The sequence below is a fragment of the Microbulbifer variabilis genome (assembly GCF_056232115.1).
Window position 1 is genome coordinate 1,327,501 of the sequence record NZ_CP174325.1, and the last position, 57,671, is coordinate 1,385,171.

The 57,671-nt window shown below is 51.4% G+C and carries 57 protein-coding genes and 1 tRNA gene (2 of these 58 only partly in view); 31 read left to right on the forward strand and 27 right to left on the reverse strand.

The features are described from left to right. The 3 genes from ACJJI7_RS05740 to ACJJI7_RS05750 all read left to right on the forward strand — a co-directional run. Positions 1-294, forward strand: the 3' portion of a protein-coding gene (locus ACJJI7_RS05740; RefSeq protein ID WP_282952151.1) for a MarR family winged helix-turn-helix transcriptional regulator. It extends 147 nt beyond the left edge of the window; only the last 294 of its 441 coding nucleotides appear in the window; its start codon lies off the left edge, out of view; its stop codon occupies positions 292-294. A gap of 185 nt (positions 295-479) precedes the next feature. Continuing rightward, positions 480-902, forward strand: coding sequence for an organic hydroperoxide resistance protein (locus ACJJI7_RS05745; protein ID WP_020414097.1), 423 nt, complete (start codon positions 480-482; stop codon positions 900-902). 37 nt (positions 903-939) lie between these two features. Then, a complete protein-coding gene (locus ACJJI7_RS05750; RefSeq protein WP_282952149.1) occupies positions 940-1,959 on the forward strand; it encodes an alpha/beta hydrolase in 1,020 nt (339 codons plus the stop codon). Between the two features lie 49 nt (positions 1,960-2,008). Here ACJJI7_RS05750 and ACJJI7_RS05755 read toward each other — a convergent pair whose 3' ends face one another. From ACJJI7_RS05755 to hutI, 4 genes are all read right to left on the reverse strand, one after another. Further along, entirely contained in the window at positions 2,009-2,410 is a 402-nt protein-coding gene (locus ACJJI7_RS05755; RefSeq protein ID WP_020414095.1) for a RidA family protein, read from the reverse strand. 107 nt (positions 2,411-2,517) lie between these two features. After that, positions 2,518-3,402 carry a LysR family transcriptional regulator gene (locus tag ACJJI7_RS05760; RefSeq protein ID WP_282952148.1) on the reverse strand — a complete coding sequence of 295 codons (885 nt, stop codon included), beginning with the start codon at positions 3,400-3,402 and terminating at the stop codon, positions 2,518-2,520. 148 nt (positions 3,403-3,550) lie between these two features. Further along, complete coding sequence (gene hutG / locus ACJJI7_RS05765) at positions 3,551-4,513, reverse strand: formimidoylglutamase (RefSeq protein WP_020414093.1); 963 nt, start codon at positions 4,511-4,513, stop codon at positions 3,551-3,553. Next, positions 4,497-5,726 carry an imidazolonepropionase gene (gene hutI, locus ACJJI7_RS05770; protein WP_020414092.1) on the reverse strand — a complete coding sequence of 410 codons (1,230 nt, stop codon included), beginning with the start codon at positions 5,724-5,726 and terminating at the stop codon, positions 4,497-4,499. Before hutI ends, hutG begins: the two co-directional genes overlap by 17 nt. A gap of 191 nt (positions 5,727-5,917) precedes the next feature. Between hutI and hutC the strand changes: the two genes are divergently transcribed. From hutC to ACJJI7_RS05800, 6 genes are all read left to right on the forward strand, one after another. Further along, complete coding sequence (gene hutC / locus ACJJI7_RS05775; protein ID WP_282952144.1) at positions 5,918-6,628, forward strand: histidine utilization transcriptional repressor HutC; 711 nt, start codon at positions 5,918-5,920, stop codon at positions 6,626-6,628. An 89-nt stretch (positions 6,629-6,717) separates the two neighbouring features. Next, on the forward strand, positions 6,718-8,394 hold the full coding sequence (hutU, locus tag ACJJI7_RS05780) for a urocanate hydratase (RefSeq protein WP_282952143.1): 1,677 nt from the start codon (positions 6,718-6,720) through the stop codon (positions 8,392-8,394). A gap of 111 nt (positions 8,395-8,505) precedes the next feature. Continuing rightward, a complete protein-coding gene (gene hutH / locus ACJJI7_RS05785) occupies positions 8,506-10,056 on the forward strand; it encodes a histidine ammonia-lyase (protein ID WP_020414088.1) in 1,551 nt (516 codons plus the stop codon). A 296-nt stretch (positions 10,057-10,352) separates the two neighbouring features. After that, positions 10,353-10,691, forward strand: coding sequence for a hypothetical protein (locus ACJJI7_RS05790; RefSeq protein ID WP_020414087.1), 339 nt, complete (start codon positions 10,353-10,355; stop codon positions 10,689-10,691). A 100-nt stretch (positions 10,692-10,791) separates the two neighbouring features. Further along, the gene (locus ACJJI7_RS05795; RefSeq protein ID WP_353375918.1) at positions 10,792-11,292 is read left to right on the forward strand and encodes a hypothetical protein; all 501 of its coding nucleotides are present in this window, start codon (positions 10,792-10,794) and stop codon (positions 11,290-11,292) included. Positions 11,293-11,595: 303 nt separating this feature from the next. Continuing rightward, positions 11,596-11,772, forward strand: a complete 177-nt coding sequence (locus ACJJI7_RS05800) for a hypothetical protein (RefSeq protein ID WP_444902473.1) — start codon at positions 11,596-11,598, stop codon at positions 11,770-11,772. A 63-nt stretch (positions 11,773-11,835) separates the two neighbouring features. Here ACJJI7_RS05800 and pyk read toward each other — a convergent pair whose 3' ends face one another. Then, positions 11,836-13,272: a pyruvate kinase gene (gene pyk / locus ACJJI7_RS05805; RefSeq protein WP_353375917.1), complete on the reverse strand. Its 1,437-nt coding sequence runs from the start codon at positions 13,270-13,272 to the stop codon at positions 11,836-11,838. 170 nt (positions 13,273-13,442) lie between these two features. On the opposite strand from pyk, the gene ACJJI7_RS05810 reads away from it, so the two are divergent. Next, complete coding sequence (locus tag ACJJI7_RS05810) at positions 13,443-13,916, forward strand: META domain-containing protein (protein WP_020414083.1); 474 nt, start codon at positions 13,443-13,445, stop codon at positions 13,914-13,916. Further along, positions 13,897-14,481 (forward strand): META domain-containing protein, encoded by a 585-nt coding sequence (locus tag ACJJI7_RS05815; protein ID WP_282953648.1) that lies wholly within the window; start codon positions 13,897-13,899, stop codon positions 14,479-14,481. The genes ACJJI7_RS05810 and ACJJI7_RS05815 overlap by 20 nt, the downstream gene beginning before the upstream one ends. Positions 14,482-14,648: 167 nt before the next feature. Here the strand turns inward: ACJJI7_RS05815 and smrA are convergent, their stop codons facing one another. From smrA to ACJJI7_RS05845, 6 genes are all read right to left on the reverse strand, one after another. Beyond that, positions 14,649-15,239 (reverse strand): DNA endonuclease SmrA, encoded by a 591-nt coding sequence (gene smrA, locus ACJJI7_RS05820; RefSeq protein WP_020414081.1) that lies wholly within the window; start codon positions 15,237-15,239, stop codon positions 14,649-14,651. A 19-nt stretch (positions 15,240-15,258) separates the two neighbouring features. Continuing rightward, the gene (locus tag ACJJI7_RS05825) at positions 15,259-16,122 is read right to left on the reverse strand and encodes an SDR family oxidoreductase (RefSeq protein ID WP_282952138.1); all 864 of its coding nucleotides are present in this window, start codon (positions 16,120-16,122) and stop codon (positions 15,259-15,261) included. Continuing rightward, positions 16,115-16,567, reverse strand: a complete 453-nt coding sequence (locus ACJJI7_RS05830) for an acyl-CoA thioesterase (RefSeq protein ID WP_020414079.1) — start codon at positions 16,565-16,567, stop codon at positions 16,115-16,117. Before ACJJI7_RS05830 ends, ACJJI7_RS05825 begins: the two co-directional genes overlap by 8 nt. A gap of 122 nt (positions 16,568-16,689) precedes the next feature. Continuing rightward, positions 16,690-17,178 (reverse strand): protein-export chaperone SecB, encoded by a 489-nt coding sequence (gene secB, locus ACJJI7_RS05835; protein WP_020414078.1) that lies wholly within the window; start codon positions 17,176-17,178, stop codon positions 16,690-16,692. A gap of 157 nt (positions 17,179-17,335) precedes the next feature. After that, positions 17,336-17,596, reverse strand: a complete 261-nt coding sequence (gene grxC / locus ACJJI7_RS05840) for a glutaredoxin 3 (RefSeq protein WP_020414077.1) — start codon at positions 17,594-17,596, stop codon at positions 17,336-17,338. A 40-nt stretch (positions 17,597-17,636) separates the two neighbouring features. Continuing rightward, complete coding sequence (locus ACJJI7_RS05845) at positions 17,637-18,053, reverse strand: rhodanese-like domain-containing protein (RefSeq protein WP_282952137.1); 417 nt, start codon at positions 18,051-18,053, stop codon at positions 17,637-17,639. A 227-nt stretch (positions 18,054-18,280) separates the two neighbouring features. On the opposite strand from ACJJI7_RS05845, the gene gpmI reads away from it, so the two are divergent. The 3 genes from gpmI (at position 18,281) to ACJJI7_RS05860 (ending at position 22,607) form a co-directional block, all read left to right on the forward strand. Then, positions 18,281-19,828: a 2,3-bisphosphoglycerate-independent phosphoglycerate mutase gene (gene gpmI, locus ACJJI7_RS05850; RefSeq protein WP_020414075.1), complete on the forward strand. Its 1,548-nt coding sequence runs from the start codon at positions 18,281-18,283 to the stop codon at positions 19,826-19,828. Next, positions 19,828-20,955, forward strand: coding sequence for a murein hydrolase activator EnvC family protein (locus tag ACJJI7_RS05855; RefSeq protein ID WP_282952135.1), 1,128 nt, complete (start codon positions 19,828-19,830; stop codon positions 20,953-20,955). Before gpmI ends, ACJJI7_RS05855 begins: the two co-directional genes overlap by 1 nt. A gap of 293 nt (positions 20,956-21,248) precedes the next feature. Then, the gene (locus ACJJI7_RS05860; protein ID WP_282952134.1) at positions 21,249-22,607 is read left to right on the forward strand and encodes a S41 family peptidase; all 1,359 of its coding nucleotides are present in this window, start codon (positions 21,249-21,251) and stop codon (positions 22,605-22,607) included. A 78-nt stretch (positions 22,608-22,685) separates the two neighbouring features. Here the strand turns inward: ACJJI7_RS05860 and hisF are convergent, their stop codons facing one another. Genes hisF through hisB form a run of 4 tightly spaced genes read right to left on the reverse strand, consistent with a single transcriptional unit; the run spans position 22,686 to position 25,471 of the window. After that, positions 22,686-23,447: an imidazole glycerol phosphate synthase subunit HisF gene (gene hisF / locus ACJJI7_RS05865; protein ID WP_282952133.1), complete on the reverse strand. Its 762-nt coding sequence runs from the start codon at positions 23,445-23,447 to the stop codon at positions 22,686-22,688. Continuing rightward, positions 23,447-24,178, reverse strand: coding sequence for a 1-(5-phosphoribosyl)-5-[(5-phosphoribosylamino)methylideneamino]imidazole-4-carboxamide isomerase (gene hisA, locus ACJJI7_RS05870; protein ID WP_282952132.1), 732 nt, complete (start codon positions 24,176-24,178; stop codon positions 23,447-23,449). The genes hisF and hisA overlap by 1 nt, the downstream gene beginning before the upstream one ends. Positions 24,179-24,233: 55 nt before the next feature. After that, on the reverse strand, positions 24,234-24,884 hold the full coding sequence (hisH, locus tag ACJJI7_RS05875; RefSeq protein ID WP_444902472.1) for an imidazole glycerol phosphate synthase subunit HisH: 651 nt from the start codon (positions 24,882-24,884) through the stop codon (positions 24,234-24,236). Beyond that, entirely contained in the window at positions 24,884-25,471 is a 588-nt protein-coding gene (hisB, locus tag ACJJI7_RS05880; protein WP_020414069.1) for an imidazoleglycerol-phosphate dehydratase HisB, read from the reverse strand. Before hisB ends, hisH begins: the two co-directional genes overlap by 1 nt. Before the next feature lie 125 nt (positions 25,472-25,596). On the opposite strand from hisB, the gene ACJJI7_RS05885 reads away from it, so the two are divergent. From ACJJI7_RS05885 to ACJJI7_RS05940, 12 genes are all read left to right on the forward strand, one after another. Then, entirely contained in the window at positions 25,597-25,887 is a 291-nt protein-coding gene (locus tag ACJJI7_RS05885; RefSeq protein WP_211214936.1) for a hypothetical protein, read from the forward strand. A gap of 82 nt (positions 25,888-25,969) precedes the next feature. Then, a complete protein-coding gene (locus ACJJI7_RS05890; RefSeq protein WP_282952131.1) occupies positions 25,970-28,090 on the forward strand; it encodes a TonB-dependent receptor in 2,121 nt (706 codons plus the stop codon). Between the two features lie 174 nt (positions 28,091-28,264). After that, positions 28,265-30,418 carry an AsmA family protein gene (locus ACJJI7_RS05895; RefSeq protein ID WP_444902471.1) on the forward strand — a complete coding sequence of 718 codons (2,154 nt, stop codon included), beginning with the start codon at positions 28,265-28,267 and terminating at the stop codon, positions 30,416-30,418. Between the two features lie 240 nt (positions 30,419-30,658). Beyond that, positions 30,659-31,186: a hypothetical protein gene (locus ACJJI7_RS05900; RefSeq protein ID WP_282952129.1), complete on the forward strand. Its 528-nt coding sequence runs from the start codon at positions 30,659-30,661 to the stop codon at positions 31,184-31,186. A 248-nt stretch (positions 31,187-31,434) separates the two neighbouring features. After that, positions 31,435-32,520, forward strand: coding sequence for an A/G-specific adenine glycosylase (mutY, locus tag ACJJI7_RS05905; RefSeq protein ID WP_444902470.1), 1,086 nt, complete (start codon positions 31,435-31,437; stop codon positions 32,518-32,520). 16 nt (positions 32,521-32,536) lie between these two features. After that, a complete protein-coding gene (locus ACJJI7_RS05910) occupies positions 32,537-32,812 on the forward strand; it encodes an oxidative damage protection protein (RefSeq protein ID WP_152455703.1) in 276 nt (91 codons plus the stop codon). A gap of 126 nt (positions 32,813-32,938) precedes the next feature. Then, positions 32,939-33,014, forward strand: a tRNA-Phe gene (locus ACJJI7_RS05915). A gap of 815 nt (positions 33,015-33,829) precedes the next feature. Next, positions 33,830-34,255 (forward strand): acyl-CoA thioesterase, encoded by a 426-nt coding sequence (locus ACJJI7_RS05920; protein ID WP_282952128.1) that lies wholly within the window; start codon positions 33,830-33,832, stop codon positions 34,253-34,255. Positions 34,256-34,419: 164 nt separating this feature from the next. Continuing rightward, positions 34,420-34,851, forward strand: a complete 432-nt coding sequence (locus tag ACJJI7_RS05925) for a DUF1810 domain-containing protein (protein ID WP_282952127.1) — start codon at positions 34,420-34,422, stop codon at positions 34,849-34,851. A gap of 236 nt (positions 34,852-35,087) precedes the next feature. Further along, positions 35,088-35,954, forward strand: coding sequence for a PhnD/SsuA/transferrin family substrate-binding protein (locus ACJJI7_RS05930; RefSeq protein WP_282952126.1), 867 nt, complete (start codon positions 35,088-35,090; stop codon positions 35,952-35,954). 144 nt (positions 35,955-36,098) lie between these two features. Further along, the gene (locus ACJJI7_RS05935; protein WP_444902469.1) at positions 36,099-36,857 is read left to right on the forward strand and encodes an SDR family NAD(P)-dependent oxidoreductase; all 759 of its coding nucleotides are present in this window, start codon (positions 36,099-36,101) and stop codon (positions 36,855-36,857) included. A gap of 308 nt (positions 36,858-37,165) precedes the next feature. Beyond that, positions 37,166-38,146 carry a right-handed parallel beta-helix repeat-containing protein gene (locus ACJJI7_RS05940; RefSeq protein WP_282952125.1) on the forward strand — a complete coding sequence of 327 codons (981 nt, stop codon included), beginning with the start codon at positions 37,166-37,168 and terminating at the stop codon, positions 38,144-38,146. Positions 38,147-38,248: 102 nt separating this feature from the next. Here the strand turns inward: ACJJI7_RS05940 and ACJJI7_RS05945 are convergent, their stop codons facing one another. The 3 genes from ACJJI7_RS05945 to ACJJI7_RS05955 form a co-directional block, all read right to left on the reverse strand. Beyond that, the gene (locus ACJJI7_RS05945) at positions 38,249-39,586 is read right to left on the reverse strand and encodes a dicarboxylate/amino acid:cation symporter (protein WP_051089520.1); all 1,338 of its coding nucleotides are present in this window, start codon (positions 39,584-39,586) and stop codon (positions 38,249-38,251) included. 235 nt (positions 39,587-39,821) lie between these two features. Continuing rightward, entirely contained in the window at positions 39,822-40,820 is a 999-nt protein-coding gene (locus ACJJI7_RS05950; protein WP_444902468.1) for a YHYH protein, read from the reverse strand. A gap of 100 nt (positions 40,821-40,920) precedes the next feature. Next, positions 40,921-41,841: a LysR family transcriptional regulator gene (locus tag ACJJI7_RS05955; RefSeq protein ID WP_282952123.1), complete on the reverse strand. Its 921-nt coding sequence runs from the start codon at positions 41,839-41,841 to the stop codon at positions 40,921-40,923. Between the two features lie 108 nt (positions 41,842-41,949). Here ACJJI7_RS05955 and ACJJI7_RS05960 point away from each other — a divergent pair, with 108 nt between their 5' ends. Genes ACJJI7_RS05960 through ACJJI7_RS05970 form a run of 3 tightly spaced genes read left to right on the forward strand, consistent with a single transcriptional unit; the run spans position 41,950 to position 45,105 of the window. Further along, a complete protein-coding gene (locus ACJJI7_RS05960; RefSeq protein ID WP_282952122.1) occupies positions 41,950-42,864 on the forward strand; it encodes a CmcJ/NvfI family oxidoreductase in 915 nt (304 codons plus the stop codon). Positions 42,865-42,922: 58 nt separating this feature from the next. Beyond that, positions 42,923-44,251, forward strand: a complete 1,329-nt coding sequence (locus tag ACJJI7_RS05965; protein WP_444902467.1) for an aldehyde dehydrogenase family protein — start codon at positions 42,923-42,925, stop codon at positions 44,249-44,251. 26 nt (positions 44,252-44,277) lie between these two features. Then, complete coding sequence (locus ACJJI7_RS05970) at positions 44,278-45,105, forward strand: prolyl hydroxylase family protein (protein ID WP_444902466.1); 828 nt, start codon at positions 44,278-44,280, stop codon at positions 45,103-45,105. Between the two features lie 47 nt (positions 45,106-45,152). Here the strand turns inward: ACJJI7_RS05970 and ACJJI7_RS05975 are convergent, their stop codons facing one another. The 3 genes from ACJJI7_RS05975 to ACJJI7_RS05985 form a co-directional block, all read right to left on the reverse strand. Then, positions 45,153-45,800 carry an SOS response-associated peptidase family protein gene (locus ACJJI7_RS05975; protein WP_444902465.1) on the reverse strand — a complete coding sequence of 216 codons (648 nt, stop codon included), beginning with the start codon at positions 45,798-45,800 and terminating at the stop codon, positions 45,153-45,155. A gap of 907 nt (positions 45,801-46,707) precedes the next feature. Further along, entirely contained in the window at positions 46,708-47,484 is a 777-nt protein-coding gene (gene map / locus ACJJI7_RS05980) for a type I methionyl aminopeptidase (RefSeq protein ID WP_444902464.1), read from the reverse strand. Continuing rightward, positions 47,477-47,683: a ParD-like family protein gene (locus ACJJI7_RS05985; protein ID WP_020414047.1), complete on the reverse strand. Its 207-nt coding sequence runs from the start codon at positions 47,681-47,683 to the stop codon at positions 47,477-47,479. Before ACJJI7_RS05985 ends, map begins: the two co-directional genes overlap by 8 nt. A 151-nt stretch (positions 47,684-47,834) precedes the next feature. Between ACJJI7_RS05985 and ACJJI7_RS05990 the strand changes: the two genes are divergently transcribed. Continuing rightward, positions 47,835-49,538: a phytoene desaturase family protein gene (locus ACJJI7_RS05990; protein WP_444902463.1), complete on the forward strand. Its 1,704-nt coding sequence runs from the start codon at positions 47,835-47,837 to the stop codon at positions 49,536-49,538. A gap of 76 nt (positions 49,539-49,614) precedes the next feature. Here the strand turns inward: ACJJI7_RS05990 and ACJJI7_RS05995 are convergent, their stop codons facing one another. The 6 genes from ACJJI7_RS05995 to ACJJI7_RS06020 all read right to left on the reverse strand — a co-directional run bounded on the left by ACJJI7_RS05995 (position 49,615) and on the right by ACJJI7_RS06020 (position 56,632). Next, on the reverse strand, positions 49,615-50,187 hold the full coding sequence (locus tag ACJJI7_RS05995) for an OmpA family protein (RefSeq protein WP_020414045.1): 573 nt from the start codon (positions 50,185-50,187) through the stop codon (positions 49,615-49,617). Between the two features lie 104 nt (positions 50,188-50,291). Then, a complete protein-coding gene (locus ACJJI7_RS06000; protein ID WP_020414044.1) occupies positions 50,292-50,939 on the reverse strand; it encodes an HAD family hydrolase in 648 nt (215 codons plus the stop codon). A gap of 14 nt (positions 50,940-50,953) precedes the next feature. After that, positions 50,954-51,319 (reverse strand): hypothetical protein, encoded by a 366-nt coding sequence (locus ACJJI7_RS06005; RefSeq protein ID WP_020414043.1) that lies wholly within the window; start codon positions 51,317-51,319, stop codon positions 50,954-50,956. A 52-nt stretch (positions 51,320-51,371) separates the two neighbouring features. Next, the gene (locus ACJJI7_RS06010; protein ID WP_444902462.1) at positions 51,372-52,118 is read right to left on the reverse strand and encodes a 16S rRNA (uracil(1498)-N(3))-methyltransferase; all 747 of its coding nucleotides are present in this window, start codon (positions 52,116-52,118) and stop codon (positions 51,372-51,374) included. A 135-nt stretch (positions 52,119-52,253) separates the two neighbouring features. After that, positions 52,254-55,385 (reverse strand): efflux RND transporter permease subunit, encoded by a 3,132-nt coding sequence (locus ACJJI7_RS06015; RefSeq protein ID WP_282952117.1) that lies wholly within the window; start codon positions 55,383-55,385, stop codon positions 52,254-52,256. Further along, complete coding sequence (locus ACJJI7_RS06020; RefSeq protein WP_020414040.1) at positions 55,385-56,632, reverse strand: efflux RND transporter periplasmic adaptor subunit; 1,248 nt, start codon at positions 56,630-56,632, stop codon at positions 55,385-55,387. The genes ACJJI7_RS06015 and ACJJI7_RS06020 overlap by 1 nt, the downstream gene beginning before the upstream one ends. 292 nt (positions 56,633-56,924) lie before the next feature. Here ACJJI7_RS06020 and ACJJI7_RS06025 point away from each other — a divergent pair, with 292 nt between their 5' ends. Further along, on the forward strand, positions 56,925-57,671 hold the 5' portion of the coding sequence (locus ACJJI7_RS06025; protein ID WP_282952115.1) for a Tex family protein. The gene runs 1,608 nt beyond the window's last position; 747 of the gene's 2,355 nt are visible here — the first part of the coding sequence; it begins with the start codon at positions 56,925-56,927; the stop codon falls past the right edge of the window.

The following is a 57,671-nucleotide window of genomic DNA, read 5'->3' on the forward strand; positions in this document are numbered from 1 at the left end:
CTCTGGGAAGGAGATCAAATCACCGCTACGGAACTGAGTCAGCGCCTTGGGCAGGACAAGGGTGCCCTAACTCCAGTAATCAAGCGCCTGGAGAACCTCAAACTTATCAGCCGTCACCGCGACCCTGGGGATGAACGCAGGGTATTTATTGAGCTGACAACCAGCGGCAAGTCTATGCAAAAAGAGGCCGAGTCGATCCCAGAGAAGGTCTTACTGGCTTGCGGCCTTACCCGCCAATCTGCCAAGGTGCTTAGAGAGCAGATTGAAGTATTGCGCCAAAGCCTAAACCCATAAACCCCTTCGGCCCGTCAGGGGCCCCTTACTTCGTCTACCTTAGCAGTACCTATTGCCCTGATAGGCAAAAGTAATTATCGCAATAATAGTTATCGCAATAACATTTATTTGTGCCTCAGGTATGCCACTCACGGCCCCAAGGGCACTACCCCCGATTTTTATGACAAATTCATGAGGAGACGATTATGCAAACCCTATATAAAGCCGTAGCTACTGCCAACGGAGGCCGTGAAGGCCAAGCCAAATCTTCCGATGGCCACCTGAGCGTAAAACTGTCCATGCCGAAGGAATTAGGCGGCTCTGGCGGCGAAGGGACCAACCCGGAGCAACTGTTTGCAGCCGGCTACTCAGCCTGCTTTATTGGTGCGATCAAATTCGTTGCCGGCAAGCAAAAGGTAAACGTATCCGATGAGACTACTGTGCGTGCGGAAGTTGGTATCGGCCCACAAGGCAATGGATTTGGCCTGGATATTGACCTCTATATCAATATTCCCGGGCTCGATCAGGCTACAGCTGAAAAAATTGCAAACACAGCTCACGAAGAAGTTTGCCCTTACTCCAATGCAACCCGCGGCAACGTCGATGTGCGCCTGCATATATCTGTTTGACAAGTTGCAGTAGCGAACTCTTCAGAAGGTGTTAGTAATGACAAAGCTTAGTATTGCAAAGCTTGCGGTCCCTCTTCTCTTTACTATTGGTGGTATCTCAGCTTTCGCCACCATTTCTCCTGGTGTGGAGCAAAATACGCAGAAATTCCTTAATGCACTGGCCCAAGGTGGTGGCAAGCCCATTGAGCAAATGTCTCCAAGAGATGCCCGCGCTGTTCTTGTAGGTGCACAGCAGGGCGCAACACTCCCACCGGCAGATGTCTCCCATAGAATTATTCATGTGAATGGTGAGAAAATTCGCTTAACCGTGGTTAAACCCAAAAACATCAAGGGCGAGCTACCTGTGTTTATGTATTTCCATGGTGGCGGATGGGTTCTGGGTGATTACCCCACGCATGAACGCCTGATTCGTGATCTGGTAAACCGATCAGGCGCTGCAGCAGTTTATGTTGATTACTCGCCCTCCCCGGAAGCAAAATATCCAACTGCTATTCATCAAGCTTATGCGGCGACTCAGTGGGTAGCAGATCATGGCAAGGAAATCGGAGTTGATGGATCACGTCTTGCGGTAGCTGGCAATAGCGTAGGTGGTAATATGGCAGCCGTCGTTTCCTTAATGGCTAAAAACAAGGGAACTCCGAAGCTCCGATTCCAGCTATTGTTATGGCCAGTTACGGATGCGAACTTTAATAATCAGTCTTACGAGGCGTTCGCTACAGATCACTTCCTGACTAAAAATATGATGGAGTGGTTCTGGGATAGCTACACGACTGACCCGAAGCAACGCGCTGAAATTTATGCATCGCCCCTGCGTGCCAGCATTCAGCAGTTACGCGGGTTACCACCCGCAATGGTTCAAACTGCAGAAATGGATGTACTTCGGGATGAAGGAGAGGCCTATGCCCGAAAGCTGAATGAAGCAGGCGTAACTGTCACTGCTGTCCGCTACAATGGCATGATTCACGACTACGGTCTGTTGAATGTGTTGAGTGATATCCCTGCAGTACAGGATTCTTTGGATCAGGCCGGTGCTCAATTAAGGGACCATCTAAAATAAGGCCGGAACAGATAAAAGTAGCCTCCCAAAGAGGCTACTTTTTATGATCTTAAGATGATATACGCGCTAAAGCTTCTATTTCGACCAAAGTATCCGGTGACGCCAATGATGCAACACCGATCCCAGTGATCGCCGGACGGGCTGTGCCCAAATATTTTGTCAGTATCGGTACAATCTTAGGCATATGCTCACTGAGCTCCCCTCTGATATAAACACGCAGCTGCAGCAGATTATTCACTGACGAATCTCCCTCAGTTAACACCGCTAATAGATTTTCAAATGCACTTTCTGCTTGGGCTTCAATATCTTTATTAACCACTTCATAGTCGGTATTCCAATCCACCTGACCGGAGATAAATATAAGGCCACTGATAACGTCCACTTTACCTTGAGACAGGCCAAAGGGCGCACCATCATATAGTGATTCAGGATTGATATTTAAAATATTCATAAATAAAACTCTGTAACCCGAAAAAAAGTACAGAGCAATACTAGGACTATGGACTTATCAAATCTATTGAGCCAGGCTTGTTACGGATACAAGCAATCTACTATTGGTTAGCTCAAATAATTAACGGCTTTTTCCAGAACCCAACTGATCAGTGGGTCACTTTCAGCAGAGGGGTGAAACGCTGCGACGATTTCATAACCAGGAGGATATTTATCAAGGGGTATTTCATATAGTCCTTCACAAGGTAATAGGCGTGAAGGTATAAAACCCACCATATTGGTCTTCTTCAGATATTCCTTTGTTATAAAAAATGAAGGTGTAGAAATTGCAACATTTCTTTTTAAACCTTGCTTTTCAAGCCATCCATCAGCAGAACCGCGAAAACTGCCCACTCCAGGTGATGTGACGACAAAGTCGTAGTCCATTAGTTTTCTTATAGGTAGATAGTTTTCAAAGCTAATTTCCCTATTTGAAGATATACATAGGTATCTTTCTGTAGCCAGAGGTCGGGCAATCAATCCACTCGGAACGTACCCTTCAGAGGTGAAGGCAAGGTCAATCTCCCCCTGATGCATTTTTTGAGTAAGTGTCGTACTTTCAATATTTTTAATGATTACTTTTATTTTAGGCGCATACTCTCTGAGATCAGCAACTAACTCACCAGTGACAAGAGTTTGTGCATAATCCGTTGCAGATATAACCAGCGTTCTTTCTGATTTGGTGAAGTCGATTGAGTCCGGCGCCGGCATCTCATTAAGCAATATTAGAATTTCACAGATTTTTGGTTCAATCAACTTTGCATAGCTGGTTGGTACCATGCCGTGCCCCGAGCGCACGAACAGAGCATCGCCGAGCATTGTTCGAATTTTCTTTAACTGTAGGCTAACAGCCTGCTGTGAAATATCTAAATTTTCGGCAACCAGGGATAAGTTTCTATACTTAAACAACGTATCCAGTAATTTGAGGTGCGAGATTTCCAGACTCTTAATCATATAAACGGTTCTAGGCACATCCTAGTTGGAATAAATTGTTAGGAGTTTATGAAAAATTCCAGCTCTGTCTTATAAATTCAATTTCTACTTTAAGAGCACCAGTAGGCAAATTGTAACTATCCAGGGAGCTTTCTCATTACGGCAGGCCCTAGCACCTTAGAGCAGCCATGCGGTTAACAATTTGAAATCCTAGCCGGGCGGCAGTGCGAGCAGCATGATCTTCAATATCGAAATAAGGATTAAACTCAGCCATATCAGCAAGGCAAACTTTCTTGGAATCGATCACGGTATCAAGTAACACTTCCAACAAATCAAGTGACACCCCCCGGCCAGAGGGGGCACTTACAGCAGGCATCACTGCAGCAGGCAGAACATCCAGACACACAGTGAGATAGACAAAATCTACTCTATCGGTAAACGCGCGAATTTGCCCCTTTACCTTATCCAGGTTCCAGCTACTGATTTCCCGATCGCGGATTACCTCAGCACCCAGCTCACCTGCCCGGTTATACAGCGCTGGTGTATTGGCGTTATCAGCCGCACCAACACACAGATAATTAAAAGGGCGACCATTGATCTGGCACTGTTCAGCAATCTGGTAAAACGGCGTACCCGATGACCCCTTTGGCGAGGGGATACGCAGGTCCAGATGCGCATCAAAATTAATAACCCCCAGGGTTTTGTCCCGCTGTTGTTCACGCATCCAGCGAGCGATACCTTGATAGCTGCCAAAAGCAATCTCATGACCACCACCCAAAACTAACGGGAAATGACCATTACCTAATAACTCATTTATCCGCGCCCCCAGTAGTGCCTGACCAGACTCCAAGTCCTCACGCTCAACACGAACATTGCCTGCATCATAGAGAGGCAATTCAAAAGTGGCAGGCAGGTTAGCCATTGCCAGGCGCAGGATACGTGGGCCTTTGGCGGCACCGATACGCCCTTTATTACGGCGAACACCCTCATCGGAGGCAAAACCGAGAATGGCGATCCCAGGAGGATTATCCAGCTGTAATGGTGTAACCCGTTGATGCCAACGCTCACCGGCGCGACCATCTTCGCTATCAGTGCGACCACTCCACAGGTGCATATCAGCCAGCTGTAACATCTCTACCTCCGAGAAAAATTTGCGCGGGCTTCAGCGCACCCACTTCATAAGCCAGCAGGTCTGGGGTATCCATCGGCCACAAAACCATATCAGCGCGTAGCCCCGGACGCAGCACGCCGCGAGAGCAACAAAGTCCCAACGCTCGTGCCGCTGATCGGGTCACACCGGCAAGTGCTTCGGCAGGAGTTAGACCAAATAAGTTACAACCCATATTCATCATCAAACGCAAAGAGGCGATTGGACAGCTGCCGGGGTTGAGGTCAGTGGACAGAGCCATGCACACTCCCGCCCCACGCAACTTTTCAACTGGTGGGACCTGGGTCTCATGCAGGGTATAAAAAGCACCTGGTAACAATACCGCCACGGTACCGCTTTCAGCCATAGCCAGTACATCGGCATCGCTGATGTATTCAATATGATCCACGGATAATGCGCCAGCCTTGGCAGCCATAGCCGTTGCGCCGGTACGAGCCAACTGTTCAGCATGTACCTTTACAGGTAAATCGAGTTTCTTTGCAGCATCAATTACCCGCTGGCATTGGTCCACGGAGAAACCGATAGTCTCGCAAAACATATCTACAGCATCTGCCAGCTGCTCTCGCGCCACCGCTGGTAGTATCTGCTCACAAATCAGGTCAATATATTCATCAGGGCGACCATCGTATTCCGGTGGCAGGGCATGAGCTGCCAGGCAGCTGGTCACTATATTTACCGGATTATGTTGGGCCAGGCGGCGGGCGGTTCGCAGTTGCTTTAGCTCGGTATCCAGGTCGAGGCCATAACCGGATTTGATTTCTACCGTAGTAACCCCTTCAGACATCAATGCATGAAGGCGCGGTTCAGATAGTCGATATAACTGCTCGGCACTGGCTGCACGGGTGGCGCGCACTGTAGAAATAATGCCACCACCGGAGCGGGCCACTTCTTCATAGCTCTCTCCCCCCAGGCGGCGGGCAAACTCCCCGGCCCGATGACCGCCATAAACAAGGTGGGTATGGCAGTCGATTAGCCCTGGGGTCAACCACTGGCCCTCACCATCAATAACCTCGTCCGGGGTGCAGTCAGGTAATTCCCGGCGTGGTCCCAACCAGACAATCTTGCCGCCGGTTACCGCTACAGCAGCATCCTCCACAGCACCGTATGCACCCACTATCGAGGGGTCCATGGTGGCGGCATTCACATTCGTAATCAGTAGGTCACAGCGTTCTGTCATAAGCTTCTAGCGGCGCGCTTTTCCTTCTTAAACCATAGATGCCCGGCTGAGCTGCCAGGCAAAAACCGAAGCACTCAGGATACAGACCATAGCCCCGGCTTGACAGTCATCATTTTGGCCACCATAGTAGCCAGAAACACCCATTGTATATACAACCATATACAAGCATTCATTACACTGTACCTGAGTCTATGAATACTGCAAGCGAGCCACGCTACGCGATGATTAAGCGCCATATCCGCCAACAAATTGAAATTGGCGCTTGGCCCGTCCACTTCCAGGTGCCCTCGGAGAACCAGCTGGCGCAAGAGTTTGGTGTCAGTCGTATGACAGCCAGGCGCGCCCTGAGCGAACTGACCGACGAAAGGGTACTGATGCGCTCCCAAGGGCTTGGCACTTTTGTTGCTGAGCCGGTGCCTGCCAGTTCCCTATTAGAAGTGCGCAATATTGCCGATGAGATTTCGGCACGCGGACACAGCTACAGCAACCGCATTTTGCTGGCACAGCAGTGTATGGCCAGCGCTGAAGTGGCGCGCGCCCTGGAAGTGCCCGAACAGGCCAAAGTTTTTCACTCCATTATTGTGCACTGTGATAACGGCCTGCCCATTCAATGGGAGGAGCGCTTCACCAATCCTGCATTAGCCCCGGAATACCTGCAGCAGGATTTCGCCCACACTACGCCCAACGCCTATCTTTCCAGGGTTGCACCTTTAACCGAGGCGGATACCACTGTTGAAGCGATCGCCGCAGAAGCATCCATTGCCTACGCATTGGAAATAGCTACCGGCGATGCATGCCTGCAGGTATGGAGACGCACCAAGAGCAGCGCCGGCACCGTGAGCTTTGCGCGCTTAGTACACCCGGGCAATCGCTACCGTCTGGGTGCACAACTGAGATTCTAGACACTGCTTTATCAAAAAAATCGCCGACTGGCCAAATAGCCAGCAATAAGGGCGCATGAAATTTAACTAATTCATTTTGCGAGGAATCCATGTCCACCGATAAACGTCACGACCCAAGTCGTAAAATCCGCGCTCCTCACGGCACCAAGCTCAATGCTAAAAGCTGGCTTACCGAAGCTCCCCTGCGCATGTTAATGAACAATCTGGATGCAGAAGTTGCAGAGCGCCCGGAAGACCTGGTGGTTTATGGTGGTATCGGCCGCGCAGCACGTGACTGGGAATGCTACGACAAGATTATCGAAGTGCTAACGCGCCTGGAAGAAGATGAGACCCTGCTGGTACAGTCTGGCAAGCCAGTAGGTGTATTTAAAACCCATGCCGATGCGCCGCGAGTATTAATTGCCAACTCCAACCTGGTTCCCCACTGGGCCAACTGGGAACACTTCAACGAGCTGGATAAAAAAGGCCTGGCCATGTATGGCCAGATGACCGCCGGCTCCTGGATCTATATCGGCTCCCAAGGCATCGTACAGGGAACCTATGAAACCTTTGCAGCAGTGGCACGCAAACATTTTAACGGAGAAGCAAAAGGCAAATGGATTCTCACCGGCGGCCTCGGCGGCATGGGTGGCGCCCAGCCCCTGGCAGCCACTATGGCAGGCTTCTGCATGATCGCGGTGGAGTGCGATGAAACCCGTATCGATTTCCGTTTGCGCACTGGCTATGTAGACAGGAAAGCCACCAGTCTCGACGAAGCGCTGCAAATGATTGAAGAGGCCATGGAAAAAGGCGAAGCCATTTCGGTTGGCCTGCTGGGCAACGCAGCCGATATTTTCCCGGAAATTGTGCAGAGCAATATTCTGCCAGATTCAGTTACCGACCAAACTTCCGCACACGACCCTTTAAATGGTTACCTGCCTAAAGGCTGGACCATGGAATACGCTGCAGAAATGCGGAAAAAAGACGAGGCCGCGGTGGTAAAAGCGGCCAAGCAATCCATGGCTATCCAGGTGGAAGCCATGCTGGAGCTGCAAAAGCGCGGCGCCGCCACCCTCGACTACGGCAACAATATTCGCCAGATGGCCCTCGAAGAGGGTGTGGAAAATGCCTTCGACTTCCCCGGATTTGTACCCGCCTATATTCGCCCGCTGTTCTGTGAAGGTGTAGGCCCTTTCCGCTGGGCGGCCCTGTCCGGCAACCCGGAAGATATCTACAAGACCGATGCCAAAGTTAAAGAGTTGATCCCCGACAATCCGCAGCTGCATAACTGGCTTGATATGGCCCGTGAGCGCATTCATTTCCAGGGACTGCCCGCACGTATCTGTTGGGTTGGTCTGAAAGATCGTGCCCGCTTGGCTCTGGCATTTAACGAAATGGTCGCCAATGGCGAATTGGAAGCACCAGTGGTTATCGGCCGCGATCACCTAGACAGCGGCTCAGTGGCCAGCCCTAATCGCGAGACAGAGGCCATGATGGATGGCTCCGATGCTGTCTCCGACTGGCCGTTGCTAAACGCCCTATTGAATACCGCCTCCGGTGCCACCTGGGTATCCCTGCACCACGGTGGTGGTGTCGGCATGGGCTTCTCCCAACATTCAGGTGTGGTGATTGTCTGTGACGGCACCGAAGCTGCGCGCAAGCGTATCGAGCGTGTTCTCTGGAATGACCCTGCCACCGGCGTAATGCGCCACGCTGATGCCGGCTATGAAGTCGCGAAAAAATGTGCAAAAGAACAGGGCCTCGACCTGCCCATGCTGAAAGACTGATTTTTTACCGCAATAAAAATACCGCCGGTAGAAATCTCTTACGGCCCGAATAATTTTTTCGGGCTGGACGACCGGCGCCAGTGCAGTAAATATTTTTTGGTGAATTAATTTATGTATCAATTGGAAATCGATCCCGGCCAGTTAAGCCTTGCGCAACTGCGCCGCGTAGCTCGCGAGTCGGTGCAGCTGTCCCTGGCAAAAAGTGCCTACCCCGCTATCGAAGCTTCTGCCCACACCGTTGCCCAGGTAATTACCGAAGGCCGCACGGTATACGGTATCAATACCGGTTTTGGCCTACTCGCCAACACTCGCATTGAAAAGCACGACCTGGAAAACCTGCAACGCGCTATTGTACTGAGCCATGCCGCCGGCACCGGCAACTTTATGAGCGAAGCTACCGTACGCTTGCTGATGGTACTGAAAATCAACTCCCTGGCCCGCGGTTTTTCCGGCGTGCGCCCTCAGGTTATTGAAGCACTGATACAACTGGTTAATGCAGGCGTTTACCCTGCAATTCCCGAAAAGGGCTCTGTAGGTGCTTCAGGTGACTTGGCACCGCTGGCCCATATGAGTGTGGTACTGCTGGGCGAAGGTGAAGTATTTATTAAAGGCGTACGCAAGCATGCCCATGAGGGCCTGAAAGCCGCAGGCCTGGAGCCTATCACCCTGGCTCCCAAAGAGGGCCTCGCCCTGCTAAACGGCACCCAGGCTTCCACCGCCTTTGCTCTGCTCGGCCTGTTCGCCAGCGAGGATTTATTCGCCGGCGCACTGGTTACCGGTGCCATGACACTGGAAGCCGCCAAGGGCTCACGCCGTCCCTTCGACGACCGTATCCACAACGCCCGTGGCCAACAGGCACAGCGGGATGTCGCCGCCGTTTACCGCGACCTGCTCGGTGAAAATAGCCAGATCGGTGATTCACATCAGTTTTGCGAGAAAGTGCAAGATCCCTACTCCTTGCGCTGCCAACCCCAGGTAATGGGCGCCTGTCTCCAACAAATGCGCTTTGCCGCTGAAGTGCTGCTGGCCGAAGCAAATGGTGTTTCCGACAACCCACTGGTATTTACCGACGAGAAAAACCCGGATAACTCTGACATTATTTCCGGCGGTAATTTTCACGCGGAACCAGTGGCCATGGTCGCCGATAACCTGGCGTTGGCACTGGCAGAAATCGGCTCGCTATCCGAACGCCGTATGGCCCTGCTGATCGACAGCAACTTGTCCGGCCTGCCCCCGTTCCTGGTGGAAAATGGCGGAGTAAACTCTGGCTTTATGATCGCCCAGGTTACTTCTGCCGCATTGGCCAGTGAAAATAAATCCATGGCACATCCTGCCAGCGTGGACTCCCTGCCCACTTCCGCAAACCAGGAAGACCACGTTTCCATGGCGACTTTTGCCGGCCGCCGCCTGCGGGAAATGGCCGACAATACCTGTGGTATTTTGGCTGTGGAATTACTCGCAGCTTGCCAGGGGTTGGATTTTCGCGCTCCATTAAAGTCCACAGAAAAACTGGAATCGGCGAAGACAAAACTGCGCGAGCGAGTGCCTTTCTATGATAAAGACCGTTACTTTGCTCCGGATATTGAAGATGCTAAACAGCTACTAAGCAGCGGCGCTTACCTCGATGCTGTAAGCCCGTTAGTACTGCCGAGCGCCAAATAATTTGATTTAGCTCCCGCAACCAGCAAGGCTGGCAGGAGCCTTTCTCACAAAATATCGGCGATATTCCATCCCGGTATTTTGTGAATATTTAGTGGTTTTACCCCCCTCCCCACCTTACCGTTTTTGCTCCAGACAACCGCCTCTCAGAAGTGGGACTTTCCATTCGTCTCATCTCATTACCAATTTGCCCGCCAATCCCCTACTAGAACATTTTTTTTACTTCATGATGATTTTTGCGACAAAAGTGCTAGGCTGATTATTAGACGTTTTACCCGCCAAAAGGCGTGGAGGTCTTGATGAAATCGCTGTCCAGAAGGCTGCTCTGTGGCTCTGGCTTTGCACTGGCAATCGCAGCGGGAGCTTCCCTCTCTGCTTGCAGTGGTTCCGGCTACCCATGTGGGAGTTACGATTGTTCAGCCAGTTATTACGGATACAGCCCTTATTACAGTAAGACCTATTACAACCTGCGTGGTCGCTATGCCCACTGTCACCCCGATGGCACTTGTCACAACGTGCAGCATTGTAATTTCTACTGGGACGGCAATTTCTACCGCCTGAGACCACCGGCAGTAGTGAACAGAGGCTTTCAGGTGCTTGATCCTCCCGACCCACGCTTCCGCGCCAGGCCCTATTAATCCCGAAATTTAGTGTTCGCCAGATTGGCACACACAAGGGGCTTGCCCCCTGTGGGCACGGCCTCTCCGGGGGGAAATTCCACTTACCGGAGAAAGCACTATGAATAGAGCTGTGAAGTCGGTGATTATCGCCGCCACGGTATGTGTGGGCCTCACCTTAGGGGCCTGTACAACCGGAGGTTATGGTGGCTATTACAGTGGGGGGGGAATCGCCTATACCTCCTCTTACGTATACCCTTACGCCACCCCCAACTACTACCCTTCAAGTAATATTTATGTCTCCTACCGAACGCCCGTTTACCAGTACTACCGGGCAACACCGCGCTACGGCTACTACTATGGCGGAGCCTACTCCTATTACCGCTCCCCCGCGCTCCGCGGAAATCCTCGCTATCGTGCGAGGTACTACTATCGTGGGCTGCCTTACTACAACCGCTTCTACTCTCCCAGACCATCCTACCTGCGTGTTCGCGCCTACCATGGCGGATATCGCGGCCACCGAGTGTATCGCAGCCATCGCGGGTATAGAGGACATCGCGGTTACAGAGGGCATCGCGGGTATCATCGCGTTCGTGGAGGGCATTACCGCGGGAGACGCTAATCATCCGCTGTTATAAAAATTTTTACCCCACCGGGATTTTTCCTAGTCCCGGTGGGGCACTAAAAAAGCGGGACAGACATTGGTCTTTAAAGTGAACACAACCCTGAAATCTGGGCCTCAAAAAACCAATACTCTAGAAATTGAAAGTTTCGACAAGCTATCTTCACCTCATCACTTGCGATAAGTGTCGCCACAATTTACAAAATGTCGCTTATTTCCTCACTTTGACATTTATTCCCTCTAATCTGAGAAAAGACACATCACAAGCTTGTGCAACTCATTGCAAGTCAAGAGGTAACTGCGGTGCAGAAATTACTACTGCTTCTGCTTACCATGGCCCTGGCAACAGGAGTTGCCGGTTGTTCGACAACCGCGCCCAAGGGAAGCCCCAAGTCACTGTCCTTGAACGGGCAAAAATTTCACTGTGTAGAGCAGGAATTGGAAACTAAAACCCTGGTGCGTTGTAGCCGCTCCGGCTAAAAATAGATTTAAATACTCCGATTTTTATTTAAATTTGAAATTTACAGTTGAGTAAGATGAGCTTTACTCAACGCGAACAACCCGCAGGGTATCTGTGTGACCACCAATATCCTGTTGATAGCCTCGCGAAACCAAAACAAAATCTCCTGGCATTAACAGCTTCCTCTGCTTCAGGTGGCCTATTGCCTTTTGGTCCCTGGAGGGTCCATCCATGCCCGCAACTGCCATCAATACCGGATCGACGCCCCGGTAAAGCGCCACACGGTTACAGATACGGCGGTGTCGACAAAAGGCATAAATGGGGATTACCGAACGGACCCGTGACATCAGTAGAGCAGTATTTCCGGTTTCGGTCTGGCAGATAATCGCCTTGATATCCCTGCAATGATTCGCAATGGTAATAGCAGCCACAGCAATACAAGCATCACCAGCCGGATAATTACCACGTAAAATATCTGAGGGCCTCTGGGTAGCACGGTGTTTTTCCGCCCCAATAATCACCTCAGCCATATGCCGCACTGTCTCCACCGGGTAACGACCGCTGGCAGTTTCCGCCGAGAGCATTACCGCATCAGTACCATCCAGGACAGCATTGGCAACATCACACACTTCGGCCCTTGTCGGCACTGGGTTGGAAATCATCGACTCCATCATTTGAGTAGCGGTGATTACTGTGCGATTCAGGTAGCGCGCAAATTTAATCAGGTGTTTTTGTACCCCCATTAACTCCGCATCGCCAATCTCTACCGCCAAGTCACCGCGTGCCACCATTATTGCGTCGCTTGCCAGGATTAATTTTTCCAAATGCGCATCACTGGAAACCGCTTCAGCACGCTCTATTTTGGCGATGATTTGGGAAGTGCCGCCAGCCTGTTGCAGGAGTTCCCGCGCCCGGTGAATATCCTGAGCCTCACGGGGAAAGGAAACAGCCAGGTAATCCAGTTGCAACTCCGCGGCTACCTGAATATCCCGCAGGTCTTTTTCAGTCAAGGCCGGGGCTGTGAGTCCTCCACCTTGTTTATTAATCCCTTTGCGATCCGAAAGCCAGCCCCCTGACTCCACTTCAGTAATAACTTCAGTGCCTTCGATTTTTTTTACTCGCAAACTGAGGCGACCATCGTCCAATAAGAGGCAATCGCCGAGGACACAATCCTGTGCTAACTGGGGATAATCCACCGATACCCCATTGGCATCGCCACCCGCATCCGCTCGGTTGGGGTCGAGGACAAATTCCGAACCGCTCTCCAGTAAAACTCGACCATCGCCAAATTTGCCCACCCGAATTTTAGGTCCCTGCAAATCACCGAGAATCGCAACATGACACCCCTGCCGCGCCGCCTCAGCACGAACCTGTTCGGCCCGGCGGCGGTGATCTGCGGAAACACCATGGGAAAAATTGAGGCGTACCATATTGACTCCCTCCGCAATCAACTGGCAGAGGGTATCGCTCTGGTCACTCGCGGGACCGAGTGTGGCGACAATTTTCGTGCGTCTGATCATGTCTGTATTTATCCGCAAATCCCTACCCCCATCTCAGTGGAAGCATAGCTTGTCACTCCTGTCGACTCCCTATCGCAGGCAATTACTAGGCTTATATATGAGGCAGATTCCGGCTGGATATATTGGACAAAGCGGGAAAACGAAAATCGGAATAAGGGAGTTATTCGCCAATGAGCAGGTTGGTGCAAATATGGCTACTGGGAGCCCTGCTGGTAATTGGCGGATGCCTGGCAACCGGTTCGGAGGAAGCAAGAGTCATACAAAATGCGGGGAACCCGCAGAGTGTATGCGGTAAAAAGTGGCAGTTGGTGCGCCTGCGAGTTAACGGGGCCGCTATCCCGGTACAAAAACCGGAAAACTTCACATTCCTGTGCAACCCCGATGGCAATGTAATGGGCCGCAGCGGCATCAATACCTATCGTGGGGAATTACAAATTACGGCCAACGGCCAGATGTTGTGGGACACCTCCAGCTTTGTATCTACCAAAATGGGCGGTCCACCCCAGCTGCTGCAACAGGAACATACTTACCTGCGGGCGCTCTCCGGCACCCGCCAAGCTTTTACCAAATCCCGGGGAAAACGCCTGATCCTGCGCGATGCTTCCGGTGATATATATATTGAATATGTCCGTGCAGGACCTTGAACGCCACCACAGACCGCTGGTAATTTTTACGATTAAATGTCGCAATACTTACGAGAACGACATCATGCCGCGAGATCACTTACGCTTGCAGCTTATGATTCCAAGCCTGCTCGCCCTGCTTCTTTCCGGGTGTATGTCCTTTGACGCCCCCAGTGAACCCCAGCCTCTCCGACATTCAGCCTGGTCTGCCTGTAATCACGAGTGGGTTCTGTCCAGTCTGAAAGATGGCGAACATACCTATGAGTACCTACTCATATGGCGGAAATTTTGGCGCGAAAGACCTTTTTTCACCTGTGACCGCTTTGGTTTTGTACGCGGAAGCGGCGGTGTAAACCCCTACCTGGGACGCTTTTCCCTGGAGAGCAACGGTGCTCTGTCCTGGTCAACAGTCCCAGCCATCTCACGTAAAGGCCGGGCCCATCCCAGTGATGAGCTGGAGGCCGACTACCTGAAGGCACTGCGCAAAGCCCGACTCCTCGAAGTCGTTGGGGACAAATTGATTATGAGTAGTCGCGACAGCAATACCCGGCTCGAATTTAGTCGGGTTGATGAAATCATGCGCTAAGATCACTCTACACAAAGGTTACAAGCATAAAAAAGGCGACCCAAAGAGTCGCCAATATTACAATCAAGAAGAATCAAAAAGATGAGTCAGATGCGCATTCGCTTAAGAAAGCCTCTATGCCGCGCATCATACTTTCAAAAAGTGACAAAAACATGACCACGGCGCACCTACAAACGGCGACGCTGGTGCCTCTCCAGGTTTTCCTGCCGCTTGCGCTCACTCTTGCGTAGTAACAAATAGGTCGCACCCATACCACCATGTTGCTTCTGCGCACTGTGGAAAGCTAGAACCTCATCCAGTTGCGGCAACCAGTGATTAATACAGCTTTTCAAAAGCGCCGGCTGCTTACGTCCCTCCCCTTTTCCATGAGTGATCAGGGCACAGCGTACGTCCGCCTCCACACAATCCCGCACAAATTCCACGACGATACTACGCGCCATCTCCACAGAGTGGCGATGCAAATCCAGGCGAGCATCCACTGTGTACTTACCCAGACGCAAATTGCGGAATACCCCGTTTTGCACCCCATCCCGCTTAAACTCAATAGGGTCCCAGGGTGCCACCAGCTCAACATACTCGCCGGAGAGGGGATTCATTTCGCGCTCAGTCTTGCGAGTGGCCGCAGCGCGGCGCTCACGCAGGATTTGCTCAGGTGTTTCACCTTCCTTGCGCAATGTCACCCGGCGCTCCTGCACCAGTGGTTTAACCCCCCCCAGTTCACCGAGGGCGTCTTTAAATAACTTGCTGTCGCTGCTCACGAAATACCCCCTGCCAGCGTCAGTCTAGAAATAAATCCTTAGTTAATTCCCCCGCATTGGACGGGTTGTGAGCATAGTCGGTAAAGTCCTTTACACCACGCTCCACCAGAAGCTCTTCATCGATTAACTGGCGTCCAGTAAGAGTACCTTTCTCAGTCGCCAGTATTTCGTAAGCAGCATCCGCCATGATCGCCGGTTTGCGGCTCTGTTCAAACATCTCGCGGTTGCCCACCGCAAATTCGATTGCCGCAGTAGCCACCAACGTACGCGGCCATAAAGTAGTCACGCTAACTCCCGCCTCACGCAGCTCTTCAGCCAACCCCAAACTCAAGATGGTCATACCGAATTTGGAAAGGGCATAGGGGGCAAAGGGCCCCAACCACTTGGGCTGTAAATTCAGCGGGGGGCACAAGCTGAGAATATGGGCGTTGTCAGACTTCTTAAGGTAGGGAATTGCCAAGTGAGCCGTCAGATACACTGCGCGACTGTTGATGTTCTGCATCAGGTCGTAGCGCTTGGGCGGGGTGGACTCTACATTGGTCAGGTTGATCGCGCCGGCATTATTGATCACCGCGTCGATACCCCCAAACCTGTCTGCGGCCTGAGCCATCGCGTCCTGAACCCGCTGCTCATCACGCACATCCACCTGCAGGGCCAAGGCCTTTCCACCAGAGCCCTCAACCTCCTGGGCGACCGAGAAGATGGTGCCGGGCAGCTTTGGATGTGGTTCTGCCGACTTGGCAGCAATCACAATGTTTGCACCGTCCGCTGCGCACTTCAGCGCTATAGCACGACCAATACCTCGGCTGGCGCCGGTGATAAAAATGGTCTTGTCCTTAAGTGCCCCTGTATTCTCTGTCAGGGTTACAAACTCTTCACTCATATTCCTCAGCCTCCGGGGCAATAACTGCCGGACTGTAAATTTCCTTGAAGATCGCCGGCATACGTTTCGGCCTACCACTGGACAGCTCGATGCACACCATCCGCCACTGGGCCCGCAATACCAGTGCCCCATCGGCGGCGCGAAAGACTTGAAAGCGGCGGGTCATATTCAGGCGCCCATCCACCTCTGTCAGCCAGGTGCCAAATACCAGTTCATCCCCCTCTCTCGCCGCCAGTATATAGTCATACTCTCCGTGGCGAATGGCCATTCCCCGGTCGAGATCCTGGTAATTCGTGACATCTAATCCCAGTTCAGCACTGTGAGCCCAGGCTGTAGCTTCACACCAGTGCACATATTCCGCATTGTTGGCATGGCGCAGGCCATCTACATGGTGTGTACCTACGGTCACTCTGCGCGTAAAGGGTGTCGGTAAATCCCACTGCATAAGCAACTCCCAGCAATTCTTTAGGTTCTTATGGGAACAGAAATTCCACCACTCGCCCAGAGGGCAAGTTGCAGGTATAAAAAAAGGCCCCCTCAGGGACCTTTTTGACAAGTGACGTGTGATTATGCGTCAGCTTGTGCACCTTCGGCCTGCTTCTGGGCCTGATCCAGCGCCTGGGCGAACAGCGCATCAAAGTTAACCGGCGGCAGCATCAGGGCCGGGAAAGAACCTTTAACTACAGCGTTGTCGATCACTTCGCGGGCGTAGGGGAACAGGATTTGCGGGCAGGCAGTATTCAGTGCCTGGGCCAGCTGCTGACCTTCCAGACCTTTAATGCCAAACAGGCCGGCTTGTTTTACTTCCACCAGGAAGGCGGTGTCTTCTTCCAGCTTCACAGTGATAGTCAGAGTGAGCGCAACCTCATACAGGTCTTCATCAACCTTGGCGGTCTTGGTGTTCAGCTCCTGGTTAACCTGGGGCTTCCACTGTTTCTTGAAAACCTCGACACCCATGGGAGTCTCGAAGGAGAGGTCCTTCAGGTAGATACGCTGCATCGCGAATTGTACTTGTGGAGCCTCTGCGTTTGCCGCGCCGTTTAATTCTTCAGCCATGTTACAGCCTGTTCTTTATAAAGTTTATTGATGCCTTCCGTGAGAAAGACTCCCTGTATGAGTCTTCAGATTGGGGCCTGAAAATACCGTTTCAAGGCCCGGTACGGATAAATAGCAAAAACCTGCCGCCGCATGTGGCACACGGCGACAACCTTTTTCAGCCAGTGGATTTCAGTAACTTATCCAACTTGCCAGCGCGCTCCTGCGCCATCAAATCGTCGCAACCTCCCACATGAACATCGCCAACCCAAATCTGCGGCACTGAGCGGCGCCCCGCTTTAGCCGCCATCTGCGCACGCAGTTCCGGTTTATTATCCACCGCGATCTCGCGATAGCTCACGCCCTTGCTGTCGAGTAGTTGCTTGGCACGAATACAGTAGGGACAGAAACGGGTGGTGTAGATGACTACATCCTGCATAACAAAACTCCGCCAAATGCTATCAAAACAAGCTACCGCTCTAACTCTTTCCCTTGACCAATGGCAGGTTCTGGTTGCTCCACTCACTCATGCCACCCTGCAGGCGGCGCACCTGGAAGCCTTTTTGTTTCAACATACGCCCTACAGGCCCTGCGTGCTGACCCATTTTGTCCGCGACAATAATGACCTTATCTTTAAAAGGCTCCAGCTCAGCAATGCGCTCAGCCACGTCCCCGTGGGGGATATGCAGGGCATCGACGATATGCCCGTCAGTGAATTCACTGCGATCGCGCACATCCAGCACCTTGGCCCCATCGCTGTTAATCAGCCGGGTAACTTCATGCATGGATACCGGTACACCGGCCTTATAGCGCTCGCTCAGAACCAGCGCATAGAGCAATGCCACGAGCAGGCCAACCAACAGCCATTGCTCACTCAAAAAGACGAAAAAATCCACTCCGCCCCCAAAATCCTTAGTGGTTATCGTTACGGCGCTGCTGCGCCAAAGCTGGCGGGAGTATACACGATTGTGGCGAATTTCTAACCAGTAAAATGGTACCTCCGCCGTGCTTACACTACCTTTGCGAGGCTGCGCCCTGGCTAATCGACATGGTTAAATGATGGCCGAACAGGTTAAAATCCGCGTCCGCAATTTAAACCATCCAATAGAGGAATCCCGTCGCTATGGCCGCTCCGCAAGCCCCGCACAAACGCCCCTTGGTCCTGCTGATTCTGGACGGCTTCGGCCACAGCGACAATCCCGAGCACAATGCGGTTCACGCCGCAAACTCCCCGGTTTGGGACAACATCTGGGCCAGCCGCCCAAAAACCCTGATCCAGACCTCCGGTATGGCAGTGGGCCTACCCGATGGACAAATGGGTAATTCTGAAGTGGGACACATGACCCTGGGTGCCGGCCGAGTGGTGTATCAGAACTTCACCCGGATCAACAAAGCAATTCAGGATGGCGACTTCTTCCGCAACACTGCCTATACAGCGGCTGTGGACAAAGCCATCGCCAATAACGGTGCGGTGCACATTATGGGGTTACTGTCTGAAGGCGGTGTGCACAGCCATGAAGACCACATCGTCGCTATGGTGACCCTGGCTGCGCAGCGCGGTGCCCGCGCCATTTATGTACACGCTTTCCTGGATGGTCGTGACACGCCGCCGCGCAGCGCCGAGCCCTCTATCGCACGGCTGATGCAGGTATGTGATTCCATAGGCAATGCTCATATGGCTACCCTTGCCGGCCGCTACTTTGCCATGGACCGCGATCAACGCTGGGAGCGCACCGAATCTGTCTACGACATGCTCACCCTCGGTACCTCAGAGTACAAAGCGTCTGACGCCCTGGCCGGATTGGCCGCCGCTTATGAGCGCGGTGAAAGTGATGAATTCGTTGCCCCGACAATTATCGGCGAGCCCGCTCCCATCCAGAATGGCGACGCTCTTATCTTTATGAATTTCCGCCCAGATCGCGCGCGCCAGCTGACTCGCGCCTTCACCGAAACGGACTTTAGCGGCTTCAAGCGCAAAGCCAAACCAGAACTGGCGGACTTTGTGATGACCACCGAATACGCTGCGGATATCCACGCCAGCTGTGCCTTCCCACCGGAAAATCTGGTGAATTCCCTCGGTGAATATCTGTCGACTCAGGGCAAGACCCAGCTGCGCATTGCCGAGACCGAAAAATACGCCCACGTTACTTTCTTCTTCAGCGGCGGTCGCGAAGAGCCCTACAGCGGTGAAACCCGCGAACTGATCAAGTCCCCCGACGTAGCTACTTACGACCTACAACCGGAAATGAACGCGCCGAAAGTCACCGACAAGCTGGTGGCGGCGATTGAGAGCGGCGCATATGACGCCATTATCTGTAACTACGCCAATGGCGATATGGTCGGCCACACAGGGGTATTCGAAGCCGCTGTAAAAGCCGTGGAAGCCCTGGACCAATGTGTGGAACGTGTCGTAGATGCTGCCCTGGCCGCCGGCGGCGAAGTACTGATTACTGCTGACCACGGCAATGTAGAAGAAATGTTCGACGCCAACTCCGGCCAGGTCAGCACCCAGCACTCCACCCTGCCGGTACCATTTGTCTACATCGGTGAACGCAATGTACAAATGTGTGACGGAGGCAGTCTGGCGGACGTGGCTCCAACCATGTTAGCGTTGATGGATCTGCCACAGCCGGCAGAGATGACCGGCCACAGTTTGGTAAAAATGGACTGATGAAAACTCTCGTACTCTTCCTGATTGCCCTGCTGTCACTGCCCGCCTGGAGCCAGGCAGAAGCGGACCAGCAGGCACGCCTCGCGGAAATCAAGCAGCGCATCGAATCCCTGCAACTGGAACTTAACCAGGTGCGCGGGCAGCGCGACCAGCTGCTCAAGGATCTGGAAGAGAACGAGAAGGACATCTCAGGGCTTCACCGGCGGATAGACCAGATTAAAAAAGATATGCGCAGCCGCTCGGACAAGTTGCGTGAACTGCAGCGGGAACAGAAGCAGCTGCAGGAGGCGCGACGAAGTATGCAGCGGCGGGTCGAACAGGAGATCGCCGCCGCTTACCGACTAGGCCGACAAGAACAGATCAAGCTCCTGCTCAACCAACAAGATCCCCAGAACATCGCTCGCCAACTCCGCTATCACGATTACTTCCTCCAAGAACGCAGCCACACCATTGACAGCTACCTGGAAACCCTCGCCTCACTAGAGACCGTCAGCAGTTCTATTGAGCGTGAGCAGCTAGTTCTGCAGGGAGAACGGGAACAGCTACAGGAGCGCCAGAGTAAGTTGCGCAGTGCCCAGAAGAATCGCAAACGCACCCTCGACAAGCTGGCTGCGAAACTCGCTGATGGCAGTGGCGAGCTTAAGCAATTGCAGGGCGATCGCTCACGCTTGCAAAAATTGATTGATGAAGTTGGCCGCGCCATCGCCTCTCTCGTGAATCCAGGGGAGCAAAAGCCCTTTGCTCGCCAGCGAGGCAAGATGCAGTGGCCGGTAAAGGGGCGCCGCGCCAACGCCTATGGACAGCGCCGCACCAATGGCATCACCTGGAAGGGCGTGACTATCCGCGCAGCCGAAGGAGAGCCTGTGCGTGCTATACACCGCGGGCGAGTGGTATTTTCTGACTACCTGCGCGGCCACGGCATGCTGGTGATTCTCGATCACGGTGACGGCTATATGAGCCTCTATGCACACAACCAATCCCTTACCCGCAATATTGGCGAGTGGGTGGAGAGCGGTGAAACAATCGCGCGCGTGGGCAATACAGGCGGGCTTACTCAGAGCGGTGTCTATTTTGAGATCCGCCATCGCGGTAAGGCGAAAGATCCAACTGCTTGGTGCCGATCCTGATAAGCTGTCGGCGGCAGAGGCCCAATCTTTTGTCGCCATTCCACAACAATCGCTGTGATGAATAAGGTTTCAAGTACACTTTCTTCTATCGGGTGTCCTGTCCTAACAAACCACTAGGCCAGGAAGTCCAAAGACCCCGCCACCAGCTACTCAGCCCACCTGTAAGACAGTTCGTTTTATCGCGACTAAGCCTATGACATCGTAGAAAATGGCGTCATCTTAGAATCCCTGCCAATCTCTGCGGTCTACACTTTCGCAAAGCAGCGAAGAAATAAGGCAGAGGTCACAACAACATGTTCATACCCAAGGCGCTGACCACCTTTCTCGGCGCGGCCACCCTCGCAACCCTGCCTTTGATGGGTCTTAGCGAAGGAGGCAAGCAACCCGATGTCATCGCCGAGGCCACCGGGCGCCTACCTCTAGAAGACTTACGCAGCTTTGCCAAAGTATTCGAGCAAATCCGCCAGGGGTATGTCGAGGAAGTAGACGATCGTACCCTGCTTGAATATGCCATCAAAGGTATGCTGCAGGGCCTCGACCCTCATTCTTCCTACCTCGACCGCCGCTCCTTCGATGACCTGCAAGCCAATACCACCGGCGAATTTGCCGGCCTGGGTATCGAGGTTGGTATCGCGGATGACCACATTACCGTGGTGACACCGATGGACGATACTCCTGCCTCGCGCGCGGGCTTAAAGGCCGGGGATGTCATATTGCGCCTTGCGGGTAAATCCATGAAGGGTGTCAGCCTGGATGAGGCGGTGGAATGGATGCGTGGCCCCAAAGGCAGCAGTGTCACCCTGACTATCGCCCGCAAAGGCCACAAAGAACCTTTCGATGTCACCCTCAAACGCGACACCGTGCGTGTGCGCAGTGTGCGCAGTAAAGTACTCGATGAAGGCTACGGCTATTTACGCATCAGTCAGTTCCAACTGGATACCGGCACCGATGTGGCAGAAGAGTTAATCAAGCTGCAGAAAAAGGGCCCTCTCAAAGGCCTGATTATCGATCTGCGCAATAATCCAGGTGGTGTCCTGCAATCTTCGGTTGAAGTAGTGGATGCTTTCCTGGAAGAAGGGCTGGTCGTCTATACCGAGGGCCGTAATGAATCCTCCAATCTGAGCTACTCTGCCGAACCCGGAGACCTGACAGAAGGTGCTCCACTAGTAGTGCTGATCAATGCCGGCTCTGCCTCGGCAGCGGAAATTGTCGCCGGAGCTCTACAGGACCACCGCCGCGCCGTAGTAATGGGGACTGATAGCTTTGGCAAAGGCTCAGTGCAAACAGTGATTCCCATCACTAACGAGCGCGCAATCAAACTCACCACAGCACTTTATTACACCCCCAATGGACGCTCGATCCAGGCCCAGGGCATCACTCCGGATATTGTGGTGGAAAGGGTAAAGATCACCCGCCTGGAAAATTCCAAGCGCCCCACAGAAGCCGACCTTGCCGGACACCTGAATAACGGCAACGGCGGTGCCGATCGCACCTCTGAGGATCGCGCGCGGGAGCAGGAAGAGCGGGATAACTGGCTGGATCGTGACAACCAGATCTTCGAAGCACTCAATGTGCTCAAAGGGCTGAATCTCTACGCTCACAGGGACAGGGGTCTGCGCGAACGCTTCGCCCGCACAGACGAAAAGCTGTAACTGGCGCGCGGCGGGCCTCCCGGCCCGCCGCCAGCGCACTCGCTCAAAGCCTAGCTTTCCAAGGGCAACTCAATACGCCTACAGGCGCATCTCTATACCTGCTTCCTGCATAAATGCCTTAGCTTCAGCAATGCTGTATTCGCCAAAGTGGAAGATACTGGCCGCCAATACTGCGTCAGCACCGCCATGTAGAACGCCCTCAGCCAAATGCTGGAGATTTCCAACACCGCCGGAAGCAATCACCGGCACAGGTACCGCCTCGGTCACCGCCCTGGTCAACCCCAGGTCGAAACCGTTCTTAGTACCATCGCGGTCCATACTGGTAAGCAAAATTTCCCCGGCACCATACTCAGCCATCTGCCGAGCCCAGGCCACTGCATCAATACCAGTGGGCTGACGTCCACCGTGGGTAAAGATTTCCCAGCGGTTCTCCCCCACCTGCTTGGCATCAATGGCCACTACGATGCACTGACTGCCAAAGCGTTCTGCTGCCTCGCGCACAAACTCAGGGTTCTTCACCGCAGCAGAGTTAATCGCTGTCTTGTCTGCCCCGGCATTTAACAGGTTGCGAATATCTTGCAGAGTGCGTACACCGCCGCCCACGGTGAGTGGAATAAATACCTTATTAGCCATCTTTTCCACGGTATGCAGAATAGTATCGCGCTGCTCATGGGTCGCCGTGATATCCAAAAAGGTAATTTCATCGGCTCCAGCCTCATTGTAGCGGTGAGCAACCTCCACAGGGTCACCGGCATCGCGGATGTCTACAAAGTTCACGCCTTTGACTACACGCCCGGCATCCACGTCAAGGCAGGGGATAATTCGCTGTGCTAACGCCATTACTTATTCCACTGATCACAAAGTTGTTGTGCTTCGCGCAGGTCCAACTTCCCTTCGTAAATTGCCCGCCCCGTAATTGCCCCGTAAATCTTCCTAGTATCCAGCAATTTCTCGATATCCTCGATGCTACTGACACCACCGGAGGCAATTATAGGTAGGTGAGTCGCTTGGGCCATTTCCAGTGTGGCTTCTATATTGACCCCCTGCATCATGCCATCGCGGGCAATATCCGTATATATAATTGAACTCACCCCACAGTCAGTAAAGCGTCTGGCCAGTTCCGCTGCTTTTAGTTCAGACACTTCTGCCCAACCCTCTGTAGCTACCAACCCATCTTTTGCATCCAGCCCTACAATGATATGCCCTTCAAATTCCTTGCAGGCCTGCTGTACCAGCTCCGGAGATTTCACCGCAGCAGTACCAATAATTGCCCAGTTAACTCCTGCATCTAGATATTTCTCAATCGTGTGTAGGTCGCGAATCCCACCTCCAATCTGGACCAGCAAGTCAGAAAAATGCTTGGCAATACCAGTGATGATTTCATTATTCACCGGCTTGCCCGCAAAGGCACCATTGAGATCCACCAAATGCAAACGCTTGATTCCCTGCTGGACCCACTCCTCTACCTGGGCCAAAGGATCCTCGGAAAATACCGTTACATCATCCATTTCCCCTTGGCGCAGGCGCACACACTGACCATCTTTCATATCAATAGCGGGTATTACAATCATGCTTTCCTATTTCCGTCAGCAATTAACTCAATATTTCAAGATAGATCGAGGCAACTCAGGCCCGGCCATTCCAATTGACAAAATTCTTCAACAATCTCAAGCCGCTCTCGGCACTCTTCTCCGGGTGGAACTGCGTAACAAAGATATTCCCCCTGGCCATTGCCGCAGCTAGTGGGAGGCCATACTGCGTCTCACCCGCTATCTCATCATTGTCTATTGCCGGAACATAGTAGCTGTGCACAAAATAAAAACGGCTACCATCAGCAATGCCCCCCCAAAGAGGGTGTTCACGGGTTTGCCGCACCTTATTCCAGCCCATATGTGGTACTTTCAAACGCTCGCTGCCCTTCACCGTTAAAAGGTCGCTAGTAAAAAATTTTACGGGCTGCGGAAAGATATCCAAGCAATCAATCCCACTATTCTCCTCGCTGTGGCGCATCATAATTTGCATACCCACGCAGATTCCCAGTATCGGGATATCGGCGGCAATAGCATCTTTGAGTAGCGGGGCAAAGCCCGCTTCAACAAACCCTGCCATGCAATCGCGAATGGCACCGACTCCAGGGACTAATATGCGTTCTGCGCCCTCAGCCTGCTGAGGAGTTTGCGCCAACACAACCTCGACCTCCGGAGCCACTTTATTCAAAGCGCTGGCAACCGAGTGCAGGTTGCCCATACCGTAATCGAGTACTGCGACCTTACCCATCACAAGACTCCTTTGGTGGAAGGCATGGTGCCGGCCATACGCGGGTCCGGGGTTAGTGCCATACGCAGGGCGCGGCCGAAGGCTTTGAATACAGTCTCTACCTGGTGGTGGGCGTTATGGCCGCGCAGGCAATCGATATGCACCGTCACCAGGGCATGATTGACGAAGCCCTGGAAGAATTCAAAAAACAGTTCGGTATCGAAATTGCCGATACGCTTTTGAGTAAAAGGCACTTCCATCACCAGGCCTGGGCGCCCTGAGAAATCAATCACCACCCTGGAGAGGGCCTCATCCAAAGGCACATAGCTATGGCCATACCGGGTCATGCCCTTCTTGTCTCCCAATGCTTGGGTAATGGCTTTGCCAAGGGTAATGCCGATATCTTCCACCGTATGGTGGTCGTCAATATGAATATCGCCGTCGCAGCTAATGTCCATGTCGATCATGCCGTGGCGGGCAATTTGATCAAGCATATGCTCAAGGAAGGGAACCCCAGTCGCGAACTGGCCATGGCCCTGGCCATCCAGATTAACGCTGACTTGAATCTTGGTTTCCAAGGTGTCACGAGTGACGCTAGCTGTACGCATCGAAAGCGATCCTTATTTGCACGATAAGACAGAGGGCGCAAATTATAGGATGAATGACACCCCCTGTGGTCCGCTAGTGTCAGATGAAACTTGATTCATAATCACAACTACATATCATGCGCGGTATGGTTACTCTAAAGCGCCGAAAATCCCATTACTGGGCCAGCCTGTTTCTGTTACTCGCCGTAGTAGCAGCTCAGCCGCTGTGGGCGGAGCACTTCCACCTGGGCAACACCCAGGTGGAGATGTGTGACCTGTGCTGTATGCATTCACCTGCAGCACTCGGCAGCGAGCCATTGCTCGTACAGGCTGAGCCCCAAAGTCACTACGAACGGCCCTCTGCGCCAACAGCCCACAATTGCCAGCCAGAGCGCCAGAGTGCGCGCGCCCCTCCCTTCCCCCTGTCACTCAGTTAATACCCAAGAACCGATAATTTTTTAGTGAATGCCCACGCTGGAGCGCGTGTGGCATTGTCCGCCTGTGACAGGAAAACAACCAATGATTAAGTTCAATACTCTGGCCCTGGCCATTGCCAGCCTGGCCGCGCCCGCTATTTACGCCGCTGAAAACAACTCGACCCTGGAAGAGGTCAATGTCACCGTCTCGCCGCTGGATAAGCCCGCCGACGCAGTGGCAGCTCCGGTTTCTATTCTCTCCGGGGACGCATTGCGCAAATCCGCCGCGGCAACCCTGGGCCAAACTTTGCAAGACCAACCCGGTGTAGCCAATGCCTCCTTCGGCAGTGGCGTGGGGCTGCCGGTTATCCGCGGCCAGAGTGCCAACCGTGTAAAGATCTTGAGCGATAACCTGGATGTATCCGACGCTTCCAACACCAGCGCCGATCACGCCGCCAGTATCGAGCCACTGCTTGCGGAACGCATCGAAATACTGCGCGGTCCCGCCGCCCTGCGCTACGGCAGCGGTGCCGTGGGAGGGGTCGTGAACATCATCGACGGACGTATCCCCACTGCCGTGCCAGAGAAAGTGGAGGGCGCAGTTGAGCTGCGCCACAACACCGCCGACGGCCAGGACGCCTCAGTATTTCGTTTCACCGGTGGTGCTGGGCAGCTGGCGTGGTATGTAGACGGGGTTTATCGGGAAAACGACAATACCGAAATCCCGGGCCTGGCCATCGTTGAGCATGAAGAACACGACGAACATGAAGAGCACGCCGGCGAAGAAGGTGAGCACGAGGACGAGTTCAACACCGATGGCTTCGTGGGCAATACCAATGCCCGCGCCCACAGCTATAGCGGAGGGGTTTCCTGGATCACCGACAGCGGCTTTATTGGCTTCTCTGTAAACCGGCTGGAAAACAATTACGGCATCCCCTTGGGCACTCATGAGCACCACCACGAAGATGAGGACCACGCGGGTGAAGACCACGACGACCACGATGAACACGAGGAGCACGCCGAGGCCGGTGAGGTCGATGCGGTACGCATCGACCTGGTGCAAACCCGCTATGACCTGAAAGGCGAGCACCGCTTCGATGGCGATTACTGGGACAAACTGAGCCTGCGTATCGGCTACAACGATTATGAGCATGTGGAGCTGGATGCCGGAAATCCGGGCACACGCTTCACCAATGAGGCCTGGGAGAGCCGGGTTGAAATAACCCACGATGCCGGCAACGGCTGGCGCGGTGCCTACGGCCTGCAATTGACCGACAAAGACTTTGCCGCAGTGGGTGACGAAGCCTTTATCCAGCCCTCACGTACCCGCAGTGCCGGCTTCTTTACTATGAAGGAGCGCCAATGGAGTAGCTGGCACTTAGATCTGGGCGCCCGGTTGGAGAGAGTGGATATAGACCCAGAAATTGGCAACGACCGCGATTACAATTTGATCGGCGCCAGCGCCACACTGCAGTATTTCCTCGCCGAGCACCAGCATCTCAGCTTCGGCGCCACCCATTCCGAACGTGCCCCCGTGGCCGAGGAACTCTTTGCCGATGGCGCGCACCTGGCGGAATCCCGCTATCTATTAGGCAACAGCGAGCTGGACAAAGAGAGCGGCGTCAACTTGGAGTTGGGTTATCACCACCACAACGAAGCGGCTAGCGGCTGGCACGCTGCGCGCATTGAGGCCAGCGTTTTCTACAACCAGATCAGTGACTACATCTACGCGCAGAACACCGGCGGCGAGGAAGAGGAGTTGCCGGTCTATGCCTATGCCAACCGCGATGCGACTTTCTATGGAGCCGAGGCCTCAGTGACCTTCCCCTTGCAGGGCGGCCACTATATCACGCTGTTTGGCGACATGGTGCGCGCTAGCTTCGATGATGCGATCATCGGTGAAAGCTCTGATGTACCGCGTATGCCACCGCTTCGGATGGGCGTGGCCCTGGGTGCCGATTACGACCAGTGGGGTTGGGAATGGCGCACAGTCGAAGCTGCGGACCAGGATCGCGCCGGCGCCTACGAAGAAGAAACCGACGGCTATACCCGCATGGACCTGAGCGCCGAGTACAGCCTCAATATCGGCGGCAGCAACGCGGTACTCTTTGCCAGTGCGCGCAACCTGCTGGACGAGGAAATCCGCAATTCCACCTCACTGCTACGCGACTATGCCCCGGCACCCGGCCGCAGCATCGAAGCGGGCGTACGGTTTATTTTCTAAAGCACAACTGCTTCAATGAGCCCCGCGGCGCGCCCAGCTCCGCGGGGCTGCATCTCCTACACTTCCCGCATAACCTCTTTATAGAAGTGTGCGGGAACATCGAGTCGCACCGCGGCGTCTGATGTGTATCTGCACGACAAACCTTCTACGGAATAAACAGGGACAATCCACTCCATGGCCTGGATCAAGCGCACTTTTATCGCTCTATTGGTCGTTTTCCTGCTGCTCGCCGGTGCTGTCGCCTGGCTGCTGGCCGGCCTCGACGTAAACCAGTACAAACCACAGCTGGAAAAGCTCGCCGCCAAGCAGGGGATCTCCCTGCAATTGGAAGGTGATATCGGCTGGCAGTTGTGGCCACAGGTTGGCCTGCAGCTGCGCGATGTGGCACTGGCACCGCTACAGCTGCCCAAAGAAACCCTGGTGCGCGCCGATAAAATCGCCATAGGTGTCGCCCTCAGGCCACTGCTACAGCGCCGCGTGCAGGCTCAAGAGATCGTACTGCTGGCGCCACAGATTGAACTCACCGTTGACAAGGAAGGGCGCGGTAACTGGGAGCTGATCAGTGAAGCCCTGGAGGCCCAGAGCAAGCAACCTCCCAAACTGGAAATCCCCAGGGAGACAGAAGAGCCCGCCGAGCAACAAGTGCAGCTTAGCCTGGACAAGCTGCGTATTGAAAATGGCCTGATATCTTACAGTGACGCCCGCACCGGAAAAGCCTACAAGGTCGAAGACCTGCGCGTGATAGCCGACAACCTGGTGCCAGGCGGCGAACCTGGGCAACTGCGTGCCGATGCCAGCATAAGCGGCAGTGACCTGCGTCACCCCCTCAATCTGACATTAGACAGCACCCTGGCCCTGGATGAAGGCCTCAACGGCCTGCGCCTACAACCCCTACAGCTGACCTTTACTGCCGATAACAGTGCCAAAGCCACGATTCACTTGCGCGGTTACGTACGTCGTGACAACAACAACCAGCCCTGGCGCATACAGATGAATCTAAATGCCAGTGCCGACCCCCTGCGCCCCTGGCTTGAGCTGACCGGCACCGAAGTGATTACTCGTGATAGCGCTGTATTACAGAAGTTGAATATTGAAGCCAGCCTCGAAGGCACTGAGCAGAAACTCGATCTGACTCCACTGCAACTGCAGCTCGACAACACGACCTTCAGCGGCAATGCCCAGCTGCGCAACGCGGAGATGCCTGGGCTGGATCTGAGCCTGCGCGGCGGCGCTTTCAATTTGGATAGCTACCTGCCTCCTTCCAAAGAAAAGGAAGAAAAGAAGGGGGAAACCGCCCCCTCCTCCGAAGTAACGGCTCAAGACGAACAGACTGCACACACTCAAACCGCACCTGAAACAGCAAAACCACCGCAGGCGGAAGAGAAGCACAAAACTAATGAACAGCAGTTATCAGCCCAGCCGGTACCTGCAGAGCCTCTGCCTCTCAGTGCACTGCGCGGCTTTAATGCCAATATCAATGTGACCCTGGACCAGCTACTGGCAGCGGACCTGCAACTGGACAGTCCGGAAATACAACTCACCGTGGATAACGGCCTCTACCAACTGCAAAAACTCAGCGCAGACATCTATGGTGGACAGCTCAATAGCAATGGGCAGTTCAACGCCCGTGCCCAAACGGCTGAAGGCCAGGTACGTGGCGGCCTCAGCAATGTGGATATCGGCAAGGTACAGAAAGCGCTGTTCCCCAGTGAGAAAGTGCAGGTAGCCGGTGAAGCCAGTGTCAATTGGGATGGTCGCACTAAAGGAAAAACCTCCGAAGATCTGCAAAAAAACCTGGTCGCAGCCGTTAATATTTCCAGCAAGGAGCTCTCCATAGCCCCATTCAACCTTGAAAAGAGTATGTGCCAGCTATTTAGTTATGCGGAAAACACGCCTCTGCCAGACAGAGACTGGCCAGCACAGACTGGCCTGCAGGATGTGCGCGCTACTATCGCCGTGAAAGGCGATGAAGTGAAGGTGACCGAAATCCTTGCAGGAATCGAGAATATCGCCATGACAGGTGATGGCGAGATAGATTTACAAAAACAGGACTTCGACTTCGCTCTCGGCCTCGCCCTGGTCGGCGAGAGCACCTCCGCCGACGGCTGTACAGTGAGGAACAAGCGCTGGCGGAACCGCCCGTTGCCTTTACGCTGCAAGGGCGACTTCGATGATGTAGGCCCAGGCACTTGTAAACCCGACAGCCGCCGCCTCGACGACCTGGTACGTGAGGAACTGAAATACAAAGCCAAGAAAAAATATGGTGATAAGGTAGAAGAAAAAGTCGATGAGCTGAAAGAAAAATTGAAAAATCTCTTCGGCCGTTGATCAGAGCCGCACCGGGCCTCGCCCGGTGCGCAACTCCGGTCCCACTATCCCACTCCACTCAAGCTCTCACTACCTCCAACTCCAAATTAGTTTCAAGATTCCACTCAGAGGGCAGCATTGTTGCAGGCTGCTTAGATTTTTTTCCTACCACACCTCAACTTCCCTACTGTTTACACATTCTTTTCCCAATATCAGCCCGATCTCAACGAAATCAATTGGTCAGATAAAGGGAATAACAAAATGCCAATAATGGTCCGAGAGAAAGACAATAACTCCAAGCAGGTAATCGCGAGGCTGGCCACTGCTACCAAGCACCACAAGCCTGATGAGATAGAGTGGGGTAATGACCGCGTTAACTGCTACGCCTGGGCTGCGAACTGCGAGGCCCCAAACTCGGGCAAGCCCAATCCCGGCTCCAACGCCGGCTATGTCGCAACTTTGGAAGATGCCAGCCTGATTGAGGGAGCCAAGCGCGATGGTATGGCCTATGTGGCCAACGCCCCAGCAAACAAGCCACCGCCTTTTTCAGAGGGTTGCTACTGCGTTGCCCTGTATAAGTCCGCAACCGATCACCACTGGTACCGGCGGGACCCGAAAACCGGTATCTGGACTCACAAACCGGGTCCTCATGGGGTAAGAAACTACGGCCCCAATTTTGTGGTTCTGCCCGAGCAGCTGGAAACGGCAAACCATAACTACGGCCTGGCTGCCACCAATTATCGTTTTGTGGCCTATTTCTATGTGGTGGAAGAGGGCATTCAGGTCTGATGACTGCACCGTGAAAAACTAGTGCCGAGGCAACCGCCCACTGCCCTTCCGCTGCATGGGCGACCTGATACGCGAGGAGCTGAAATACAGAGCCAGAAAAAAATATGGCAATAAGATGGAAGAAAAGGTCGACGAACTGAAAGAAAAATTGAAAAATCTCTTCGGCCGTTGATCATAGCCGCACCGGGCCCCGCCCGGTGCGCAACTCCGGCCCCAATATCCCACGCCAGCAACCTCGCAGTACCTTCATGACTCCAAAGCAGTTCCAAAATGCCGTTCTCAAGTGGTTCGATAAACACGGGCGTAAGGACCTGCCCTGGCAGCAGGATATCAACCCCTACCGCGTATGGGTTTCCGAGATCATGCTGCAACAAACCCAGGTAAGCGCTGTAGTCCCCTATTTCGAGCGCTTTATGCGGAGCTTCCCCACCCTGGAAAGTCTCGCCGTTGCGCCGCTGGATAAGGTACTGGCCCACTGGAGCGGCCTCGGTTACTACGCCCGCGCGCGCAACTTGCACAAATGTGCGCAGACAGTTTTGCAAGAGTACGATGGGGAATTTCCACAGGATGTAGAAGCACTCATCGAGCTGAGCGGTATCGGCCGCTCCACTGCCGGCGCTATCGCCAGTATCAGCATGGGGCTCAGGGCACCAATCCTGGATGGCAACGTAAAACGGGTACTGGCCCGCTTTCACGCCGTGGCAGGCTGGCCGGGACAGACTGCGGTAGCCAACAAGCTGTGGGAAATGGCCGAGATTTATACCCCGAATAAGCGTGTCAACGACTACACCCAGGTCATGATGGACCTGGGTGCTACCCTGTGCACCCGTTCCAAGCCCAGCTGTAGCGACTGCCCACTAAAAAAATCCTGCGTGGCCCACGCCCAGGGCAATCCTCAAGATTACCCCGGCAGAAAGCCGCGCAAAGAAAAACCGGTGCGCAGCGCCACAATGCTACTGCTGGAGTACGAAGGTGAGATTTATCTGGAGCAGCGCCCCGCTACTGGAATCTGGGGCGGCCTATGGTGCCCTCCCCAGGCAGAAGATGCCAAGGCCTGGCTCAGGCAACAGCGCTGGCGCGCCAGTGAAATACAAACGCTGCCGGCACTGCGCCATACCTTTACCCATTTTCACCTGGATATTTCCCCTGTATGGGTACAGCTCGACAAAGTCACCACACAGGTAGCGGAGAACGGCGCTGGCTGGTATAAACTGCGGCGTCTAAACCGCGCCCGCGCGGCCCAGGAACTGGGGCTACCCGCCCCGATCGTAAAGCTGGCAAAACAATTACTGGCGCTGCAGGCGCCGCTGCTCGCCCCAACGACGGCCGACTAAAAACCAGGAGGAGTCCATGTCCAGAACCGTATTCTGCCGCAAGTACCAAGAGGAATTGGAAGGCCTGGACGCACCGCCTTTTCCCGGCCCCAAAGGCGTGGACATTTTCGAACATGTCTCCAAAAAAGCCTGGCAGGAATGGATGTCACACCAAACCATGCTGATCAACGAGAAGCACCTCAACATGATGGAACCTTCCAGCCGCGCCTATTTGAGCGAGCAGATGATGAAGTTCCTGAGCGGTGAAGAATACGACGCAGCCGATGGTTACGTACCCCCAGAACAGCAGTAACAAGGTCCTGTAAACAGCCCCCGGCAAAGAAGAAAAACTTTTTACAATCAAGGGGTTGACTCTGCCTCAGGGAAGGGCTTTAATACGCGCCTCGCGACGCAGGGGAAGCCCAGCAAGATCGCAAAAGCCCGGATAGCTCAGTCGGTAGAGCAGGGGATTGAAAATCCCCGTGTCGGTGGTTCGATTCCGCCTCCGGGCACCATATTAAAAAGCCTCATCCGCAAGGATGGGGCTTTTTTTATGCCGAATGAAAAGCTCGTATCAGTGCTCCGGTATCATCAGACTACTGCATTGGGTAAGAACCTACTGGCTGTTTCGATTACGCTATATCTAAGCACCACCTCTTAGATGATCGCAAGGAAAAACCTGCCCACCAACTCAGACCCTATGCATTCTTTCAAGTTACGGACACAGAGTCACAGGTATCGTTAGCAATCAATATTCTTGTATTGATAAGTTGTGGCTGACACTCCATAAAATAAATCTAAAGGAATTTCCAAAATAATAAACTAAAGATATAACAGTAAAAATAGCTTATTCAACGTAGTAACTTGACACTACACCCGAATTATTTTCTGATTTTATAATCATTAATTAATCATATCTGAAGGTCTATGCCCTGTTATAAAATAACTAGCTATACAAGGATATTTGATAAAATTTAGCGGTCAAACTTGTAGCCTCAAAATTTGGCTTTTCTGTAACCATTACCTTGCTCACAAAAGCGCCTCTGTTTTTCTCACCTAGTGCCAGGCCACTAACTTACCTGTATGTCATAATTAATGGGTAAATTGTCACTTCTATATCTCACTGCCATTGAATTTTGACAATGAAAAACACTGTAGAACCATAAAATGCAGAAAATAAGCCTGTAAATCGAGAGGGCTCGTAGTCGACCATTGATGGTAACTTGTATTAACAGTCACTAAGTCTTAAAAACATAAACAATCAAGCTATCAACATGAAAAATTGCCAGTTAAACTTATCTTCATTAGAAAGTTGAATGAAGTGAAAAAAATGAGTGAAACACTCCGCAATCTTTTATACCAGGAAAACTTAGCTGTACGCTGGGGGGATATGGATGCATTAGGACATATTAATAACGCCACATATTTCACCTACTTTGAACAATGCCGCTGCAGTTGGCTAGAAACTATAAATCGATCTGATAGCGTAGGTGGGAATATTGGTGATGGTCCTGTATTGCTAAATGCAACAGCTAACTTCCATTTACCATTAGTATTTCCCGCCAAAGTTATTGTAACTATGTATGGTGGTGTTCCAGGGCGCAGTAGCTTCAATAGCTACTACGAAATTAGAGAAGCAGATAATACCGACAACCTTTACACCACCGGTGAAGCTAAAATCGTCTGGGTGGACCACAGAACCGGAAAATCGATTCCCGTGCCAGATGATATTCGAGCACTGCTTCCAAATAATTAAGATAGAAAGCCCTCATCGACGAGGGCTTTTATTGCCTTCTCAGATATATTGTAAAATATTTCCCCCCTGATCTAAAATAATCATCTAGCTTTCAGAATTATTCATTTCCCCACCCTTGCTATTCTGGAATTCAACCATGACTTTACCAGTGCTGGATGACTTAAGTGAAAGAAAATTTTGATTTAGAGCGTTTTATTAAAGCGCAAGAACACTCTTATGAAGATGCACTTTTAGAGTTAAAGAATGGAAAAAAGCGATCTCATTGGATGTGGTACATATTTCCACAAGTTGTCGGCCTTGGGCACAGCTCCATGGCTCAAAAATATGGAATCAAGAATCTGAAGGAGGCAAAGGCTTATTTAGCCCAGCCCACGCTTGGGCAGAGGCTGAAATCCTGCTGTCACGCACTACTCGATATCCACGATCGCAGCGCTCACGATATCTTTGGATCTCCAGATGATATAAAACTAAAATCATCCATGACCCTGTTTTATATTGCCGAAGAGGGCAACAGTATTTTTATGAAAGTATTGGAAAAATACTACGGTGGTAAATGCGACACCAAGACCTTGGATATACTCAAGAATACACCATAAAATTTTTTAGAACCAGTAAAAGTAATTGATATAAAGGCATAATATCAATACAGCATAACCTGACTGACAAGCGGAAAAGCCACTTTGGAGGAAAAAGAGACTATTCTTCTCAAAGATCAACGCACATTTATTAGATGTGGGTTTGACTGCCGAATAATTAATTAGGCTTAGACAACAAGTCAAAACAAACAAAACATCTATATTTAGCAGATATACAGCACTTTAAGTGGGTTTTTATGACTAATTTAAATCTTACTTACTACCATGATATCCCCCAGGGAATCACTCCTTCGGAAATACGTACCGCCATAAAACTATTTGCTGAGAAACTGTCTCTTTGGCTGTCAGAAAATACAACCGAAAAAGTTCACATAAATGTAAGAGACGGAATGACTGTTCCCGAGCAATATGATGACATTTGCAACGATCACTCCCAAATTGCCCTGATGAAACCTGTTGAATATATTTTTGCTCATAAAAAGAATAATCATATAATTCCTGCCTGTGCAGCATACCGTCCAGTAAATGGGAAAACCGATACCTATTATTATTCTCAAATTTATGTAAATAAGGAAACCGGCATAAAATCCTTATCTGACTTAAAGAAAAGTCCAGGAAAGTATAAAATTGCTTATGGAGATAGATTTTCTACATCCAGTTTTTTGATTCCAGCGGCCCACCTCAAGAGACTTAATATCCATCCATTTCTACACTTCAAGCATTCAATCTTCGCGGGAGGGCACGATTTGGCCGCAAAGGCAGTTTATCAAGGGGAAGCGGATATTGGGGCAGGTCATGACACAGCAATACAGATTTTAGCTAAAACTTTTTCAGATGCTGAAGATAAATTAATTCAAGTAGACCGCGAAAAAATTCACACTGATCCATTGGCAATAAACACTATAGCCTTGCCCAAAGATATATCTTTTAATCAAATACAAAAAGGGTGTATAGAAATCGCTAAGCATTCAGATGTCCAAAAAGCTTTGAGTCTTTTTTGGGGTTGTGTTCATGGCCTGAGCCCAATCACTCACAACTGCTATGAACCCATTGAATCTGCAGTAGACGATATGCACTTAACAGAAAATGATATTTTATCTTAAGAAACGGTATAAAAAGGTCAATAGATTACTGTCCCACCCACTACCAGGAAATATTTCGATGCTCGAACAAGAATTAATATCTCAACTGATTTTTTAAAATTAGTCTACTTTCACCAAGGAATATTAATTTCAGAGTATTAATACATGCCTGAAGAATATAAAACATACTTGGTTACTGGTGCAACTTCTGGTATCGGACTTGCCGCTGCCAGACATTTTTTAACCAATGGCTATCGCGTCATTATTACTGGGCGCAGTAAAGAAAAATTAGATTTTACTCACAAGGAACTTACTAAGAATACTCCTAACGGCAACATGTTACTCCCTATACTTTGCAATATTGGGAAAATGGATCATATCCATAGGATGGCAAATCAACTTAAAGGTAAAAATATTTATCTCGATGCCCTAATATTAAATGCAGGAATATTCCTTCGAGGAACATTTGAAGAAAGCGATGAAGAGTTGTTTGATTCAACATTCAACATCAATGTGAAAGGACAGTTCTTCACCATTCAAAAATTGCTTCCTGTTCTAAAAAACCCCTCAAGCATTGTAATGATTTCAAGTATTGCTATTCATAAAGCTTTCTTACAATCTTCAATCTATGGCGCCAGTAAGGCAGCCATAGAGGGGTTTGCAACTGTACTGAATGTTGAATTGGCGGATAGAGGTATACGTATCAATAGCATTCGTCCAAGCATCACGATGACAGAAATCCAAAAAAAGGCGGGCATGAACGATAATGAAATTGCAGGACTCATTAAAACTATGGAGGCAACAGCACTAGGGCGAACCCTTAATGTGGACGATATTGTTCCCGCCATTGCATTTATGGCCTCTAGCGATTCAATTGGCTTGCGAAATTCACACCTTATTATTGATGGTGGGCATTGCCTTTAAACAATTAGAAAACGTTGAGTATATCATATTATTATTTAAAGGACGCCTCCTATAAAACACTATTGACAGGTTATCATTAACCGACTCCCTCGTCTTCTTTAATTATTAAAAAATAACTCCCTTAAACCTAAACATATCCCAACATTTAAAGCCAGCCTGGCGTTATTAATAACATAGTTTCGAATAGCCATTCTCAGCGCCAAGTTTCTGCACAACCATAGTTGCTATTATTTTTAACACCTAGAATAACCTATGATTTTTTACATTTAGTAGCACTTTATTTTTTCATGGATACAAAGGAGTTCAAAATGGTAAAGCTTTTCTCAAATTCAATTTCTACATTATTAATTTATATTCTAGTTATTTCATTTCCTTCTGTTAGCTTAGCTGTTGATTGCTACGCAGTGATCAACGAACCCACCACTCTGTCTGAAAATTTAACTTGTGCTCTCACGGAGGACCACCCTGTTGCTATTACCATTAATGGCCCAGGCGGAAGCCTTTCTATGAATGGCTTTGAACTGAATTGTACTTATAACCCAGCCGATCAAGATGAATGGGCCGGTGTCCGTATGGAGGGAGCTTCCGGCTCAATTCACGGTGGCAGTATAAATAGCTGCCCCGATGGCATCCATGCAGTAGGATCGGGCTCTCACAGTATTTTCGATATGGAGATTACAGATTTCGAAGATGATGGCGTACTTGCCGAGAGCGATTTCAATAACATTTATGAAAATCTGATTATCGGTCAGGGGTTGGCCATTATTGGTGATGGAGTAGACGCAAATGGTGATTACACCACCATCGTTCACAATACTATCGAAGGCGCTGGAGATGAGGGTGTCGAAATTGACGGTGAATATGTAAACGTCAGTTACAACCATATTAGTGGAAGCGGTCAGGATGGTGTTGAGGTTGATGGGGATTACGCCTCAATCATAGGAAACACCCTGACTAATAACGGCAGTGATGGGATTGAGCTGGAGGAGCAGTTTGCCTTGGTTACACAAAATCACGTATCAGACAATGTAGATGATGGTATTGAGTTTCTGGGTGGGTCAGGCAACTATGTTATTCAAAACACTGTAACAAATAATGGTGCAGGATCACTTGACCCAGCTGGTATAGTTGTTAGCAGGGTAGATAGTATCAATAACTTTATTATTGGGAATTTTGCATTTGATAACTTTGGTGATGATTTAAGGGATGACTTTGATCCGGACTGCACCGGATCAAACGTTTGGCAGGGGAATTTCTTCGGTAAAGCATCACCAACCTGTTTAAAATAAGAGCCCCTTTCATACTAAGCAGCAGGTAAATTTTTTGCCTGCTGCTTTGTAATCTCCAATCCCTTCACACCTGAATAAATCCCCCCCATTTAATGAGGTATCTCAAGCCACCTGAGTAGTCACTTCCTCCAGGTTATCGCTACCCAAAAGCTTATCCATAACCAGGCAGGCAGTCAGGTCACCAGTGACATTCACCGCAGTCCGGCACATATCCAGAATCCTATCCACACCAATAATCAAGGCAATCCCCTCTGGAGGTACGCCAATCCCAGCGAGGATAGTCGCGAGAATAACAATGCCCACACCCGGCGTACTGGGCGAGCCGATGGAGGCACCTACAGTAGTTACAGTCAGCCCCACCAATTGGGCAGTGCTGAGATCAATTCCGTATACCTGGGTCAGGAATACTGCCGCTATTACCTGATAGAGTGCGGTACCGTCCATATTCACTGTAGCGCCCAGCGGCACAATAAATTTAGCGATTGAGGGTTTCACTCCAAGGGAGCTCTCCGCAGTTCGCATAGATAACGGCATCACTGCCGCAGAACTGGAAGTAGAAAATGCGAGAAGTTGTACACCGCTAATACGCTGAAGGAATCTCAGCGGTCCGGCCGGGGAAACCAGAGAGACAATTACCAGGTAAAACATCAATAGGATCAGCAACCCTAGAATTACCGTGCCAACATAGACCGACATCCCAAGAATTGCGGTCAAGCCAACACGAATGGCGATATCCGCCAATAAACCAAATACGGCAAGGGGCGCAAATAACATGGCCCAGCCGACTATCTTCAGGGCAATCTCCTGGACGATACCAAAGGCGTAAACTGCCGTCTCACGCTGCTTCTGTGGCAGCAGCATCACAGCCACGCCAGTAAAGATGGCGTAGACCACCAGCTGCAACATATTACGCATGGCAATGCTTTGGTTCAGGTTGGCTGGTATCAGCTCGGCAATGCGCTCGGGCAGGGGTTTTGGTTCCAGTAACTGAGGAGCAGTAGTTCCGGGTAGTTCGGTTGCTGCAGTGAGCAACGATTCATCAATATAGTTTCCAGGTTGAATCAACTGGACCAATAGAATGCCGATAATAACGGCAACTGTGGTTGTGGCAATAAAATAGGGCGCAATGCGTAAACCCACCCGCTTTAGCTGGCTCACATTGCCGCTACCACAAAGCCCGAGGATGATAGATGAAACAATCAGGGGAATAACCACCATCTGAATCATATTCAGGAATAGTGCGCCGGGCAGCTTGAACCAGCTGGCCAACACTACACTGAGATCCTGATTCACCAGGGCTGCACCTTCCGGGGAAAGCAGTAGGCCCACCCCCAATCCCAGAACCATAGCTACCAAGATCTGCATCCACAGGCGCTTTCGAACCAGCAAGCCGAGGGATTCAACCATTCTTATCAGGTAAATATTGGTGCTGTGATGCATAAATTGAGTACCGGTTTCCAAGTGGTTCATCATCAGTGGAAGAAAAAGGAGGATTATGCCCCTGACCTGGCTCGATACCTTTGGGTCAGATCAAGCCCTGAGGAGAAAGTAGCGTATCTTTACGGGCGATGGTATTTCCATTGAAGGAGGGTAGGAAGTAAAAGTTTCAGGTTTATAAGCTGCCCGATTTTGGTGCAGCATTTCAAACATTCATAGTAATTTTTGATGTTGAGCTCTATTCAGGTTTCTGTAGTTTTGAGGCCCTACTGCCGGAAAAATTGCACTGGCTCTGGTTTTTGCCCAGCGCACAACCCCTCTCTCCCTTTAGGCAGTGCAGGATATCGTTTTCCACTGCGAGATTGACGTGATAGTGATATCCAAGATTGGCAAACTCGTGGCCACGGCATTCATCCAGATCTTTTGGCTCCCTGCCATCGGTATTTTCCCTTGCATAAATCAGGTAGCCATCGATCGCGATGCCGATTATTGGTGCATGGCTCGCTGCCGACGGATAGGCCTGACTACAACCGAGCGCTGCGTGGTAGTGGTAGCCCACATGGGGATTAACATGCCCACCACAGGCATCTACAGGCGCCAGGGTATGCGCTCCTAAAATCGCGCCTACCGGGGCACTGATATCAAATTTAACCCCATTGAATGCCACTCCGTAACCGGAGTGGTCATTAGAACTTTGCGGGGATTTTGCTGTAAGCGGCTTTATGGGAATCAGGTAGGTCGTATAGAAATTATCACCCAAATAGCTGGCCAGACACTCCACGCAATAATTATTAAACTCCGGAGCTACATCCGGCCTTGCTACCAGCTCACAGGCCCTCTTGGTATCAGTCACCTTTACCCGCCCGGTCTTCTCGTTATACAAAACCCATTTGGGATCGGAGAAAAACTCAGCGGCATTTTTTACGAAGGGGCCGTCGGTGGCGACAACCTGCTGCTTGATGAACATCATGCCACTTGCCGTGATCGGATCTCGAATTGTTCTGGGGCACCAGGGACCCATATGGTGACGAGGTGCGGCTTTCAACTTAAGCTGCCAGCAGCGGGATTTGCTACCCTCCGACAAAGTACAATCCACTGCACGGATATCTTCCACCAGTGCTTCCCGGTTAAAGAGGGCGGGGAGGTCTATATTTGCGGCGAAGTCGGTGTGGGCTCCATCGCTATGGGCAGAGACTAAGACGCTATGGAAAGCCAAGTACAATATCCCAATTCTCATGATCCCCACCCCCGGGTAATTGCCAACCCCAGTGTAGCAAGTGATCTCACATTGGCCGGGCCGGTATTAAGACCCTCGGGCGGCACTATTTCACGGCGGCTTACGGTGTAAATTGCCCGGCTAACAGTTGCCTTACCCACTTGTGTAATGGATCCTGCCCACTGCGAGTGTGCCAGGCGGCGACCACATCAAAGCCAGGTGGCTGCTCACTAATCGGTAAGGTATGCAGGCGCGGATCAGGTAACAGGCGAGACGGCAGAAAAGCGACTGTATTTGTGGAGGCGATACATTCAGCTGCGGCGGCAAAGGAGGGAACCGACAACACAACATTACGCTTTAAACCAAACTGCTCAAACCAGCTATCCACCATGCCACGCAAGTCACCACGAGAAGGCGACACAACCAGTTGGGGAATCTCTGCCAGCTTGTCCAAGCCCAAGGGTTCTCGACTTTCCAGTTGCACCCCTGTATGCCGGCAACATACGCATACGTAATGTTCACGATACAACAACATACTGGGGCAGCTATCCGGCACAAAACCCGGTGTGCTGAACACCAGATCCACCTCACCGGTTTGCAACTGCTGGGCCATACGGTCAATTTCAAGCTTTAGCACCACCACTTTGAGGCCCGGTGCCTGCTCACGCAACTGCTTAAGCAGGGCCGGCAACACCACTCGCTGCTCAAAGTCGGTGGCGCTGATGGTGAAGATCCCGTGATGCTCCGCAGGGGCAAATTCATCGCCGCGCAATAGAGCGGCGATATCATTAAGGATAATATCCAGCTTGGGCGCCAAGCGCTCAGCTAAGGGCGTTGGAATAACACCATTGCTGGTTCTAATGAACAGCCGGTCATCAAATAGCTCCCGCAGACGCTTCAGCTGTTCGCTAACTGTCTGCTGGCTAACCCCTAGCTGATCTGCCACCCGCGACAGGTTCAACTCCCGCAAAATAGCCTGCAATAAGCGCAACTGTTTCAGTTCCAGCCTGCCCAGGCGATCAATACCATGATTTCTGCTCAAACCTGTATCACTCACAACTGTTACTTGATTTTCATTGTATCGAGCTGAACCTAGCATTGCCCATAAGACATGATGTATTTGCCATCAACCCTTTGGGAGGAAGCCACTATGCTGACCGCGACTCTGCACTCATCGCCGAGCCGGCTGCTCAAGGCGACAATCAATTACGCAAATACCGATAGTGAATTGGTATACGACCAGCGGCAGGCGGGGCCTGGTCCCACCCACCTGCTCGATCAGGTAAACCCACAGTCTATGTCGATTGAGGATGGCCGCACCCTGCAAGTTATGGGGGAAAAATTCAGCTTGGATATTCAGGGGTTTGAGCTGGTGAAGCCACAACTAACTATCGACCTGCACCAGTTTGACGATGCCCTGTTGGCTCTGGATGACCACGCTGCAGATAGAACAGCTCCAATTAAACGCGATGATTTAATCCGCCGAGAATGGTATCCGGCTATCGAAACCTGGATCGCAAAACGCCTGGGCGCAGCCCGTGTACTCACCTTCGACCACACCCTGCGGGCACAGCCCTCCGCAGAGGGACCCACCGAGCAAAGCCGCAGCCGCCGCTCTCCGGTGAAGACCGTGCACAATGATTATACGCCTTGGTCCGCAGACAGGCAGCTCCGGCAGACCCTACCTGAACACGGATTAAATACGGCAGATTTCCCTCGCTATAAATTCATTAATTTATGGCTGCCATTACTGCGCACAGTGAAGGAATCACCTTTGGCAATGGCAGATTTACGCAGTGTAGGCGAGGCAGACTTCCACAAGATGCGCCTGATTTACCCTGAGCGGGAGGGGCAGATCTCGGTGATCAGCGCCAATCCGAAGCACCGCTGGATCTGGTTCAGTGATATGCAGCCGGGGGAGGGCCTGCTGCTGCGCGTATTCGATAGCGAACACCAGGGTCCCATCACCGGTGTGCCCCACACTGCATTTGATCTTCCTGATAGTTCCGGTGCCCCGCGCCGCACTAGTATTGAATTGCGCACCATCGCCTTATTTAACGATTGAGCACTGAGTTACGGGGTGAATAAAACACAACTCCGCAGTATTTATTTGAGACCAAGGTATGACCCAAACTCTATTTTCTATCGATCCCCTTACCGGTGAACAGGTTGGCAGTGTTGCAGTGAGCAACCGGGATTCCATTTCCAAGAAAGTTGCCAAAGCCAGGGAAGCCCAGATTGATTGGGCCAGTCAATCATTGCAGCAACGTGTACAGGCTCTGCAACATGCCTATGAAAAATTGCAGCCACTACAAAGTAACCTGGCACAACTTATCAGCCGTGAAATGGGTAAGGATACTCGACGTGCAAATTACGAAGCCGGCGGTGCTATTCAGGGTGGTATTTGGTTGGCGGAGGACGCCGGCAAAGCTTTAAGGGGACAATGCAACGGCGGCAGTGAAATCCAATATCGTCCGCTGGGTGTCGTGGCCGTAATTTCCCCATGGAATTACCCACTGGCCATGGCCAATAACCTGCTCGTACCCGCTCTGGTGGCCGGTAACAGTGTAATACTCAAGCCGTCAGAGGAGTCTCCTCTGGTAGCAGATCTCCTGGTAAAAACCCTGAATGAAACTCTGCCCGAGGGCATCCTGCAAATTGCTCATGGAGACAGGCACACCGGTGAAGCCTTGGTACAGTCGGATATTAATATGATCGCCTTCACCGGCTCACGGACAACCGGCCAGCAAATTATGACTAATGCCGCTCCTGCGCTGAAACGCCTGGTGATGGAGCTCGGCGGTAACGACCCCATGATCGTATTGGCCAGTGCCGATATTCAAAAAGCCGCCCAATTTGCGGTGGCCTCCAGCTTCGAGAATGCAGGCCAGATGTGCACTTCCACAGAGCGTATTTATGTGGATGCGAGTATTACCGATCAATTCGAAAAAGCAGTGGCTTCCATCGCGCGGCAATATCACACCGGGGGCTGGCAGGACCTACAAGCCGATATTGGCCCTCTGGTCAACCAGCGCCAACACCAAAAAGTGGTCGATCATATTCAGGATGCTTTAAAAAAAGGCGCAACGCTGCTGCTTGGAGAAAAAGCACCAAAACCACCTTTTATTCCCCCCACGGTGATTAGCGGAATACAACCGGGTATGCAGCTGGAGGATGAAGAAACCTTCGGTCCGGTAGTTGCAATCGACCGCTTCAACAATGTGGAGGACGCCATCCAAAGAGCAAACGATTCAGTCTATGGGCTCGGAGCTGTGGTTTTTGGCGGCGCAGATGCTGTACAAGTAAGTAACCGACTGCAAGCCGGCATGATCGGGATTAATCAAGGCGCTGGAGGCACACCCTGGGTCGGAGCAAAGCAAAGTGGTTTCGGTTACCACGGCGGTATCGACGGCCACCGCCAATTTGCCCAATTGACCGTTATTAATCTGTAAGAATATGTTGAGCGGAATTTGAAGTAATGAGCACAGTAACTTTAAAAAAGACACCGGCAGCGACACCGCAGGATTTATCCAAACTACCGATTAAAGAATTTTATGTGATTGCCAGGGAACCAGGAGCGGAGCATCCATCCCTGCCCACCTGGGTTACCCATCAGGAAAATCCGGCGTCACTGTCAGAGCATATCCCTTCCAATATAGAAAGGCGCGAAATCCCCGAAGTACCTGGTGCTTTTCAACTGCTGAATATATTCTCTGCTGAGGAGTGCCAGCGCCTGATTGAAATTACAGAAGCCGTTGGTTACTTGCCAGATGCCGCAGTATCTCTGCCCAGGGACGTTCGCCACAATGACAACCTGACCTGGGTTGTGGACGAGAGCACTGAGCGCCTTGTATGGCAGCGTGTACAAAATTTTATGCAAGACCCGGAAAGTTATTTTGGCGGGCGCAAACCAGTGGGACTAAATCAGCGATTTCGCTTTTATCGCTATGGGACTGGAGATTATTTTAAATTCCATACCGACGGTGCCTGGCCGGGCAGCAGAATTATTGATGGACAATTGGTCGCCAATGGCTACCCGGATTGCTTTAGCGAAATGACTTTCCTGGTGCTACTCAGCGAGGATTTCGATGGTGGAGCCACTCGCTTTAGAGTCAATGGGGATGATCCCCTCCACCAGCCTACAGGCAGTTCCATGAAAGACGTGGATGTACGCACTCCAGCAGGGTCCGTCCTCTGTTTTCCCCATGGAATGCACCCACTGCACAGGGTACATAGCTCAACACCTATAGAACGTGGGGTTAAATATATAATCCGTACAGATATATTATTTCACCAAGATGGTTAGTGTTACCAAACAACAGTGAACTAAGCCTGCCGTCGAATTTAGCAAATCTATTTACTTATAATTACAGGGTCACCTTTATATTCTGTTGATGTGGCCCGCGCTACCGGCCTAACTGTCAGCTGACAGTGATCGTACTCTATCTTAGGCTGCAAAAAATCAGTAAATTGGTCGGTATGCGTACTGCCGCTCAGCCATTTGCTTACAAAACCTGAATCTTTTGGAGCAATCATTGGTAAAGATTTTTCATGATAGATTTTCGTCGCCGAATGGGCATCCAGGGTAATAATTGAGCAGCTTAAAGTGGAACCCCAGATTTTATACAGGCCACAGAAAAAATAGGGCTCGCCATAACTGAATTCCACCGGGTGCTTACCACATAAACTCTCCACCCAGGCAGTCGCAGGAATCAGGCAACGGGATTTTCGATACTCCGGGCGACTGTCCAGTTTTTTCCAATTGCTATTGATCGACCAGTATTTTTTATGGGGTTTCCAGCTACCCCCTTCCTTTTCCAGATACAAGTGCCAGATCGCATTTTCCACTTGGGGCTCACCATGCCTGCTAGTTACAATCGATACCTGTTGGGTGGGCCTGCGGCGACGACCAAAGATCATACGCTCGGGATGCTCTACACCGTAGATATCGAGAAAGCGCTCCATTTCCGCCTGTCTATCTACATCAAAAACACTGCACATACCCTGCTTCCTATTCAGCTATTGATAGCTTTTTCCCAGTATACCTCGCAAGCTACTCAAGGCTAGTTTCCACAGCCCAAATTTATTGTAAGATCAAAATATTCTTGACGTAAATTAATACCAAGGGCTACCGGAAAACAACGAACATACTTCTTACAGATTATAATGATGACCGCGTACATAGTTTTATTGTTACTAGTAGATCGGTAACAACAGAGCTAACGGACTCACCATCAAAAATATTGCCTTAGAACATACACTTAAAATCTTTAAATAAAATTGTATATAGACAGCTTATATTAACAAGGAACGGCCAAGATAACTTATATCCAGAAAATAAGGTATCTACGAATATCTACTTACGAAATAGTTGTCTGTACACGAATCAACAACTGGATAAGTGCGTAATCCGACCAGGATGTCATCTAATAGCAAGCAGGAGAAAAAACATACACAAAGAGTGCTCAAAAATAGACCGATAACCAGGTTACTATCTTGAGAGCATATTTATCCCGTATAATTTGATTATCCCATCAGGCAAACGCCTCAAAAGATTTACACTCAATTTTAAATATTTCATGAAATTCAGAATATCCAGTTTGTTAGTTATTTTTTTATATATTTTATCCAGCTCAGCTCATAGCCGAGACTGGTATGAGTATAAAAGCGAAAATTTTACTGTTTACTCAGATGTATCTGCCAAAAAAGCTACTCAAGCGGATTGAAAATGAGTCTGTCATCGAAACCGAGCCAACTGCAAAAAAATCGACGTAACCCTATACTCTAAGGGCAGTTTATCTAAGCCCCTATTTTAACTTTATGAAGATTAAGATGGGGCATAAATTAAGAACTTTCAAAATACTAAAGACCTGACTGATGTGTAACCTGGGAATAGTAATTTAGTAGACTAATGCCCTTTTTCTTCTTCTCTCAAGGTCAAGACTTCATAGCCATCCGCAGTAACCAAAACTGTATGCTCCCACTGGGCCGATAATTTTCCGTCTTTGGTCACAACGGTCCAGCCATCTTTTTTCAACTTTGTCTTTCGATTAGCCTGGTTAATCATAGGCTCTATGGTAAATGTCATCCCCTCCTGCAGAATGGCCCCACTGCCAGCACGGCCATAATGTAACACTTGCGGCTCCTCGTGCATTTCCTGTCCGATGCCATGCCCACAATATTCACGCACCACACTAAACCCCCGTCGCTCCGTATAGCGCTGTATTGCATTACCAATATCACCCAGAGTCGCCCCTGGCTTAACTGTACGGATTCCTGCCCACATAGCTTCGTAGCAGCTCTGTACCAACTTTTTCGCAATAGGAGTGACACTGCCGATCATGTACATTTTGCTGGAGTCTGCGATATAGCCCGATTTTTCCAGGGTAATATCCACATTCAAAATGTCACCATCGCGCAGCACCTGCCCCTGTCGCGGCATACCATGACAGACCACTTCATTAACTGAAGCATTGAGAGCGTAAGGGTAGTCGTACTGACCTTTACTGGCTGGCCGTGCTTTTAGTTCCCGAACAATAAACGCCTCCACCTGATTATTAATTTCCATGGTGGTAATGCCCGGCTTCACGAAATCATCAAGCATGCTAAAAACACGGCTGAGTAATTCACCGGAGGCACGCATCAACTGCTGCTCTCTTACACTCTTGATCTTAATATTACTCACGAACCAACTCTTCCAAAGTGAAAGACTCAGTGCGCAACAACTTCTTACATAACTGGCTGTAAGTCAGCTCCGGGTTCAGCTCAGCCAGCATGCCAATCTTTATCCAGTACTCAGCCTGAGCGTTAATTGAACGCGCCAGGGTTGCACTGGCTTTGCGAATCTCATCGTGTAAATCATCAGAAATTTTGACAATACCCATTTATACAATCCATATTCGTTTCATATACATAGTGTATAGCTGTTTTTCTAATTCGTATAGGGAGTTGAGGCAATTGCATTATGCAACTTATTGCATAGAGGTTAAGGGGGCGATATTGTTAACGAATAACAACAATAGCTATGAGGCCACCATGACCGATACCACCGAAAAGAAGCGCAGTGCACCTAAGCCGAGCCGCCTTCGTATTGGCCGGCGCTATCGCCCAAGCCGTTTGGAAGGGCCCTATGACGCCCTGGTAATAGGCTCGGGGATAGGTGGCCTCACTACTGCAGCAATGCTTAGCGCTGCCGGTAAAAAAGTGCTGGTGTTGGAGCAGCACTACACCGCAGGCGGTTATACCCATGCCTACGACCGCAATGGCTATGAGTGGGATGTTGGTGTGCACTACATCGGCGATGTAGGCCAACATCCCACCATGACGCGTAAAATCTTTGATTTTATCTCCGGCCACCAGCTGCATTGGGCGCCAATGGATGAAATTTACGACCGAATTTATATAGGCGAGGAGCAATTCGACTTACGTGCAGGACGCCAGAACTTTATTGACGAGTTGACGAAGCATTTTCCCAATGAGCGGGAAAATATCGAACGTTACCTTGGCCGCCTCAATGAAGTAGCCAAATCAATGCAGCGTCTAGCACTGGAAAAACTTCTTCCCTCCTGGTGCACCCCTTTAGCGCGCCTGTGGCGAAAGCTACGCGACCCCTCATGGCTGAACAAAACTACCCGTGAGGTACTGGGCGAGATTACCCAAAATGAAAAACTGATTTCAGTGCTCACAGGCCAATGGGGTGACAACGGTATGACCCCTGCCGAGAGTAGTTTTATTATTCATGCACTAATTGCCAAGCATTACTTATATGGTGGCTATTACCCAGTTGGTGGTGCCAGTAAAATTTCCGAAACCATTATTCCTCAAATACAAGCCAGTGGTGGTGAAGTCTTCACTTATGCCACTGTGGAGACCGTTCTCCTGGATGGTAACCATGTCCGCGGGGTTCGTATGTCCGATGGCACGGAAATAGAAGCTCCACTGGTAATTTCCGGGGCCGGAGTTTTCAATACTTTTGAAAAACTGTTGCCACAAAGTGCTAGCGAGCGCCTTGGGTATACGCGCGATCTCAAAACTGTTAACCGCTCCATGTCCCACCTCTGCCTTTATATTGGCTTGGAAAAAACTGCGGAAGAGTTACAGCTACCCAAAACCAATTACTGGCTATACACCAGCGATAATTACGAGAAAGACATGCAGGAATTCCTGCAGGACAGCAGCAAGGATATTCCTTTAACCTACATCTCCTTTCCTTCGGCCAAGGACCCTACCTTTACTCAACGCTATCCGGGACGTGCCACTATAGAAATTGTGGCTCCAGCCAACTATGACTGGTTTACCCAGTGGCATGAAAAGCCATGGGGCAAACGGGGTGATGATTACGAAGCCTTGAAAGAAGAATTTAGCCAGCGCCTGCTGGAGCATCTTTACAAGCACTTCCCACATCTGCGCGGGCAAATTGACTATTACGAGCTATCCACACCACTCTCTACAGACTATTTCTGCTTTTATCCCCAAGGTGAAATTTACGGACTTGATCACGACCCAAACCGCTTCGAGCAAAGCTGGCTGCGCCCCCAAACCCGACTCAAAGGCTTATATCTAACCGGCCAGGATGTAATGAGCTGTGGTGTTGCCGGCGCTATGATTTCAGGTGTACTAACCGCACAGAGTATCCTCGGCTGGCGTCAGGGAGCCAAACTAATGCGCCAGGTATTTACAAGTAAACCAGAACAGAAAGGAAACAATGAGGCAGAGGGGCTTAGCAAAGCTACCGGTTAATCAAGACACCTAACCTATTACTAAACCTGGCTGCGATACGCTGGGTTTAGTTTTAAAGGGAACAATTAAGCCGAAGCTATTGGCGCCTTGGCAACTTGCTGGGCACCCGATCAAAATTCAAAACCCTGATTACCAAGCGGCGATTCTCTCTCTGCCCCTCTTTACTGCTGTTATCGGCGATCGGGTCAGTATCGCCATAACCCTGGGCTTCCATACGTTCAGTCGATATCCCCCTTTCCACCAGAAAGTGCCTTACCCAATCGGCTCGCCACTGGGACAGATGCAGATTCTTCTTGGGGTCGCCATCATTGTCGGTATGTCCTTCGATGGTGATTCGCAGGTCTGGGAAGTCACGCATGATAACCAGCAGGGCTTCCAAGTCGCCAATACTATCCATGCGTGGAGCGAAACCGCCTGGATCAAACTCCAGGCGCAAGATAAAAGTATCGCCACCCTTTCGAGGATTCCCACGCAGAAAGCGCACCAGTTCATCTGCAAAAGGGGCTGCTTGGCGCGCAGCCTTTTCACTCTCACCCGACTGAACCTCGGTTAGGGGTTTCAGCGCATATTTCTTATTGGGATCGGGGCAACCGGCGATAAGTATCACCAGTAGGGAAAAACAGCAGACGAAAGTGTATTTGCCCGCCATAAACAGGACTTCCGGTTTCTAGACGTCAGATTCAGTGTAGACGCCCTGAAATCCTCAAAGCAGAGGCGGGACAATCGCTGGCAGTTACAGACCGCACGGCTCCCTCATATAAAATTCAAAACCGCCATCATATCGCTCACCACCCGCGCCCCCTGCTTCTCGAGCTGAGGCGCACGTACAGGGTGGCCACTGAAGCCCACTACGCGCATACCCGCCGCCACTGCGGCCTGGACACCGGAAATGGAGTCCTCCACTACCAGGCAGCGACCGGGGACAACCCCCATGGTATCAGCCGCATGAAGGAAAAGCTCTGGCCATGGTTTGCCACGGGATACATCTTCGGCGCTGAATATTCTGCCGTCAAAATACTCGTACAACCCGGTTTTATTCAGGGTTAGCTGCATTTTCTTATGAGAACCGGAGGAGGCGACACAGCTGCGCAAGCCTATCTTCTGCAACTGATCGAGCAAGCCTTCAATACCGGCTACAGGCTGCAATTCTGCATGGAAGGCCTCACGAATCAGGCGTTCCGTATTGCCAAAGTAGTGATCGGGCAGGGGGCCACCGTAACGCTTCTCGATCTCCAGCAGGCAGTCCTTGGCGGGCCGCCCACTGAACTGCTCATCCAACTCCTCTGCGGTAGTGGATATTCCGAGCTTATTCATTTCCTCCGCCAGTATGCGACAGACGATACTCTCGCTATCTACCAGCACACCGTCACAATCGAAAATAATTAAGTCTGTGGAAGACATGGGACCCCATCAAATCATCGCGCAGAGAGCAGCATCAGGCCGAGTATCACACCGACAATACCACCTATGCGCAGGAAGTTTTCGTTGCCATGGGAGATCTTGATCGCCAACGCCTTGCTGCGCTCAAAACCAATCTGCAGCATATAGGCGCCGCTGAGCAAAACCAGCACACCCAGCGCATTAAACAGGATATACCAGTGGCGGGTATCTGCGATCAGCAACAGGATTAAACCGATAATGATTCTTGCCCAGGCGGAAAAGGCAAAACCAGTTTCATTTAAGCGCTCACTGAGATCCCGTGCCAAATTAGGGCGGGCAATAATCGCAGCAGACAATACGATAATTGAGATTCCCAGCAGCCATATAATCACTTTAATCATGCTTTCCCTTCCCTGAATACACTTGAATTCATTTTATCCGTCAGGTATCCGCTTACAAATCCCCCCATTGGAACTGCAACACTGACAGTGCGGCTATAGGTGCGGTCTCTGTACGCATCACCCGCGGCCCCAAACGTAGCGGCATGAAGTTCTGGGCCAAGGCCATATCGATTTCTGCCTGGGACAATCCACCCTCAGGACCCACCAGTAGCAAAGCAGAATCTGGTTTGCCACGCTCGGCCTGCCACTGACGTAAATCCAACTCGGTGCGGTGATGCAGCACCAACCTGGCCACAGAGGATGACTCTTGAGTAGAGACTTGTAAATATTGTGTCAGTTTTACCGGCTCGGCAATCTCCGGAACCAGGTTTCGCTCACACTGCTCACAGGCACTAATCGAAATCTGGCGCCAATGCTTGAGCTTTTTTTGCAATCGCTCGCCAGATAATTTTACTTCACAGCGTTCACTAAACAGCGGCTGGATTGTCGCTACCCCCAGCTCTGTAGCCTTCTGCACCACCCAATCAAAGCGTTCTCCACGGGAAATACCGATAGCCAAAGTCAAGGCAAGTGGAGACTGGCGGTCTTTGCCACGAAACTCCCCGGTGCGTGCCCGTGCTCGCTTACCGGTTTCAATCAACTCTGCACTGTATTCGCCTCCATGACCATCGAAGAGCGTCAGCGGGTGGCCAGTACCCAGCCGCAGGACTTTGACCAGGTGGCGTGAAGCGGGCTCATCCAGTTCCACCTCCTGTTGTGTAGTCAGTGGCTGACTGGAAAAAATACGCGGGATGCGCATGGGGATAAATCCTATAAAAACACCATAAAAAAGCCGACTGGAATGTCGGCATTTTGCAGGAAGTTAGTTTAGGCATTTATGCTCTGGAGAAGCAATGGCGGAGTATTTCCACCATTGCTGTGGGTGTGGTGCAGGTCACACTGTCTCCAGTGAGACCGGGGCCTCTCCCTCTCCCAGGCGCTTACTTTTTGGACGAATCACCTCTATCACTTTGTACAGATTTGGCACCAGGATCAGGGTTACTGCGGTAGCAAACAATACGCCGAAAGCGAGACTGATCACCATCGGGATCAGGAACTGTGCCTGGATAGAGCGCTCGAACATGATTGGCACTAAACCGATAAAGGTGGTAATGGAGGTCAAGATAATCGGCCGGAAACGGTCACGTCCCGACTGAACCACCGCATCCATCACTGCCCAGCCCTGGGCACGCAGCTGGTTGATACGATCCATCAGTACCAGGTTATCGTTCACCACTACCCCCGCTGCAGCCAGGAAGCCGAGCATGGACATAATGCTGATGTTATGTCCCATCAACAGGTGTCCAACCACAGCCCCAAAGAATCCGAACGGTACTGCAGTAAGAATCAGCAGCGGCTGCGAGTAGGAGCGGAAGGCAATAGCCAGCAACGCATAAATCGCAAACAACGATAGAACGAAGAAAGCCAGGATAGCGCCGTTAAACTCCTCTTCTTCCTGCATTTCACCGGCAGTTCTCAAAGAAAAACCGGGGAACTGGCGCTTCAGTTCAGGCACCAGAGTTTCGCGCATATCCTTAAGGATTTCCTGCGCAGAGGAAGTATTAGGGGTGATCTCGGCGAAAACCCGCACTGTACGCTCGCGGTTATTACGGCGAATAGTGGTGTAACCCGGTACATAAACCGCATCTGCCACGGCCGAGAAAGGCACCTCACCTTCCGCCGTACGAATGCGGACCCGATCCATCTGTTCCTCACTGGCGCGCTCTTCCTGGGGATAGCGCACCATCACCCGTACATCTTCACGACCGCGGGGAATACGCTGCACTTCTTCACCATAGAAACCCTGGCGCACCTGCCGGGCCACATCTGCCAAATTGATACCCATGGTGGTTGCATAAGGCTTCAACTGGATTTCAATATCGCGGCGGGCACTGGTGAGGTTGTCACGAACATCATATACACCGGCATAGGTATTGAGCTTCTCCTTTACCGCATCCGCAGCGGCACGCAATTCATCCATATCTCCGGAAGCGGTGCTCAAGTTCAGGCTCATACCGTTGCCTCCATCGTTGATGGTGGCATCGATATTCAAGTCTTCAACACTGGCCGGCATTTCGCCGATGAGTTGACGCCAGCGCAATGCCAGAGTTTTGGAGGTTACATCGCGCAGTTCGCCGTCAGTCAGCTGCAATATCACAAAGATATTGCCTCGCCAGTTGAACACCATAGAGTTTTGAACAAAGGGCTCGCCGTTATTTTGCTTCAGCATTTCCTCATCAGCCGCGAGCTTATCTGCCGCAGCCAGCACCTGGTTCATCACCCGTTCTGCTTCATGGAAGGGCTCACCAGAGGCCATGCTGGCCCGTAATTCCAACAGATCCGAAGGTACCTGCGGCGAGAAGGAGGAACCCACATAACCGCTCATAAAAACACTAATGGAAAGCCCGAGAGCCGATATAAAGATCATTACCGTGCTGCGGCTGTTACCGAGCGACTTCTTCAACAAGGGCAGGTAGTACTTATCACCGGCAGTCTTCATCGCTCCGGCAAAATGCCCACGAAGTTTCTGCAGTTTGATACCCACGCGGGTCTTAGCAGGCTGCTCTGGCTTCATACCAACCAAATGCGCCGGCAGAATCAGCAAAGATTCCACCAGGGAAAATGCCAGACACAGTAACACCACCACTGGCAGAGCGAGCATCATCTGTGCTGTATAACCCGGCAGAAACAGCATGGGAATAAAGAACACCATGGTGGAGGTCACGGCAAAAATTACCGGAGCAGAAACCTGCTTTACTCCTTCCTCCGCAGCTGCCAGGCCTGTGACACCGCGATCGTGAGCTGCGTGTACTGCCTCTCCCACGATAATCGCATCGTCCACCACAATCCCAAGAATCAACAAGAAGGCGAAAAGTGACAGCATATTCAGGCTGACACCCGTGATCGGCAACAGCCAGAGGGCACCGAGAAATGCCACCATAATTCCCACCGTCACCCATATTGCCAGGGCCGGGCGCAGGAACAGCATCAGCATTACGAATACCAGGACAAAACCACTCAGGGCATTCGTAGTCAGCAGGTTCATGCGACCTTCAAAGGCCTTGGAGAAGTCGAACCAGATATCAAATTCCATCCCCGGGGGCAGCTGGGTTCGAGCCTCTGCCATAAAGGTCTTGATCCGCTCAGCGGTACCCACAACATCCAACGGCTCACCTTGGACCACTCGCAGGTTCATGGCCGGGTTGCCATTAAAGAGAATAACGTTGTTGTACTCTTCAAAGCCGTCTCGAACCGTAGCCACATCACGCAGTAGTAATACCGAGCCATCGGCGCGGCTGACTACGGGAATACGCTCAAAGTCCTCAGCACTGTATGCCTGACCGCGCGTCTGAACCTGGATATCCCCGCGATCCGAACGCACCATACCTGCCGGCAAATCCAGGGATGAGCGGCGCACCGCATCAGCGACATCGTTAAAGCTCAGGTTGTAGCGGCGCAGATCCAATTCGGAAACTTCAATCGACAGCTCATCGGGGCGTTCACCCCAGATATCCACACTGCGCACACCGGGGATTAGCGTCAGTTTGTCACGCAAATCCAGGGCTGTTTCCTTGAGCTGACGCTCGGAAACCGGGCCGCCGATGGCGATCATCATCAGCTGGGTATCCCACTCTTGCAGTCGGATTATTGGGCGCTCAATCCCCTCAGGAAAAGTATTGATGCTGTCCACCTGCACCTTGATATCGTTGAGCAGGCGCAGCTCGTCATAACCATCTACGGCCTGAACTTCAACTGAAGAGTGGCCACGGCGCGAGGCAGAGTTGACCTCTTTAATTCCCTTGACCTCAGCGATCGCCTCTTCAACACGCACAGTAACCTGCTGCTCTACTTCCGCAGGGCCAGCACCAGGGTAGGAAATATTCACCTCTACAATGCCCGGCTGAATAGCCGGGAAAACTTCGCGATCGATACCGCTAATACCAAAAATACCGCCGATGATGATCATAATCATCAGCAGGTTCGCGGCCTTACTGTTGCGCACGAACCAGGGAATGATGCCGTTCATCACTGACCTCCCTGTGAGGCGTTATTCGCCGCCGCAGTCTCACTAACCGCTGTAGCAGCCGCATCAGAGGTGCCCTCGACACTGTCAATTAACCCTGCGGGCTTCTCATTAAGAGGATTGGCAGTGAGTGCCATGCCCTCGCGGGAATAACCCAAGCTGGAAACCACCACGCGATCACCAGTAGCGATTTCACCACGTAACCAAACCTTGTCACCAATGCTCTGCAGTAACTCCACTTCTTTGAATATGAGCTTGCTCTCTTCATTCAAAACCAAAAGGTGGTCTCCTTCATGCAATGCCTGGCGTGGCAATTCCACCACATCATCGAAGGTCCTACCGGCGATATCCGCCTCAACAAAAAGACCATTCATCAGCGGTGCATCGCCTTTGTAAGGGTTCTGTACCTGGGCCACAGCAAAAATAAAGCGACTATTAGGATCGATGCTCGCCTCGGTACGTACGAGCTTCGCACGCCACTCCCGTTCACGCCCAGCCACTACTGCCTGGAGCCGCACTTCAGGGCCATTTTCAATTGTTTTACCCAATGGGAGATCGAGTAGGGCAAGTTGCTGATCAGTCAGGGGCAGACGCACTTCGGCAATACCGGTGCTGTGGATTTTCGCCAACCTGGTTCCAGGGGTGATGTACTGACCCAGATCGACATAGGTTTCAACCACACGGCCTGCAAAAGGCGCTGTTATCGTTGTGCGCTTCAAGTCCAGTTTGGCTTGATCGCGATCCGCGCCCGCTGCTGCCACGGCGGCCTCTGCTGCTGCCAGGTGGGGCTTACGCAAGAACAGGGCATTTGCCTCTTCACTACCCAAATCGCGCCATTCACGTTTGGCCTGCTTGGCACGGCCCTGCTCCTGAGCCAGGGCTGACTTAGCGTCGGCTAACTGTGACTCAGCGCGAGTTACTTTGTAAATGTAATCGGCTTGCTCAAACTTCAGCAGGGGCTCCCCTTTTGAGAAAAATCCACCGGGTACAAAGGCATCGGCAACGCTTTCGATAACACCACCAACACGAGCCACCACTTCAATTTCGTGGCGGGCATGCACTGTACCTTGGCTGGGCACCAGCAGTGTCTGGCGGCCTGGCTCCACATAGAGAACATCCGCAACTGGCGGCACCACCGCTTCCGGTGGTTTCTCCTCAGGTTTGGGTTTCAGTGCAACCACCAAGGAAATTGCAGCCGCCCCAATGGCCACAACGATAAGTAACAGCTTGTTCTTGCTCGACACTTTCACAGGCACCCTCTACCCCATTTTGTGACCGAAACTGGTCAAATTTTAATTAGCGCGCATTTTACAGATGTTCGACGCAGATAAGCGTGTATTTGGATGCAGGTTGCCGCACGAGTTTGTGCCCTATCGCAAACCTTTCTCGCAACGCTCTGGTAACGCATAATGCCCGACCCAATTTACCGTTGTAGGAGAGACAGGCGGGCCGCACAAAGCCAAGGAAACCGATGGGCTAGTTCCCGGTCAAACCCCGCTCCTAGAGGTACGAAATCCCCCGGAAAACGGATGTAAACATCAAATGCTGGATATCAACGTTCGCATCGCCGAAGAACTCAATGTACGCCCACAACAAGTCACGGCCGCAGTATCCCTGCTCGATGAAGGCGCCACTGTGCCATTTATCGCCCGCTACCGGAAGGAGGTGACTGGGGCCCTGGATGACACCCAATTACGCAATCTGGAAGATCGCCTACGCTACCTGCGTGAACTGGAAGAGCGCCGCGCAGCCATCCTGAAAAGTATTGATGAACAGGGCAAACTCTCTCCGGAGCTGGCGCAACAGATCAACAGCGCCGACACCAAAAACCGCCTCGAAGACCTCTACCTTCCCTACAAACCCAAACGTCGCACCAAAGGACAAATTGCCATAGAGGCGGGACTGGAGCCACTGGCTAATGCGCTGATTAACGATCCCAGCCTAGACCCTGCTGTAGAAGCTCAGCAATATCTCAACACCGACCACGAAGACGCCTCCCTACAAGTAAAAGACATCAAAGCTGCCCTGGACGGGGCCAAATTCATCCTGATGGAACGATTCGCCGAGGATGCCGAGCTTCTGGGCAAACTGCGCGAATTCCTCAAACGGGATGGGCAGGTCAAATCCAAACTGCTGGATGGTAAAGAAGAAGAGGGAGCCAAGTTCCGCGATTACTTCGAGTATGCCGAAGACTGGTCCAAGGTTCCCTCTCACCGCGCCCTGGCAATTTTTCGCGGCCGCAATGAGGGCATCCTCGCTATCAGCGTAGGTTTGCCAGAGGAGGAGGGA

Coding starts and splice junctions, on each gene's coding strand:
- ACJJI7_RS05990 (WP_444902463.1), top strand. CDS start 47,835: ATGACCGATACCACCGAAAAGAAGCGCAGTGCACCTAAGCCGAGCCGC.
- ACJJI7_RS05940 (WP_282952125.1), top strand. CDS start 37,166: ATGGTAAAGCTTTTCTCAAATTCAATTTCTACATTATTAATTTATATT.
- ACJJI7_RS05750 (WP_282952149.1), top strand. CDS start 940: ATGACAAAGCTTAGTATTGCAAAGCTTGCGGTCCCTCTTCTCTTTACT.
- hisA (WP_282952132.1), bottom strand. CDS start 24,178: ATGATTGTAATACCCGCTATTGATATGAAAGATGGTCAGTGTGTGCGC.
- ACJJI7_RS05830 (WP_020414079.1), bottom strand. CDS start 16,567: ATGCAGTGGGATTTACCGACACCCTTTACGCGCAGAGTGACCGTAGGT.
- ACJJI7_RS05745 (WP_020414097.1), top strand. CDS start 480: ATGCAAACCCTATATAAAGCCGTAGCTACTGCCAACGGAGGCCGTGAA.
- hutG (WP_020414093.1), bottom strand. CDS start 4,513: ATGTTACAGCTGGCTGATATGCACCTGTGGAGTGGTCGCACTGATAGC.
- ACJJI7_RS05975 (WP_444902465.1), bottom strand. CDS start 45,800: ATGTGCAGTGTTTTTGATGTAGATAGACAGGCGGAAATGGAGCGCTTT.
- ACJJI7_RS05810 (WP_020414083.1), top strand. CDS start 13,443: ATGAGCAGGTTGGTGCAAATATGGCTACTGGGAGCCCTGCTGGTAATT.
- ACJJI7_RS05900 (WP_282952129.1), top strand. CDS start 30,659: ATGCCAATAATGGTCCGAGAGAAAGACAATAACTCCAAGCAGGTAATC.
- ACJJI7_RS05950 (WP_444902468.1), bottom strand. CDS start 40,820: ATGAGAATTGGGATATTGTACTTGGCTTTCCATAGCGTCTTAGTCTCT.
- mutY (WP_444902470.1), top strand. CDS start 31,435: ATGACTCCAAAGCAGTTCCAAAATGCCGTTCTCAAGTGGTTCGATAAA.
- hutU (WP_282952143.1), top strand. CDS start 6,718: ATGTCCACCGATAAACGTCACGACCCAAGTCGTAAAATCCGCGCTCCT.
- secB (WP_020414078.1), bottom strand. CDS start 17,178: ATGGCTGAAGAATTAAACGGCGCGGCAAACGCAGAGGCTCCACAAGTA.
- ACJJI7_RS06010 (WP_444902462.1), bottom strand. CDS start 52,118: ATGCGCATCCCGCGTATTTTTTCCAGTCAGCCACTGACTACACAACAG.
- ACJJI7_RS05910 (WP_152455703.1), top strand. CDS start 32,537: ATGTCCAGAACCGTATTCTGCCGCAAGTACCAAGAGGAATTGGAAGGC.
- ACJJI7_RS05795 (WP_353375918.1), top strand. CDS start 10,792: ATGAATAGAGCTGTGAAGTCGGTGATTATCGCCGCCACGGTATGTGTG.
- hisH (WP_444902472.1), bottom strand. CDS start 24,884: ATGGGTAAGGTCGCAGTACTCGATTACGGTATGGGCAACCTGCACTCG.
- ACJJI7_RS05935 (WP_444902469.1), top strand. CDS start 36,099: ATGCCTGAAGAATATAAAACATACTTGGTTACTGGTGCAACTTCTGGT.
- ACJJI7_RS05970 (WP_444902466.1), top strand. CDS start 44,278: ATGAGCACAGTAACTTTAAAAAAGACACCGGCAGCGACACCGCAGGAT.
- ACJJI7_RS05960 (WP_282952122.1), top strand. CDS start 41,950: ATGCTGACCGCGACTCTGCACTCATCGCCGAGCCGGCTGCTCAAGGCG.
- hutC (WP_282952144.1), top strand. CDS start 5,918: ATGAATACTGCAAGCGAGCCACGCTACGCGATGATTAAGCGCCATATC.
- ACJJI7_RS06015 (WP_282952117.1), bottom strand. CDS start 55,385: ATGAACGGCATCATTCCCTGGTTCGTGCGCAACAGTAAGGCCGCGAAC.
- pyk (WP_353375917.1), bottom strand. CDS start 13,272: ATGATCAGACGCACGAAAATTGTCGCCACACTCGGTCCCGCGAGTGAC.
- ACJJI7_RS06000 (WP_020414044.1), bottom strand. CDS start 50,939: ATGTCTTCCACAGACTTAATTATTTTCGATTGTGACGGTGTGCTGGTA.
- ACJJI7_RS05825 (WP_282952138.1), bottom strand. CDS start 16,122: ATGAGTGAAGAGTTTGTAACCCTGACAGAGAATACAGGGGCACTTAAG.
- grxC (WP_020414077.1), bottom strand. CDS start 17,596: ATGCAGGATGTAGTCATCTACACCACCCGTTTCTGTCCCTACTGTATT.
- hisB (WP_020414069.1), bottom strand. CDS start 25,471: ATGCGTACAGCTAGCGTCACTCGTGACACCTTGGAAACCAAGATTCAA.
- hutI (WP_020414092.1), bottom strand. CDS start 5,726: ATGACAGAACGCTGTGACCTACTGATTACGAATGTGAATGCCGCCACC.
- ACJJI7_RS05760 (WP_282952148.1), bottom strand. CDS start 3,402: ATGATTAAGAGTCTGGAAATCTCGCACCTCAAATTACTGGATACGTTG.
- gpmI (WP_020414075.1), top strand. CDS start 18,281: ATGGCCGCTCCGCAAGCCCCGCACAAACGCCCCTTGGTCCTGCTGATT.
- ACJJI7_RS05945 (WP_051089520.1), bottom strand. CDS start 39,586: ATGCATCACAGCACCAATATTTACCTGATAAGAATGGTTGAATCCCTC.
- ACJJI7_RS06005 (WP_020414043.1), bottom strand. CDS start 51,319: ATGATTAAAGTGATTATATGGCTGCTGGGAATCTCAATTATCGTATTG.
- ACJJI7_RS05930 (WP_282952126.1), top strand. CDS start 35,088: ATGACTAATTTAAATCTTACTTACTACCATGATATCCCCCAGGGAATC.
- ACJJI7_RS05895 (WP_444902471.1), top strand. CDS start 28,265: ATGGCCTGGATCAAGCGCACTTTTATCGCTCTATTGGTCGTTTTCCTG.
- hutH (WP_020414088.1), top strand. CDS start 8,506: ATGTATCAATTGGAAATCGATCCCGGCCAGTTAAGCCTTGCGCAACTG.
- ACJJI7_RS05965 (WP_444902467.1), top strand. CDS start 42,923: ATGACCCAAACTCTATTTTCTATCGATCCCCTTACCGGTGAACAGGTT.
- ACJJI7_RS05755 (WP_020414095.1), bottom strand. CDS start 2,410: ATGAATATTTTAAATATCAATCCTGAATCACTATATGATGGTGCGCCC.
- ACJJI7_RS05985 (WP_020414047.1), bottom strand. CDS start 47,683: ATGGGTATTGTCAAAATTTCTGATGATTTACACGATGAGATTCGCAAA.
- ACJJI7_RS05890 (WP_282952131.1), top strand. CDS start 25,970: ATGATTAAGTTCAATACTCTGGCCCTGGCCATTGCCAGCCTGGCCGCG.
- ACJJI7_RS05995 (WP_020414045.1), bottom strand. CDS start 50,187: ATGGCGGGCAAATACACTTTCGTCTGCTGTTTTTCCCTACTGGTGATA.
- ACJJI7_RS05815 (WP_282953648.1), top strand. CDS start 13,897: ATGTCCGTGCAGGACCTTGAACGCCACCACAGACCGCTGGTAATTTTT.
- ACJJI7_RS05860 (WP_282952134.1), top strand. CDS start 21,249: ATGTTCATACCCAAGGCGCTGACCACCTTTCTCGGCGCGGCCACCCTC.
- ACJJI7_RS05855 (WP_282952135.1), top strand. CDS start 19,828: ATGAAAACTCTCGTACTCTTCCTGATTGCCCTGCTGTCACTGCCCGCC.
- hisF (WP_282952133.1), bottom strand. CDS start 23,447: ATGGCGTTAGCACAGCGAATTATCCCCTGCCTTGACGTGGATGCCGGG.
- ACJJI7_RS05920 (WP_282952128.1), top strand. CDS start 33,830: ATGAGTGAAACACTCCGCAATCTTTTATACCAGGAAAACTTAGCTGTA.
- ACJJI7_RS05885 (WP_211214936.1), top strand. CDS start 25,597: ATGGTTACTCTAAAGCGCCGAAAATCCCATTACTGGGCCAGCCTGTTT.
- ACJJI7_RS05790 (WP_020414087.1), top strand. CDS start 10,353: ATGAAATCGCTGTCCAGAAGGCTGCTCTGTGGCTCTGGCTTTGCACTG.